This is a genomic window from Stenotrophomonas sp. CASM101 (assembly GCF_049384845.1).
GTDB lineage: Bacteria > Pseudomonadota > Gammaproteobacteria > Xanthomonadales > Xanthomonadaceae > Stenotrophomonas > Stenotrophomonas hibiscicola.
On sequence record NZ_JBMRFR010000007.1, the window covers coordinates 115,344 to 172,002 of the forward strand.

The window sequence follows — 56,659 nt, forward strand, 5'->3', positions numbered from 1 at the left end:
TGGTTCGCGCGTGGAAGGCATCGGCCGGCCAAGGGTGGAGCCGAGCTTCATCCCGACCAGCGTCGATGCGATGGTCAAGGTACCCGACGCGCTGAGCCTGGCTGCGATGCGCCATGTCAGCCGCCAGCTCGGCCGACGCGTCGGTGGCTCCACCGGCACCAACTTCATCGGCGTGCTGCAGGCGGCGCAGTGGATGCGCGAGGCGGGCCACCAGGGCAGCATCGTCAGCATCCTGTGCGACAGCGGCGAGCGTTATGCGCAGAGCTACTACGATCCGGCGTGGTACGCGCGCCAGGGCATTGATGTCGACGGCGCCGACGCACAGCTGGCCGCTGCGGTGGCCGGGCAGGGACTGCCCGAATTGCCGTGGTGCAGCCTGGAAGCGTTGTAGGACGGCCGACGTTGTCGCCGGGCCATGTCGGCGTCCGCGACGGTGTCTCAGTAACCCGCTGCGGTGAAGGCGTCGAGCACCGCGTCGCGCAGTGCATCGGGCAAGGCCTCGATGTCCATCGCGCGGTCATCCAGGTGCAGGGTGGGATCCAGGATGCTGGCGCGGCCCTGGGCCAATGCCTGCAACCACAGCAGCACGCAGATCACGAACTCGCGCTCATGGCCCAGCTGCAGCTGGCTGGCGCCGCGCTCGACCACTTCGAACGGGTACCACTCCTGGCTTTCATTGAACGTGCCGCCCTGCTGCAGCACCGCCTGCAACTGCTGCAGGTGGCGCGGGGCGTCGTCGCCGGCATCGCACAGCGCGGCGATCCAGGCCAGTTCGGCCGCGCTGGCAGACAGTGCCAGCGACCGCGCCGGTGAGGCGGATGCAACTGCAGCCAGACCTTCCATGTGGGGCCTCGTTCGGTACGTGCCGCTGCGGACTCCCCCGCATCCAGAGCTTCGGGGGGCGCGCGTAAGGCCGATGTGAATGCCGTGCCCCCTTGTCAGCCGCGCCCGGCAGCGCCATATCTGGAGGGCTGCCCGGGTGCCGGGCCCCGTATCCTGGAGATCTGCCGTGACCGTTGCCAACCCCCTGCTCGATTTTTCCGGCCTGCCGCGCTTCGAGGCGATCCGCCCCGAGCACGTCGCGCCGGCGCTGGATGTGCTGCTGGCCGAGGCCGAAGCCGCCGTCAGCGCGGCCGAGCAGGTGCAGCCGGTGCGTTGGGAGACCTTCGTCACCCCGTTGGACGACGCGACCGAGCGACTGTGGCGCGCCTGGGGCCTGGTCGGCCACCTGCAGGGCGTGGTCAACACCCCGGAACTGCGCGAGGCCTACAACAGCAACCTGCCGCGGGTGACCCGCTTCGCCAGTGCGCTGGGGCAGAACCTGGCGCTGTATCGGCAGTACCAGGCGCTGGCCGCCAGCCCGGAGGCGGCGCATTTCGATGAAGCCCAGCGCAAGGTGCTGGACAACACCCTGCGCGACTTCCGCCTGGGCGGCGCCGAGCTGGCGCCCGAGGCCCAGCAGCGTTTTGCTGCGATCAAGGAAGAACTGTCGGCGCTGTCGGCGAAGTTCTCGCAGAACGTGCTCGACGCTACCGATGCCTGGTCGCTGATCATCGAAGACGAAGCGCGGTTGAAGGGCCTGCCGGAAGACGTGAAGGCCACCGCGCATGCCGCAGCACGGAAGGACGGCAAGGCCGGCTGGAAACTGACCCTGCAGATGCCGTGCTACCTGCCAGTGCAGACCTGGGGCGAGGACCGCGACCTGCGCGAGATCCTGTACCGCGCCAGCGCCCAGCGTGCGTCCGAATTCGGCGATGACGCACTGGACAACAGCGGCAACATCGACCGCATCCTGGCCCTGCGCGCCGAACTGGCTGCGTTGCTCGGCTTCGATTCGTACGGCCATTACTCGGTGGCGACCAAGATGGCGCAGGACCCGGCCGAAGTGCTCGGTTTCCTGCGTGACCTGGCCTCGCGCGCCAAACCGTTCGCGGCCAAGGACCGTGCCGAGCTGGAGCAGTTCGCGCGCGAGCAACTGGGTATCGAGCAGCTGCAGGCCTGGGACCTGGCGTTCGCCGCCGATCGCCTGAAGCAGGCGCGTTACAGCTATTCCGAGCAGGAAGTGAAGCAGTATTTCACCGAACCGAAGGTGCTGGGCGGCCTGTTCTCGGTGATCGAGCAGCTGTACGGCCTGCGTGTGCAGGAGGACAGCGCGCCAGTGTGGCACGAGGATGTGCGCTTCTTCCGCCTGGTCGATGCGCAGGGCGCACTGGTTGGCCAGTTCTACCTGGACCTGTACGCGCGCGAAGGCAAGCGCGGTGGCGCGTGGATGGATGATTGCCGCAACCGCCGCGTGCGCGCGGACGGCAGTGTGCAGACGCCGCTGGTCTACCTGGTGTGCAACTTCGGTCGCGGTGCCAATGGCAAGCCGGCTACCTTCAGCCACAACGAAGTGACCACGCTGTTCCATGAGATGGGCCATGGCCTGCACCAGCTGCTGACCCGCATCGGCGAGCTGGGCGTGGCCGGCATCAACGGCGTGGAGTGGGACGCGGTTGAGCTGCCCAGCCAGTTCATGGAGAACTTCTGCTGGGAATGGGACCACCTGCAGGCGATGACCGCGCACGTGGACAGTGGCGAGCCGCTGCCGCGCACGCTGTACGAGCGCATGCTGGCCGCGCGCAACTTCCACAGCGGCATGGCCACCGTCCGCCAGCTGGAGTTCGGCCTGTTCGACATGCTGCTGCACAGCCAGTTCGAGCCAGCGCAGGACAGCGTGCTGGCGCTGCTCGACCGCGTGCGCGCGGAAGTGGCGGTGAACCACCCGCCGGCCTGGAACCGCTTCCCGCACCAGTTCAGCCACATCTTTGCGGGCGGTTACGCCGCGGGCTACTACAGCTACAAGTGGGCCGAGGTGCTCAGCGCCGACGCCTATGCCGCGTTCCAGGAAGCGCCACAGGCACTGGCGGAAACCGGTGCACGCTTCCGTGATGAGATCCTGTCGCGCGGTGGCAGCCGCCCGGCGGCGGAGAACTTCAGGGCTTTCCGCGGCCGTGCACCGCAGATTGACGCGCTGCTGCGTCACTCGGGCATGGCGTAAGGCGTCGGGTAGGTGCCAACCTTGGTTGGCACTTCACCGCCCTCCACGCATGGCATGGATCTACCGGAACGCCGGCCAACGGCCGGCACTACCGGTGGTGGGTCATTCGGCGTAGATCATCTTCCGGGTCATGCCGCCGTCGACGATGAAATCCTGGCCGGTGCTGAAGCCGGACAGCGACGACAGCAGGTATACCGCGAGCGCGCCGATGTCCTCGGGGTGGCCGACCCGGCCGACCGGATGCTGTGCGTGGTCGATGGCCGAGTACTCCGGCTCGTGTCGCCGTGAGGGTGCCTGCCACTCGCTGGTGCCGATCCAGCCCGGGCTGATGCTGTTCACCCGCACCGCCGGGCCGGCGCTGATCGCCAGCGCATGGGTGAAGGCCACCAGGCCACCTTTGGCCGCCGCATAGGCCTCGCTGTGCGCTTCGGATTGCCAGGCGCGGGTCGAGGCGATGTTGATGATGGCGCCGGCGGCGCTGGCTGTCAGCGCCGGCAACGCGTGCTTGCTGCACAGGAAAGCGCCGTGCAGCGACGACAGGCGGCGCTGCCATTCATCCCAGTCCATGTCCTGCAGCCGCGAGCCGTGCGCACCGGCGATGCCCGCGTTGTTGACCAGCCCGTCGATGCGACCAAAACGCTGCAGGGCCGTGGCAATGAAGTCGCGCACACTGGCTTCGTCGGTAATGTCCAGGTGCTGGAATGCGGCGTCCTCACCGCGTTGCCACTCGCGCAGGCAGGCCTGGCCGGCTTCCACGTCCAGGTCGCCGATCAACACGCGGCCACCTGCACCGAGCACGCACTGGGCGATGCCACGGCCGATGCCGTTGGCGCCGCCGGTGACCAGCACCACCTTGCCCGACAGCGGCGCGGCCGGCCAAGCGGCAATCGGCGGCACCGTGCTCACGACAGGTCTTCGCCACGCAGGCGGCGATGCCAGCCGTCCACGCCGATACGGTCCAGGGTCTGGATGTTGCGCTCGACGATCACGTCCGGATCAGGGAACGCGTCCACCGCGCGCGCCACACTGTCTTCGCGCAGCAGGTGCAGGGTGGGGAAGGGCGCACGGTTGGTGTAGTTGCTGGCATCGCCCGGCGCCACGCCTTCGAACTGGTAGTCCGGATGGAAGCTGGCCACCTGCAGGATGCCCTGCAGGTCCAGTGCCTCGATCGCCGCATCGGCGTTGTCGAGGAAGTCGTTGTAGTCGAGGAAATCGGTCAGCACCTGCGGATGCACGATCAGCGTGGTATCGATCTGCTCGGCCGGCGTATCGCGCAGCAGGACCAGTTCCTCGGCCAGCTGCTCAACCAGGGCTTCCGTGGTGGTCGCATCGCTGAGCACGATGCGGACCTGGTCCTTCACATACACCGCCTTGGCGAACGGGCACAGGTTCAGGCCGATGACGATGCGTTCCAGCCACAGGCGGGTGGCGGCGATCGGGTCCTCGGTGGGCAGTTGGGCGTCGGTCATGGCGGGCACGTCGGCTGGCGGGGCGGACATTGTAGGCGCGTCGCTTGCAACGCGCCGTCGTACCGCAGGTGCCGGCGCCGGGCCATGCCCGGCGGCCAGATCAATCGCGGAAATTGTTGAACTGCAGCGGCAGCTCGAACTTGCCGGCCTTGAGCACGGCGATGGCGTCCTGCAGGTCATCGCGCTTCTTGCCCTGCACGCGCAGCTTGTCGCCATTGATCTGGCTTTCAACCTTCAGCTTGGCCTCCTTCAGCGCAGCGGCGATCTTCTTGGCGACCTTCTGCTCGATGCCCTGCTTGACGGTGATTTTCTGCCGGGCCTGGGCCAGGTTGGTCTCGATGTCGCCGAATTCGAGGCTGAGCACATCGATGCCGCGCGCGGCCAGGCGTGCACGCAGGATGTCGTTCATCTGCTTGAGCTGGAACTCGGTCGGCGCGAACTGGTTGATCACATCGCCATCGCGCTCGAACTTGGCATCCACGCCCTTGAAATCGAAGCGGGTGGCCAGTTCGCGGTTGGCCTGGTCGATGGCGTTGGTCAGTTCGTGGGTGTCGACTTCGGACACGACGTCGAAGGAAGGCATGGCGATGCTCCGCAGGATTCAGTGGCAGCCATTCTATCGCGAGGGCCCTATGCCCGCCCTTTGTAGCGCCGAGCCCACGTTCGGCTGCTTTGTGAAGAGCAGCCGAGCGTGGGCTCGGCTCTACAGAAAGCGACGACCGGGCGATAATGGGCCATGAACGTGCAACGCTCCCCTTCGCGCGCAGTGGCCTGGATGGTCGCTGCGGTCGCCTGCTTCTCGCTGATGGACGCCGGCATGAAGCAGCTGTCGGCCAGCTACCCCACCCTGGAAGTGACCTTCCTGCGCGGCGCGGCCTCGTTGCCGTTCGTGCTGGTCTGGGTGCTGGCCAGCGCCGGGCCGCGTTCACTGGTGCCGCGCCGCTGGGGGCTGCACCTGCTGCGTGGTGCGCTGGGCATGGCGATGATCGGCTGCTTCGTGTTCGCCCTGCGCGACCTGCCGCTGTCCACTGCCTACACCATCTATTTCGTCGCCCCGCTGCTGATCGCTGCGCTGTCGGTGCCGCTGCTGGGCGAACGGGTCGGGCCGCGGCGCTGGGTAGCCATCGGCATCGGCCTGGTCGGCGTGCTGGTCGTGCTGCGGCCGGGCGTGGACGGCTTCATTTCGGTGCCTGGGCTGATGGTGCTGGCCGCGGCCACCGCCTATGCCGTAGCCGCGATCACGGTCAGCCTGCTGACCCGCACCGATACCTCGCAGTCGATGGTGGTCTGGTTCCTGGTGATCATGGCCATCGGTGCCGGCCTGCTGGCCCTACCCGGCTGGGTGCCACTGCAACTGGCACATGCGCCGCTGATCGGCGGCATGGGCCTGGCCGGAGCGCTGGGCCAGATCGCCCTGACCAGGGCCTTCCAGCTGGGCGAGGCCTCGATGATCGCGCCGCTGGAGTACAGCGGGCTGGTCTGGGTGATCGGCTGGGACCTGGCGTTCTGGGGCCAGCTGCCCGATGGCTATACCTGGGTGGGGGCGGCGATCATCGTTGCGTCCGGCCTGTACCTGCTGCATCGCGAGCGGGTGAACCGGCAGGAGCCGCCGAAGCCGTTGGACCACCCCTGAGCCGGGGTAGGGCCGGCCGGCGGCCGGCAACCCCTCGCGCCGGAGGGACCGCTGCAGGTGCCGGCCAGCGGCCGGCGCTACCGTGGGCAGCGGCTTAGAACCAAAAGGAATAACATTCTGGCCCATGGCGCGGGCGCGCGACCGCCTGCGCTGGTAGGCTGCACGCCCCCTTCCGTCACCCAGCCGGTGAGCCACGCCCGTGATCGAGTTCCAGCGCCTGCACAAATCCTATGCCGTTGCCGGCCGCGCAGTGAGCGCGCTGCAGCCGCTGGACCTGACCATCGAGGCCGGTGAGGTATTCGGCATCATCGGCCATTCCGGCGCCGGCAAGTCGACGCTGATCCGCATGATCAACCGCCTGGAAGAACCCAGTGGTGGGCGTCTGCTGATCGGTGGCGAGGATGTCACCGCACTGGACGCGGACGGCCTGCGCGCGCTGCGCCGGCGCATCGGCATGATCTTCCAGCACTTCAACCTGCTGTCTTCGCGCACGGTGGCCGGCAACGTCGCCTTCCCGCTGGAGCTGGCCGGCACGCCGAAGGCGGAGATCGACGCACGCGTGGTCGAGCTGCTGCAGACCGTTGGCCTGGAAGCGCATGCGCAGAAGTATCCGGCGCAGCTGTCCGGTGGCCAGAAGCAGCGCGTCGGCATTGCCCGCGCACTTGCAACGCGTCCGCAGATCCTGTTGTGCGACGAGGCCACCAGTGCGCTCGATCCGCAGACCACGGCATCGGTGCTGTCGCTGCTGTCGAAGATCAATCGCGAGCTGGGCCTGACCATCGTGCTGATCACCCACGAGATGGACGTGATCCGCCGCGTCTGCGACCGCGTCGCCGTGCTCGACGCCGGCCAGATGGTCGAGACCGGGCCGGTCACCCGGGTGTTCCTGCATCCACAGCATCCGACCACGCGCCGTTTCGTCAGCGAATCGGAGCACATGGACGAAGGTGCGCTGCATCGCGATTTCGATGCCGTCGGTGGCCGCATCGTGCGGCTGACGTTCCTCGGTGGCGACACCTATGAACCCCTGCTCGGCAGCGTGGCGCGGCAGACCGGGGTCGACTACAACATCCTGTCCGGCCGTATCGACCGGATCAAGGACACCCCGTATGGCCAGCTGGTCGTCGCCCTGGTGGGCGGTGACCAGTCCGCCGCGCAGGCCGCATTCGTGGCCGCCGGCGTGCACGTTGAGGAACTGCGTCGATGATCATCGCTACTGCCGGCGGCTTCTTCCGCCACCTGGATGCGGACAAGTGGGTGGATATCGGCAAGGCCACCCTCGAGACGCTGCTGATGATGGCCGGCTCGCTGCCGCTTACCCTGGCCATCGGCCTGCCGATGGGCGTGCTGCTGTACGTGTTCGGCGCGCCGCAGATGAAACGCCGGCCACTGGTCTATGGCGCGCTGGCGATCGTGGTGAACCTGCTGCGTTCGGTACCCTTCATCATCCTGATGGTGGTGTTGATCCCGGTGTCGCTGTGGTTGATGGGCCAGTCGATCGGCGTGCTCGGCACGTTGCCGGCGCTGGTCATCGGTGCGGCGCCGTTCTACGCGCGCCTGGTGGAAACCGCGCTGCGCGAAGTGGACCGCGGCGTGGTCGAGGCCGCGCAGTCGATGGGTGCCACCACCTGGCAACTGGTCACCCGGGTGCTGCTTCCCGAGGCGCGGCCGGGCCTGATTGCCGCCGCCACGGTCACTACCGTTGCTCTGGTTGGCTTCACTGCCATGGGCGGCGCGATCGGTTCCGGCGGCCTGGGCGACCTGGCGCTGCGCGAAGGCTACCAGCGCAACCGCACCGACGTGGCCCTGGTTACCGTGGTGGTGCTGCTGATCCTGGTGCAGCTGCTGCAGATGCTCGGCGACCGCCTGGTCGCGCACTACACCCGCAAGTAGCCCGCCTCAGATAGTGCCGGCCGCTGGCCGGCAACGATGCGCTGCTCCAGGTGTGCCGGAGCTGCCGGCCAGCGGCCGGCACTACATCTGCGCCCGGCGCTCTCTCAACGCACGTTGGGTACTTCGTAACCCAGCTTGCCGACCTGCTCCGGGCGCTGTGGCACACGCTTGAGCTTGTCGGTGTTCACCCCGTATTCGTCACGCAGGCGCTCGGCCAGTTCCTTGTAGAGGCCCTTGTCCATGTCCGGTGTGCGCGAGAAGATCCAGGCCATCTCGCGGCCCGGGTAGCCGATCAGTGCCCAGGAATAATCCGGTGCTACTTCCAGCACCCGTGAATGGGTGGGCACCACGCGATAGAACCAGGTGCGCCAGCCGTGATTGCCGCTGTCCGGGTCGACACTGGCGCGTGCGCGGATCTCCTGCAGGGGTTCGCCGAAGCCATCACGATAGCGGTAGGTGATGCCGACCTTGTGCGCGTCGCGCAGTTCGTACTCGTTGACGCTGGCCACATGGCCGCGCTCGACGAAGTTCGGCACGCGGCCAATCACGTACCAGGTACCCATGAAGCGCTTCAGGTCGATCGGCGCATCCGGGTCGGCGACGCGTGGGGCGCTGGCACGGGGCGATGGCGGCTCGCTGGCGGCCACGGCGGGGCCCGCCAGGGACAGGGCCAAGAGCATGGCGCAGAGCGGGCGGATCGAAGTCATGCGGGAGCGGGCTCAGGAGGGCTTTGCGTGAGCATGGTCGACTGAGCGTGCGCGATCCGTCAATGGTGTCGCAGCCTTTGAGAAGGGCATTGACCAAGCTGTGTTGCACTGTCTACCGGAGAAGCCCCATGAACGCACGTTCCGTCCGTCGCCCTGCAGCTGAACGCGTCAGCCTTGAACGTGCCGACCCGCGCCTGCTGCGCAGCGTGCGGCAGTTGGCCCTGGCCGGTGTGGCACTGGTCCTGGTCTGGCCGGCCGCGCGTGGTAGCAGCGCGTGGCTGGGCTGGTTGCCGATGTGGCTGGTGGGCATGCCGCTGGTGGCCTGGTGGGCGCTGCTGCGCTTCCCGTTGCCTCGCCTGTCGTGGCTGCGGCGGGCGCGTCACACCGGTGGACAGGCGGACCGACGCGGTGGCGGTGCGGCCCGCCGCCGTCGCGGCGCCACCGCCGCGGCCTGACCTTCGACACGGGGGCGACAGCGGTGATCCATGCTAGCGTTCCAAGGCTTATGACTGCCTGGAGCTGCAATGTCACGATTCGCTTCCGCCTGCCTGTTGGCTGGCATGATGACCGCTGCCTCGGTGGGGACCGCCGTGGCCGCTGAAGACACCGACCGTTACGCCTGGCTCGAAGACGTAACCGGCGACAAGCCGCTGGCCTGGGTCAAGGAACAGAACGCCAAGTCCGAGGCGCGCCTTGCGCAGACCCCGGCATTCAAGCAGATGGAAGCCAGCATCCGCGAGGTGCTCGACTCCGATGCCAAGATTCCCGCCGTGCAGAAGATCGGCGACTACTACTACAACTTCTGGAAGGACCAGCAGCACGAGCGTGGCCTGTGGCGACGCACCACCCTGGCCGAATACCGCAAGGCCTCGCCGCAGTGGGAAACCGTGCTCGACCTGGATGCACTGAACAAGGCCGAGGGTGAGAACTGGGTCTGGCACGGCGCCGATTGCCTGCGCCCGGACTACAGCCGTTGCCTGATCGCGTTGTCGCGCGGCGGCGCCGATGCCGACGTCACCCGCGAATTCGACCTGGCCAACAAGACCTGGATCAAGGATGGCTTCTTCCGTCCGGAGTCGAAGGGCGGCCTCAACTGGATCGACCGCGATACCGTGTTCGTCTACACCGACTTCGGTGCCGGCTCGATGACCACCTCCGGCTACCCGCGCGTGGCCAAGCTGTGGAAGCGTGGCACTCCGATGGCCTCGGCCACGACGGTGTACGAAGGCAAGCCGGAAGACATGTACATCGCGGCGACGCACGATGACACTCCGGGCTTCGAACGCAACCTGGTCAGCCGCACGCTCGCCTTCTACAACAACGAGATCTACCTGCGCGGTGACGATGGCACGCTGACCAAGATCGACGCGCCGAATTCGGCCGAGAAGGGCCTGCACAAGCAATGGCTGACCCTGGAGCTGCGTGATCCGTGGACTGTCGGGGGCAAGACCTATGCGTCCGGTTCGTTGCTGGCCACCAAGCTGGATGACTTCCTGGCCGGCAAGCGCGAGTTCGACGTGCTGTTCACCCCGACCGCGACCACCTCGCTGGCCAGCGCCACCTGGACCAGGAACCATCTGGTGCTGAACGTGCTGGACGACGTCAAGAACCGCCTGTCGGTGCTGACGCCGGGCGCCAATGGCTGGCAGACCAGCCGCTTCGTTGGTGCACCGGCTTTCGGCACGCTGGGCGTGGCTGCGGTCGACAGCAATGACAGCGACGCGGTGTGGCTGACGGCCACCGACTATCTGACCCCGACCACGCTGGCGCTGGCCGAGATCGGCCAGGCCCCGGAAACGCTGAAGACCATGCCGGCCTTCTTCGATGCCAAGGGCAAGGTGATCGAGCAGCACTTCGCCACCAGCAAGGATGGCACCCGCGTGCCGTACTTCGTTGTGCACGATCGGGCGATGAAGCTGGACGGTTCCAATCCGACCCTGCTGTACGGCTACGGTGGCTTCGAGATCTCGCTGACCCCGAGCTATTCCGGTGGCATGGGCCGCGCCTGGCTGGAAAAGGGCGGCGTGTACGTGGTCGCCAACATCCGTGGCGGTGGCGAGTATGGGCCGCGCTGGCACCAGGCGGCACTGAAGCAGAACCGCCACAAGGCCTATGAAGACATGGCCGCGGTGGCGCGCGATCTGGTCAAGCGCAAGATCACCAGCGCCAGGCACCTGGGCGTGCAGGGCGGCAGCAATGGTGGCCTGCTGACCGGCAACATGCTGACCCAGTACCCGGAGCTGTTCGGTGCGGTGGTGGTGCAGGTGCCGCTGCTGGACATGAAGCGCTACAACCACCTGCTGGCAGGCGCATCGTGGATGGCCGAGTACGGCAACCCGGATACCAGCGACTGGGAGTTCATCAAGACCTTCTCGCCGTACCACCTGTTCGATGCGAAGAAGAAGTACCCGCCGGTGCTGTTCACCACCTCCACCCGCGATGACCGCGTGCATCCGGGCCATGCCCGCAAGATGGCGGCGAAGATGATCGACGCCGGCAAGGACGTGACCTACTACGAGAACATCGAAGGTGGCCACGGCGGCGCCGCCAACAACGCGCAGGCCGCACACATGTCGGCGCTGGCCTACAGCTTCCTGTGGGAGCGGTTGGGCGGCAAGTAAGCAGAACGGAAAACGCCGCCCCAGGGCGGCGTTTTCCGTTATCGGGTAGCGCCGGACCATGCCCGGCGCGCGCGTAGCGCGGCAGGATGCCGCCGGGCATGGCCCGGCGCTACCGGAAATGCTTCAACCCACGCGCGATCCGCTCCACCGCCTCCTGCAATCGCGGCACTTCCTGGGTATAGGCCAGGCGCACGTGCTGGTTGGCACGATGGAAGCCGAAATCCAGCCCGGGCGTGAATGCCACATGCTCGGTTTCCAGGAAGTGGGCGCAGAACGCCTGCGCATCGTCGGTGAACGCGCTGACGTCTGCGTACAGGTAGAACGCGCCCTGCGGCTCGACCTCGATACGGAAGCCCAGCTCACGCAGTGCGGGCAGCAGGAAGTCGCGACGCTGGCGGAACGCTTCGCGGCGCTGTTCGAAGATCGCCATCGATTCCTCGCTGAAACAGGCGAGGGCGGCATGCTGGGCGATGCTCGAGGCGCTGATGTACAGGTTCTGCGCCAGCTTCTCCAGGTCCGGTACCGCGGCCGGCGGTGCCACCAGCCAGCCCAGCCGCCAGCCGGTCATGCCGAAATACTTGGAGAAGCTGTTCAGCACGAACGCGCTGTCATCCACCTGCAGCACGCTGGGCGCATCCAGGCCATAGGTGAGGCCGTGGTAGATCTCGTCCACCACCAGGTGGCCGCCCCGCGCGTGCAGGGCCTGCGACAGTGCGGCCAGATCGTCGGCGGAAAGCACGGTGCCGGTCGGGTTGGCCGGTGAGGCGACCAGCGCGCCGACGCTGTCGGCATCCCAGTGCTGTTCCACCAGTGACGGGGTCAGCTGGTAGGCGGTCTCCGGCCCGACCGGTACCAGTTGCGCACCGCCTTCCACCAGGCGCAGGAAGTGGCGGTTGCACGGATAGCCGGGGTCCGCCAGCAGCCAGTGGCGGCCGGGATCGACCAGCAGGCTGCTGGCCAGCAGCAGCGCACCGGACCCACCCGGTGTGACCAGGATGCGTTCAGGGTCGATATCCAGCCCGTAATGGCTGCGATAGAAGCCGCTGATGGCCTCACGCAGAGCCGGCAGGCCACGTGCGGCGGTGTAGCGGGTATGACCGGCGGCCAATGCGGCCTGGCCGGCGCGCACGACAGGTTCGGCGGTGGTGAAGTCCGGTTCGCCGATTTCCAGGTGGATCACATCGTGGCCGGCCTGCTCCAGCGCCTGTGCGCGGGCCAGCAGGGACATCACGTGGAATGGAGCGATTTCATGGCTGCGCCGGCTGTAGCCCGGCGTGTGGGGCAGGGTGCTCATGTGCCCATGGTACGCCGCGCGTCTGGGTCATGCGTTCTGGTAGTGCCGGCCGCCGGCCGGCATTCCGACCGTCTCCGGGTTCGTGAGGTTGCTGGCCAGCGGCCGGCACTCCCCATGACGATCCGCAGGGTTGCCCGCAGCCCTCCTGCAACCCAGACTCGGGCACAAGGACGCCATTGCATTGCAGTTCAAGGAACCCCACTACATGAAATCCACTCTCTGCCTGTTGCTCGCCAGCCTGATGACCACTACTGCCACCGCCGCCACTCCGCCTGTTCCGCCGGATGCCGCCAAGCATCCGCATGTGGTCAAGGCGCCGTTCGGCGCGACCCGCAACGATGACTATTACTGGCTGCGCGACGACAAGCGCGAGAACAAGGACATGCTGGCCTACCTGCAGGCCGAGAATGCCTACGCGGACCAGGTGCTGGCGCCGCTCAAGCCGCTCGAAGACACCCTGTACAAGGAGATCGTCGGCCGCATCAAGCAGGACGATTCCAGCGTGCCGGCGCGTGAGCGCGGCTACTGGTACTACAGCCGTTTCGAGACCGGCCAGGATTACCCCATCCACGCACGCCGCAAGGGCAGCATGGAGGCCGCCGAGGAAATCCTGCTGGACGTCAATACGATGGCTGCGGGCAAGGGCTACTTCAGCGTCGGCTCGATGGAGGTCAGCCAGGACAACCAGTTGCTGGCCTGGGCCGATGATGATGTCGGCCGCCGCCAGTACACGATCCGCTTCAAGGATCTGGCCACCGGCAAGGTGCTGCCCGATGTGATCACCGGCAGCTCCGGCGACCTGGTCTGGGCCGACGACAACCGCACCGTGCTGTATGTCGAGAACGATCCGGAAACGCTGCTCACCGTGCGCGTGAAGAAGCACGTGCTGGGCACTCCAGCCAGCGCCGACACCGTCGTCTACGAAGAGAAGGACGACAGCTTCTACATGGGCATCGGCCGCACCCGCGACGATCGCTTCATCACCATCGGCGTGCACAGCACCGTGTCCTCGGAAGAGCGCTATGCACCCGCCAGCGACCCGACCATCTTCACCGTGCTGGCCCCGCGCCAGCGTGACGTCGAGTACGACGCCGACCATTACGACGGCCGCTGGGTGATCCGCACCAACGACGGTGCGAAGAATTTCAAGCTGGTCACCGCACCGACCGATGCCACCTCGCGTGCGCAATGGAAAGACTGGATCGCGCATGACGATGCGGTGTTCATCGAAGGCTTCGAACTGTTCGACGCGTACACCGCCATCGCCGAACGTTCCGAGGGCCTGGAGCGCATCCGCCTGCTGTTCAAGGATGGCCGCAGCGACTACGTGAAGGCTGATGAGCCGGCGTACTCGATGGGCCTGGGCGACAACACCGAGGCCGATACGCCGTGGCTGCGCTACGTCTACACCTCGATGACCACCCCGACCACGGTGTTCGAGCTGAACACCGCCACCGGCGAGCGTCGCCAGCTGAAGGTGCAGCCGGTGATCGGCTATGACGCCTCGAAGTACGAAACCGACCGCGTCTGGATCACCGCGCGCGATGGCGTGAAGGTGCCGGTGTCGCTGGTCTACCGCAAGGGCTACCAGAAGGATGGCAAGGGCGCGCTGTTCCAGTACGCCTATGGCAGCTATGGCATGTCGATGGATCCGTACTTCAACCAGACCGCGGTGAGCCTGCTCGACCGCGGCGTGGTGTATGCCATTGCCCATATCCGCGGCGGCCAGGAAATGGGCCGCGACTGGTACGAGAACGGCAAGCTGCTGCACAAGCAGAACACCTTCAACGACTTCATCGACGTCACCCGCGGCCTGGTCGCACAGGGCTGGGCGGCGAAGGATCGTGTCGCCGCGTCCGGCGGCAGCGCCGGTGGCCTGCTGATGGGCGCGGTGGCCAACCAGGCCCCGCAGGATTACCGGGTGATGGTGGCGCAGGTCCCGTTCGTCGACGTGGTCACCACCATGCTCGACCCGACCATTCCGCTGACGACCAACGAATACGATGAGTGGGGCAACCCGGAGCAGAAGCCGTATTACGACTACATGCTGTCCTACTCGCCCTACGACAACGTGAAGCGGCAGGCGTACCCGGCGCTGTTCGTGGGTACCGGCCTGTGGGATTCGCAGGTGCAGTACTGGGAGCCGGCCAAGTGGGTGGCCAAGCTGCGTGACGACAACACCGGCCACTACCCGATCCTGTTCCGCACCAACATGGAAGCCGGCCACGGCGGCAAGTCGGGGCGCTTCCAGCGCTACCGCGAGCTGTCCGAGTCGTACGCGTTCGTGCTGCAGCAGCTGGGCATCGCCCAGCCGTGATCGCGACAGGGTGCCGGGCGCTGCCTGGCACCCTGAACCGGTATCCTTGCGGCCATGAGCGCGCCAGATCCTTCCGCCCCTCGCGATGCCGCCACGCCTCCGCGCGTGGTGCGTTTCCGCTGGGCGTGGTGGCTGCTGGCGTATGTCAGCCTCGGCACCGGCATCGTCGGCATCTTCGTGCCGGGCCTGCCGACCACCGTATTCATCCTGATTTCGGCCTGGGCCGCCTCGCGTGGCTCCGAGCGCCTGCACAACTGGCTGCTGCAGCATCCACGCTTCGGCCCGGCCATCGCCAACTGGCAGGCACACGGGGCGGTCAGCCGCTACGGCAAGTGGATGGCCACGATCACCATGGCGGTATGCGCCGCCATCATGCTGTGGTGCGTACCGATTGCCTGGGTGAAGTGGTTCTCGATCGGCAGCATGACCGTGGTGGCGATCTGGCTGTGGACGCGGCCGCTGCCGCCTCCCGAGGATTGAGCGCCTGCGGTAGTGCCGGCCGCTGGCCGGCAACCCGATTCCCTGCACCAACCGCTCAGCCGCCAATGGCTATACTCGGGGCATGAAGATCCCCCATCGAAACGCCATCCTGATTCCGCTGGCAGCGGCCTCGCTGCTGCTCCTCGCCGCCTGCGGCAACAAGGGCCCGCTGGTACTGCCGCAGAAGCCGGTGCCGGTGGAAGAAACCGTCGAACCCGCTGCCGAGCCCGCCACCGAGGCGACCCCGGCGGAGGCCCAGGGCGCCGTTGCCCCCGCCACGACCGTCGACCCGGCTGCAACGACCACTCAGCCGGCACCCGCGCCAGCGAAGAAGGCGGGCAGCGGGGATGAGTAAGGCCAGTTCCACGGCGCTGCGCTTCAGCAAGATGCACGGCGCGGGCAATGATTTTGTAGTGATCGACCTGCGTGACGGCACCGCGCCGCCTACGCCCGAACTGGCCGCGCGCCTTGCCGACCGCCACACCGGCGTCGGCTGCGACCAGATCCTGACCATCGAAGCGCCGCGTGTGGAAGGGTCGGTGGCCTCGTACCGCATCTGGAATGCCGACGGTTCCAATTCCGAGCAGTGCGGCAATGGCGCACGCTGCATCGCGGCCTGGCTGGTGCGCCAAGGGAGTGCGCAGGGCGATGCGTTCGTCATCGACAGCCCGCTGGCCAGCCATGAAGTGAAGGTGCTCGGTGACGGACAGTTCGCCGTAACCATGGGCGTGCCTGCCTTCGAGCCGGCCAATGTGCCGCTGATGGGCTTCGCCCATCCGCGCGAGGAATACCTGCTGCCGCTGCAGGGCGAAAGCGTGCGCTTCGCCGCAGTGTCGATGGGCAACCCGCATGCGGTGATCGAAGTCGGCCTGATCGATGCCGCTCCGGTTGAACGCGTGGGTTCGCTGCTGCAGCAGCACGCGTCGTTTCCGCGCTCGGTGAACGTGGGCTTCGCCCAGGTGATGGGCCCGGCGCACGCCCGCCTGCGCGTGTTCGAGCGCGGCGTCGGCGAAACCCTGGCCTGTGGCAGTGGCGCTTGCGCCGCTGCGGTGACCCTGATGCAGCGCGGCCGCCTGCAGCGCGATGCCCGCATCAGCCTGCCCGGTGGTGACCTGCGCATCCAGTGGCCGGGGGATGGCCAGCCTGTGGTGATGGCCGGCCCGACCGCATTCGTCTTCGAAGGGGAGTGGATGGCATGAGCGAAACCGTCGACAAGCTCGGGGCCCACGAAGTCGCTGCCTGGTTGCGGCGTCATCCCGGCTTCCTCAAGCAGTTCCCGGACCTGGCCCTGACCCTGGTGGTGCCGCGCGATGACGGCCCGACCGCATCGCTGGCCAGCTACCAGCTGGAAGTGCTGCGCGAGAAGAACCGCGAGCTGGCGCGACGGTTGGCCGACCTGGGCGCGACCGCCCAGGTCAACGAGCGGCTGGCGGTGCGCACGCATCAGCTGACCCTGGCACTGATGAAGCAGGACAATGCGGCCGACACTCTGCGTGCGATGGCCGCTTCGTTGGAGGAAGACTTCGCCGGCGACCTGGTGCGGCTGGTGGTGCATGCGCCGGTGGCCGGGCTGGAACAGGCCGACTGGCTGCAGGTGATCGCCGCCGATGATCCGCTACTGGGTCCGTTCCGCGACTGCCTGAAGGACGGCGAGCCGATCTGCGGCCGCCTGCAGCCGGAGAAGAACGCCGTGCTGTACGGCGCGCGCAGCGAGGAGGTGCAGACCACCGCGCTGCTGCCGCTGCCGGGGGTTGGCCTGATCGCGGTCGGCAGCCATGATCCGAACCGTTTCTACCCGGGCATGGGCACGTTGTTCCTGCGCATGATGGGCGACGCCCTGGCCACTGGCCTGAAGCGCTTCCCGAGCTGAGCAGGGCACGACGGCGATGAGCGCGGTACAGGCGTTCCTGCAGCATCTGCAGGTGGAGCGGCGGATGTCGGCGCACACACTCGACGCCTACCGCCGCGACCTGGACGCACTGTCGGCGTGGGCCGAGCCGCGTGGCGTAGCCGTGGAGGCACTCGATGCCGATGCGTTGCGCCAGTTCGTGGCCGACGAGCATCGCCGCGGCCTGTCGGCCAAGAGCCTGCAGCGCCGCCTGTCGGCCTGCCGCACCTTCTATGCCTGGCTGCTCAAGCACGGCCGCATCGAGGTCAGCCCTGCAGCGACGCTGAAGGCACCGCGCGCACCGCGCCGGTTGCCGCAGGTGCTCGATGCCGACGAAGCCGTACAGCTGGTCGAGCTTGAACCGGAAGGTGAACTCGGCCGACGTGATCGCGCGCTGCTGGAGCTGTTCTACTCCTCGGGCCTGCGCCTGAGCGAAGTCTGCGCACTGACCTGGCGCGACCTGGATTTCGCCAGCGGCCTGGTCAACGTGCTGGGCAAGGGCAACCGCCAGCGCCGGGTGCCGTTCGGCAGGCCCGCACGCGAAGCGCTGCAGGCGTGGCGTGCCGAAAGTGGTGGCGGCCCGGCCTCGCCGGTGTTTCCTGGCCGCAACGGGCCGATCAGCCAGCGCGCAGTGCAGATCCGCATCCGCCAGCTGGCGCAGCGCCAGGGCCTGTTCAAGCAGGTGCATCCGCACATGCTGCGGCACAGTTTCGCCAGCCATATTCTCGAATCGTCCGGCGACCTGCGCGGTGTGCAGGAGCTGCTGGGCCATGCCGACATCGCCACCACGCAGATCTATACCCACCTCGATTTCCAGCACCTGGCCAAGGTCTACGACGCCGCGCACCCGCGCGCGAAGCGCCGACGCAGCAGCGAGGGCAGCGGAGAAAGCTGAACGTTGCCCCTGCGGTGGCCGGTCGCGGGTGGCTTGAAGGGCGCAGCGCAGTCCCCACCTCTGGTTCTGTCACCCCGGAGGCATCATGGACCCCAGTCAGAACCCCAACGTTTTCCACGCCACCACCATCGTCTGCGTCCGTCGCGGCGAGCACGTGGCCATTGCCGGCGACGGCCAGGTCACGCTGGGCCACACCGTGATGAAGGGCAATGCACGCAAGGTGCGCCGCCTTGGCCGCGACGGCCAGGTGCTGGCCGGTTTCGCCGGTGCCGCCGCCGATGCCTTCACCCTGTTCGAGCTGTTCGAGGCCAAGCTGGAAAAGCACGGCCAGCTGCAGCGCGCTGCGGTCGAGCTGGCCAAGGATTGGCGCACCGAGCGCCGCCTCGGAAAGCTTGAAGCCCTGTTGGCCGTGGCTGACAAGGAAACCTCGCTGATCATCAGCGGCACCGGCGATGTGATCGAACCGGAGGACGGCATCATCGCCATCGGCTCCGGTGGCTCGTATGCACTGTCGGCCGCGCGCGCGTTGATGGCACATACCGAACTGGATGCGCGCACGATTGCCAGTGAAGCGATCGGCATCGCCGGCGACATCTGCATCTACACCAACCGCAACGTGGTGGTTGAGGAGCTGTGACCGCTCTTCTGTAGTGCCGAGCCATGCTCGGCAGGGCTGCCCGTCAGCCGAGCATGGCTCGGCTCTACATGCATCTGAATCCGTGAGCACATCCATGTCGAAGATCGAAGTTTCCTCCGCCACCATGACCCCGCGCGAGATCGTGCAGGAACTGGACCGGCATATCGTGGGCCAGCACGACGCCAAGCGTGCCGTGGCCATCGCCCTGCGCAACCGCTGGCGCCGCATGCAGCTGGCGCCGGAGCTTCGCAATGAAGTGATGCCCAAGAACATCCTGATGATCGGCCCGACCGGCGTCGGCAAGACCGAGATCGCGCGCCGCCTGGCTACGTTGGCCAACGCGCCGTTCGTCAAGGTCGAGGCCACGCGCTTTACCGAAGTGGGCTACGTCGGCAAGGACGTCGAGCAGATCATCCGCGACCTGGCCGACACCGCGGTCAAGCTCTATCGCGAACAGGCCAAGGTGCGCGTGCGTACCCAGGCCGAAGAACGCGCCGAAGACCGCATCCTCGATGCGCTGCTGCCGCGTCGTAGCGGCGGCATCGGTTTCGATCCTGAAGTCGCCCGCAACGAACCGTCGGCGCAGGACAACGAGACCCGCATCAAGTTCCGCAAGATGCTGCGCAACGGTGAGCTGGACGAGCGCGAGATCGAGCTCGACCTGGCGGCCAATGTCAGCATGGACATCATGACCCCGCCGGGCATGGAGGAAATGGGCCAGCAGCTGAAGTCGATGTTCGCCAACCTGGGTGGCGGCGCGAAGGCGCACAAGCGCACGCTGACCATCAAGGCCGCGCGTCCGCTGCTGATCGAGGAAGAGGCCGGCAAGCTGGTCAACGAGGACGATATCCGCACTGCGGCAATCGAGGCCTGCGAGCAGCACGGCATCGTCTTCATCGACGAGATCGACAAGGTTGCCAAGCGCGGCGACAACGTGGGCGGTGGCGATGTCTCCCGCGAAGGCGTACAGCGCGACCTGCTGCCGCTGGTGGAAGGCTCCAACGTGTCCACCAAGTACGGCACGATCAAGACCGACCATATCCTGTTCATCGCGTCGGGCGCGTTCCACCTGGCCAAGCCCAGCGACCTGATTCCGGAGCTGCAGGGCCGTTTCCCGATCCGCGTTGAGCTGGGCGCGTTGAGCAAGGGCGACTTCGTGCGCATCCTGACCGAACCGAAGGCCGCGCTGACCAAGCAGTACGAAGCACTGCTGGCCACCGAAGGCGTCAAGGTCAGTTTCACTGCCGATGCCATCGAGCGCCTGGCCGAGATCGCGTTCCAGGTGAACGAGCGCCAGGAAAACATCGGCGCGCGCCGCCTGCATACGGTGCTGGAGCGCCTGCTGGATTCGCTCAGCTACGAGGCACCGGACCGCGATGGCGAAACCCTGGCCATCGACAGCGCCTACGTCGATGCACACCTGGGTGAGCTGGTGCAGGACCCGGACCTGAGCCGCTACATCCTGTAGTGCGCATCGCGGTCGGATCCTTCGCCGTGGCGAGGGCCCTGACTCCATCCGCTGCAACAGAAAAGGCCGCCGCAGGGCGGCCTTTTGCGTTGGCGCTCAGCGCGATTGCCGGGCGCGGTAGGCCTGCAGTACCTGGTCGATCACTGCACTGGTGCGGGCGGCGCTGATGCCGTTCGAGGGCGAGTGCCCGTGGCCGCGCAGTTCGTCCACGACGGAGGCGATCAACGGCTGCTGGACCGATGGCGGGTTCGGGATATCGAATGCCTGCACGCCCGCTTCGGTCTCCAGCACCACCGGAACGTCCTCGAAGGTGGCAAAGCGCAGCTGCCCCAGGTCGCCGGTGATCTCGACCTCGTCCTGTCGGCGGAACGCGCAGAAGCTCCATTGCGCGATGCCGTGCGCCCCCACCCCGGTGCGGAAGCACATCGAGACGCTGTCTTCGGCGGCGTAGGCGCCGGTCAACGAACTGGCCAGGCCGCGCACGTCGCTCAGGGGCCCCAGCAGATGGTCGAGCAGGTCCAGCGTGTGTGAGCCCAGGTCGACGAACAGCCCGCCGCCTGCGATGGCGGGGTTGGTTCGCCAGAAGTCCGGCGATGCGGCAGCCGCCGAATGTGGCCGATGCAGGGTGGCGCGCACGCTGCGCGGCGTACCGATCGCGCCGCTGTCCAGCAGCTGCTTCACCTGTGCGAAGCGGGGCAGGGCACGGCGGTAGTAGGCCACGAACACGGGCACGCCGCTGCGGGCGCTGGCCGCGATGATGCGCTGGCACTCGTCGTGGTCCATGGCCATCGGCTTTTCGATGTAGACCGGCTTGCCTGCAGCAATCGCCTGCAATGCGTAGTGCATGTGCGTGGAGGGCGGTGTTGCAACGTAGACCGCGTTCACCTCCGGATCGGCGATGAGTGCATCGGCGTCCGCGTACCAGCGCGGAATCGCGTGGCGGCGTGCATAGTCTTCGGCCAATGCGGCATTGCGGCGCATGACCGCCACTACCCGTGAGCCTGGCGTGTTGGCCAGGGCCGGCCCGCTCTTCTTCTCGGTGACGCTGCCACACCCGATGAAGCCCCACACCACGTTGTCCAGGATCATCGATCTGCCCTTGCAGGGGGTGCCGCAGTGATGGGAGCAGCCTCGTTCACGCCTCGGGCAGCGGCTCGGGGACGGTGCCGGGAACGAACACACCATCCTTCACGTAGGCGGCCAGGGTCATGTCCAGCGCGAGCATGCCATCGCGCTTGAGGTCCATCAGTTCCGGTTCGACCATCGCGCCGTGCAGCACGCCCAGCACGGTGGCGTGCAGCATGCGTGCGGCGATCTTCGGGTCGGCGCCCTCGCGCAGCTGGCCCAGGTCCTTGGCGCGACGCAGGGCGCGCTCCATCCGGTCCAGCGCATCGCGGAAGCCGGCCTGCTGCATTTCGGTCAGGACCCTGGTGTCGGCCGACGCATCGCTGCGCAGCATGATCTCCATGGTCTTGCGCAGGCGTTCGTCCTCGGACAGCTCGATGAACGAGTGGATCATCACCGCGCGCAGGTCGTGCACCGGGGTGTCGCGCTGGTCGGTGGAGGTGCGCTCCAGTTCCTGCATGAAGGGCAGGTGCACCCGCTGGACGATCGCGGCCAGCACCTCGCTCTTGTTCTTGAAGTGCCAGTACACCGCGCCACGGGTATAGCCGGCGCGGGCGCCGATCATCTCCAGCGTGGTACGGGCCACGCCGTGTTCATGGAAGCAGGCTTCGGCGGCGTCAAGGATGCCTTCCCGGGTTGCCTGGGTGTCCTCTTTGGTCTTGCGGGCCATGGGTAGGTACGAGTGCGGGTGAAACGTGGCTGAATTGTACCGGTTTACAAACAAACAAGCATGTATGTATATTTCGCTCCCATCATTCACGTCGTGTGCGTGGCAGGCCGGTCCGGCTCCCACTCCCGCTGGTGCGCGTTGCCTGCTGGCGCTTTCGGCCTGTATCAGCGCGATTTGAGATTCCTTCCCCTAAGAGCCTTTCCGTCATGTTGCTGAGCCGAATCCGACCCTTTGCACTGTCGCTGGCCATCGCTGCAGCCGTGGCTGCCTGCGGCGGCCAACCCCAGGCCCCCGAGCAGGGCCCGGGTGACGTCACCGTGGTCACGCTGAAGTCCGAAACCGTGGGCCTGACCCGCGAACTGCCGGGCCGTACCAACGCCTTCCTGGTCGCCGAAGTGCGCCCGCAGGTCAACGGCATCGTTGCCAAGCGCCTGTTCACCGAAGGCGGCATGGTCAAGGCCGGCGAGCCGCTGTACCAGATCGAGGACGCCAGCTACCGCGCCCAGGCCAACAGCGCCCGCGCCCAGCTGGCCCGCGCCGAAGCCACGGCCAACGCCGCGCGCCTGAGCGCCAAGCGCATCACCGAGCTGGCCAAGGTCGACGCGGTCAGCCAGCAGGACCTGGAAAACGCCGTCGCCGCGCAGAAGCAGGCCGAGGCCGATGTCGGTGCCGCCAGGGCCTCGCTGGACGCGGCCAACGTCACCCTCGGCTATGCCCGCATCACCGCGCCGATCAGCGGCCGCATCGGCAAGTCCAGCGTTACCCAGGGTGCGCTGGTCAGCGCCGGCCAGGCCAATGCACTGGCGACCGTGCAGCAGCTGGATCCGATCTATGTCGACCTGACCCAGTCCTCGGCCGAGCTGCTGCAGCTGCGCCGCGAACTGGCTGCCGGCCGCCTGCAGGACAACCAGACCCTGCCGGTCAGCATCCTGATGGAAGACGGCAGCACTTTCGAGCACAAGGGCACGCTGGAGTTCTCCGAAGTCAGCGTCGATCCGACCACCGGCAGCTTCGGCCTGCGCGTGAAGGTGGACAACCCGGACGGCCTGCTGATGCCGGGCATGTACGTTCGTGCGGTGATCGGCGGCGGCGTGCGCAGCGATGCGGTGCTGGTGCCGATGCAGGGCATCGCGCGCGATCCGAAGGGCGACACCACCGCGATGGTGGTCGGCAAGGACAACAAGGTCGAAGTGCGCCCGGTCAAGGTCAGCCGCACGGTCGGCGACAAGTGGCTGGTCGAGGACGGCCTGAAGGCCGGTGACAAGGTCATCGTCGAAGGCCTGCAGAAGATCGGCCCCGGCATGCCGGTCAAGGCCACCGAGAAGGGCGCTGCTCCGGCCAAGCCGGCGGCAGCCGCCCAGCCTGCCGCCCCGGCCGGCGACGCGAAGTAAGCGGAGAACTCCATGGCACGCTTTTTCATCGATCGACCCATCTTTGCGTGGGTGATCGCCATCATCATCATGCTCGCCGGCGGCCTGGCCCTGTTCAAGCTGCCGGTCTCGATGTACCCCAACGTCGCACCGCCGGCGGTGGAAATCAGCGCCACCTACCCGGGTGCATCGGCCAAGGTGGTCGAGGACTCGGTGACGCAGATCATCGAGCAGAACATGAAGGGCCTCGATGGCCTGATCTACTTCTCCTCCAACAGCTCGTCCAACGGCCAGGCCACCATCACCCTGACCTTCGAGAGCGGCACCAACCCGGACATCGCCCAGGTGCAGGTGCAGAACAAGCTGCAGCTGGCCATGCCGCTGCTGCCGCAGGAAGTGCAGCGGCAGGGCATCAACGTGGCCAAGTCCAGCTCGGGCTTCCTGAACGTCATCGCGTTCGTGTCCGAGAACGGCAGCATGGACGCCAACGACATCGCCGACTACGTCGGTTCCAATGTCGTCGATCGCCTGAGCCGCGTGCCGGGCGTGGGCAACATCCAGGTATTCGGTGGCAAGTACGCCATGCGCATCTGGCTGGACCCGAACAAGCTGCATACCTATGGCCTGTCCGTCGCGGAAGTGACTGCGGCAATCAAGGCACAGAATGCCCAGGTCGCGATCGGCCAGCTCGGCGGTGCGCCGTCGGTGAAGGGCCAGCAGCTCAACGCCACCATCAACGCACAGTCGCGCCTGCAGACCCCGGAACAGTTCCGCAACATCATCGTGCGCGGCGCGCAGGACGGTGCCGAGCTGCGCCTGGGTGATGTCGCCCGCGTCGAACTGGGTGCCGAGTCCTACGACTTCGTCACCCGCTACAACGGCCAGCCGGCCAGCGGCCTGGCGGTCACCCTGGCCACCGGCGCCAACGCGCTGGATACTGCGGCCGGCGTGGACGCTGCGCTGGAAGACATGAAGAGCTTCTTCCCGGCCGGGCTGAAGGCCGAGATCCCGTACGACACCACCCCGTTCGTGCGCGTGTCGATTAAGGGCGTGGTGCAGACCCTGCTCGAAGCGATCGTGCTGGTGTTCGTGGTGATGTACCTGTTCCTGCAGAACTTCCGCGCCACCCTGATCCCGACCATCGCCGTGCCGGTGGTGCTGCTGGGCACCTTCGGCGTGCTGGCGATGCTGGGCTTCTCGGTGAACATGCTGACCATGTTCGCGATGGTGCTGGCGATCGGTCTGCTGGTGGACGATGCCATCGTAGTGGTGGAGAACGTCGAGCGCATCATGTCCGAGGAAGGACTGTCGCCGCTTGAAGCGACCCGCAAGTCGATGGGCCAGATCACCGGTGCGCTGGTGGGTATCGGCCTGGTGCTGTCGGCGGTGTTCGTGCCGATGGCCTTCATGAGCGGATCCACCGGCGTGATCTACCGGCAGTTCTCGGCCACGATTGTCTCTGCAATGGCGTTGTCGGTGCTGGTGGCGATTGTGCTGACGCCGGCACTGTGCGCGACCATGCTCAAGCCGCTGAAGAAGGGCGAGCATCATGTTGCCCACCGCGGCCTGGCCGGTCGCTTCTTCAACGGTTTCAATCGTGGCTTCGACCGCACCAGCGAAAGTTACCAGCGTGGTGTGCGCGGCATCATCCATCGTCCGTGGCGCTTCATGGGCATCGTGGCGGCGCTGTTCGTGCTGATGGGCGTGCTGTTCGTGCGCCTGCCCAGCTCGTTCCTGCCCAACGAAGACCAGGGCGTGCTGATGGCGCTGGTGCAGGCCCCGGTCGGCGCCACCCAGGAGCGCACGCTGGAATCGATCGCGGCATTGGAGAACCACTTCCTGCAGAACGAGAAGGATGCGGTGGATTCGGTGTTCTCCGTGCAGGGCTTCAGCTTCGCCGGCATGGGCCAGAACGCCGGCATGGCGTTCGTCAAGCTGAAGGACTGGAGCGAGCGTGACGCCGACAATGGCGTGATGCCGATCACCGGTCGTGCGATGGCTGCCCTGGGCCAGATCAAGGATGCCTTCATCTTTGCCTTCCCGCCGCCGGCCATTCCGGAGCTGGGGACTGCCTCGGGCTATACCTTCTTCCTGAAGGACAACAGCGGCCAGGGCCACGAGGCACTGGTGGCCGCACGCAACCAGCTGCTCGGCCTGGCCGCCGGCAGCAAGAAGCTGGCCAACGTGCGCCCGAACGGCCAGGAGGACACGCCGCAGTTCCGCATCGACATCGACGCGGCCAAGGCGACCTCGCTGGGGCTGTCGATCGACCAGATCAACGGCACGCTGGCCGCTGCGTGGGGCAGCTCGTACATCGATGACTTCGTCGATCGTGGCCGCGTCAAGCGCGTGTTCGTGCAGGCCGACCAGCCGTTCCGCATGGTCCCGGAGGACTTCGACCTCTGGTCCGTGAAGAACGACAAGGGCGAGATGGTGCCGTTCAGTGCATTCGCCACCAAGCACTGGGATTACGGTTCGCCGCGCCTGGAGCGCTACAACGGCGTGTCGGCGATGGAGATCCAGGGCGAACCGGCCCCGGGTGTCGCCTCCGGCGATGCCATGGCCGAGATCGAGCAGCTGGCCAAGCAGCTTCCGGCGGGCTTCGGCATCGAGTGGACGGCGATGTCCTACCAGGAACGCCAGGCCGGCTCGCAGACGCCACTGCTGTACACGCTGTCGCTGATGATCGTGTTCCTGTGCCTGGCCGCGATGTATGAAAGCTGGAGCGTACCGACCGCGGTGCTGCTGGCGGCCCCGCTGGGTATCCTCGGCGCGGTGCTGGCCAACACCTTCAAGGGCCTGGAGCGCGACATCTATTTCCAGGTGGCGATGCTGACCACGGTGGGCCTGACCAGCAAGAACGCGATCCTGATCGTCGAGTTCGCCAAGGAAAACCTGGAAAAGGGCGCCAGCCTGATCGAGTCGATCATGCACGCCGTGCGCGACCGCCTGCGCCCGATCGTGATGACCTCGCTCGCCTTCGGCATGGGCGTGGTACCGCTGGCGATCTCCACCGGCGCCGGCTCCGGTGCCAAGCAGGCGATCGGCACCGGCGTGCTCGGCGGCATGATCGTCGGCACCGTGCTCGGCGTGTTCTTCGTGCCGCTGTTCTTCGTGGTGGTGCAGCGCGTGTTCAAGCGCAAATCCGCGACGTAAGCGAAACGGCCATGCCGGCCTCAGGCTGGCGTTACCGAAACGGTAGTGCCGGCCGCTGGCCGGCATGACCTCCTGCCATCCGGCAGTACCGATGGAAGTCATTCCCATGAAAAGTGCATCCCTGTTCCTTTCCATTGCCGCCGCGCTCGCGCTGGCAGGTTGCTCCACCCTGGTGCCGAAGAACACCGCTGTCGCCCCGGCGATCCCGGCGCAGTGGCCGGCCGAGGCCGCGCAGGGCGAGGTGGCCGATGCCGCCGCCGTCGGCTGGCGCGACTTCTTCACCGATGCGCGCCTGCAGCAGGTGATCGAGCAGTCGCTGCAGAACAATCGCGACCTGCGCGTGGCCGTGCTCAACGTTGAACGCGCGCGCGGCCAGTACCGCGTGCAGCGCGCTGATCGCGTGCCTGGCGTGGCCGTCACCGGCCAGATGGACCGTCGCGGTACCGATGCCGGTGTCAGCGAGCAGTTCACCGCCGGCGTTGGCGTGGCCGAGTTCGAGCTGGACCTGTTCGGCCGCGTGCGCAACCTCAGTGAAGCGGCACTGCAACAGTACTTCGCGGTGGCCGCCAACCGCCGCAACGCGCAGCTGAGCCTGATTGCCGAGACCGCAACTGCGTGGCTGACGTATGGTGCCGATGCGCAGCAGCTGAAGATCGCCGAGGCCACGCTGAAGACCTACGAAGATTCGTTGCGCCTGGCCGAGGCCCGCCACGAGCGTGGCGGCAGTTCGGCACTGGAACTGACCCAGACCCGCACGCTGGTCGAGACCGCGCGTACGGACGCAGCACGCCTGCGTGGCCAGCTGGCCCAGGACCGTAACGCGCTGGCGCTGCTGGCCGGTGGCCAGCTCGATCCGGCGCTGCTGCCGGACAGCATCGAGCCGCAGCTGCTTGCATTGGCACCGCCGCCGGCCGGCCTGCCCAGCGACGTGCTGCTGCAGCGCCCGGACATCATGGCCGCCGAACACCAGCTGCTGGCGGCCAACGCCAATATCGGTGCGGCACGCGCGGCGTTCTTCCCGAGCATCTCGCTGACCGGCAGCATCGGCAGTGGTTCGAGCGAACTGTCCAACCTGTTCGACAGCGGTACGCGCGTGTGGAGCTTCCTGCCGAAGATCACGCTGCCGATCTTCCAGGGCGGCAAGCTGCGCGCCAACCTGGCCATCGCCAACGCGGATCGTGATATCGCTCTGGCGCAGTACGAGAAGTCGATCCAGGTGGGCTTCCGCGAAACCGCCGATGCGCTGGCGTTGAATGTCAGCCTGGACGAGCAGGTGCGTTCACAGCAGCGCCTGGTGGAAGCGGCCGAACAGGCCAACCGCCTGTCGCAGGCGCGCTACGACGCGGGCCTGGACAGCTTCGTGGCCCTGCTTGATGCGCGGCGTACCGCCTACAACGCACAACAGACCCAGCTGCAGGCGCAGCTGGCGCAGCAGGCCAACCGCATCACGCTGTACAAGGTGCTTGGCGGTGGCTGGCACGAGCGCAGCTGAAGGACAGCCGGCCAGCGGCCGGCTCTACCTTGATGATCGATGGTAGTGCCGGCCGCTGGCCGGCATTGTCATTTCAGGACCTGCTACACCGCTTCATCGTCGCGCCGCGCTGCATGGCAGGCGCGCACCCGCGCGAGCGCATCGCCGGCTTCGCGCGCCATCTGCTCGTACTCGGCGCGGATCTCTTCCAGGCGTGCCTCGTCCAGTTCTTCCAGATCGAGCAGCTCGTTGTTGGCCTCGGCGGTTGCCCGGATCAGCTCGTCCAGCTTGATCTGCATCGCGGCGGTGTCCGCGTTCTGCGTGTGCTGGATCAGGAACACCATCAGGAAGGTGATGATGGTGGTGCCGGTGTTGATCACCAGCTGCCAGGTGTCGTTGAAGCCGAACACCGGGCCACTGATGCCCCAGATCACCACGATCGCCACTGCAGCCAGGAAGGTCCACGGCGAGCCCGTGGCGGCCGCGGCCTTCTTGGCGATCGTATTGAACAGGTTTCGTGCTTTCATCGTCGTCGTCCCACTCAGGTGACGAGGATGATCGGCAGTGGCGCGTGGAGGCGCCGTGCAGCGGCCGTCAGGCGCGCATGCGTTGCAGTCGTGGCGCCTGCAGGCTGCGCACCGGGCTGCTCTGATAGACGTGCTGCCAGCAGAGGTCGACGAACTCGCGGGCCTGTGCTTCGCTCAGCCGCGGCATGATCTGCAGGGCGTACTGGGTCTGGAACATTTCGTCACGTTCGGCCTCGCTGGCGCGCGGCTGGGTGATCAGCGAATCACAGGCGAACTTGATCCACGGCACGTAGGAGCCGAACGAGTTGTGCGGCAGTGCGCCCTCGGCATGCTGGCGGCGCCAGTGGTCAAGCTCGGCGTCTACGTTGATGACCGGAGGAATGGTGGGGACTTCAGCGTGCATGACAATCCAGTTCGGTTGAGTGGAAAGGGAGTGGGGGTTCATCGGAGTGTGGCGTATCTGCCGGTGCATGCCGCGTCAGCGGGATGTGGAGCCGGTGTGGCGATTGCTGATCAGTTGCGCGTGCTCGACCGCCCCCATCTGCTCGGCCATGGTGGCCATCGCGTTGCACAGTCGCTCGTGATCGCGTGGCTGGCCGCGCACCAGTTCCAGCTGCAGGCCCTGGTAGGCACTCCAGAACGACGCACTGCGCCGGTGCAGCGCGAAGTGCTGCTGCAGGCGTTCGCGGATGGATTCGAGGATCGGGTCGGGCGTAGGTCGTACGGCGTGCGCGCACATGGCTGGCTCCGCCGGGGAAACGAGCCCCGGTAACCCCACCCTAGGCGTGTCAGCCGGGTGGGGTGTTACCGCAGTGTGTGCACGCAGTCCAGCTGACTGTGCGCGCGGTCACGGCAATGGCCGCAAACGCTGTCCGCACTAAGAGGTGGCGGCACTGAAGCGTTCATTAAACGGGTTCAACGGATGACGGTGTGTGGCTCATTCACCGATGTCTTCGTTCCAGATGTCCGGATGGCGGCTGATGAAATCGCCGAGCAGGTCGACGCATTCCTGGTTGTCGAGGTCGATCACGTTGACGCCGTTTTCCCGCAACCAGTGGATGCCGCCCTGGAAGGTGCGCGATTCGCCCACCACCACGGTGCCGATGTTGAACTGGCGCACCAGGCCAGAGCAGTACCAGCACGGTGCCAGGGTGGTGACCATGATCGTGTCCTGGTAACGGCGCTGGCGGCCGGCCTTGCGGAACGCATCGGTCTCGCCGTGCACCGACGGGTCGCCTTCCTGCACGCGGCGGTTGTGGCCGCAGCCAAGCAGGCGGCCGTCGTTGTGGTACAGGGCCGCGCCGATCGGCACGCCGCCCTCGGCCAGGCCCTGGCGGGCTTCGGCGATGGCGGTCTGCAGCAGGGCCTGGTAGTCGGGCGTGGTGATCATGCGGGGCTCCGGTAAGTCGTGGCCCGCCATGATACGGGCAGGGGGTGCCGCTGGCCCCCGGCGGTGCGATAATCGGGGCCATGAGCGAATCCCCCTACAAAGCCGGTACCACCCATTTCGGGTTCCGCGACGTCGCCGCCAAGGACAAGCAGAAGCTGGTCGGCCAAGTGTTCACCTCGGTCGCGCGCAACTACGACCTGATGAACGACCTGATGAGCCTGGGCGTGCACCGGGCGTGGAAGCGCTACTACGTGGCCACCGCGCAGGTGAAGCCGGGCGACCGCGTGCTCGACCTGGCCGGCGGCACCGGCGACATCGCCGCCCTGCTGAAGGAGCGCGTCGGCGCCGAGGGCTCGGTGGTGCTGGGCGACATCAACGCCGGCATGCTGTCGGTCGGCCGTGACCGCCTGACCAACCGCGGCCTGGTGCTCGGCCTGGACTACGTGCAGTGCAACGCCGAAGCCCTGCCGTTCCCGGACAACAGCTTCGATCTGGTCACCATTGCCTTCGGCCTGCGCAACGTCACCGACAAGGACGCCGGCCTGCGCGAGATGTACCGCGTGCTGAAGGTGGGCGGCCAGGCCCGTGTGCTGGAGTTCTCCGAAGTCACCGCGGACTGGTTCAAGCCCATCTACGACTTCCACTCGTTCAAGATCCTGCCGAAGCTGGGCAAGCTGTTCGCCAACGATTCGGACAGCTACCAGTACCTGGCCGAGAGCATCCGCAAGCACCCGCCGCAGGACGAACTGAAGGCGATGATGGCGCAGGCCGGCTTCGAGCGCTGCCACTACAAGAACCTGACCGGCGGCATCGTCTCGATCCACTCCGGCTACAAGCTGTAAGCCCGGTGTCCGGGTAGTGCCGGCCGCTGGCCGGCATCCCCGTGCCCGGTCGTCGTCCGTGCGGATGCCGGCCAGCGGCCGGCACTACCGGTCTGTGGGCCGCCATTACCCCGCACCGCGCAACGCCTGCGCGGCCGGAGGGAGTTACCATTGGGGTTTGATCCCCGTAACGGTCCCGATTCATGCGTAATCCGCTGATGCTCCTTCCGCTGGCCGTGGCCCTGGCCGCCGGCTGCTCCCAGGAGGCGGCCGCGCCCGCCGCCGCCCCGACTGCCGCAAAGGCCCCTGCCGCCCCCGTGAACGCCGAGAACCGCAGCCACGACGAAAGCTCGTACGCCGAGCCGGACAAGGTCGTCATCAAGGACATCGCGCTGGATCTGAAGCTGGACTTCGACCAGAAGCAGATCGGCGGCACCGCCACCTACACCCTGGAATGGAAGCAGAAGGACGCCAGGCAGCTGGTGCTCGACACCCGCGAGCTGACCGTGTCCAAGGTCGAGGCCGTCGCCGCCGATGGCGCGCGCAGCCCGCTGAAGTTCGAGCTGGCCGCCGCTGACAAGGTGTTCGGCAGCAAGCTGACCATCGAGGCCCCGGAACAGCCGGCCAAGGTGGAAGTGAGCTACCACACCGCACCGACCGCCTCGGGCCTGCAGTGGCTGGCGCCGTCGATGACCGAGGGCAAGAAGCTGCCCTTCATGTTCAGCCAGTCGCAGGCCATCCACGCCCGTTCGTGGGTGCCGCTGCAGGACACCCCGAGCGTGCGTTTCACCTACAGCGCGCACGTGGTCTCGCGCCCGGACGTGATGGTGCTGATGAGCGCCGACAACGATCCGAAGGCCGCGCGTGACGGTGACTACACCTTCAAGATGCCGCAGCCGATTCCGTCCTACCTGCTGGCCATCGCGGCCGGCGACCTGGTGTTCGAGCCGATCTCCGGCCGCTCCGGCGTCTGGGCCGAGCCGACCATGGTCAACAAGGCCGCCAAGGAATTCGAGGACACCGAGAAGATGATCGGTGCCGCCGAGAAGCTGTACGGCGAATACCGCTGGGGCCGCTACGACATGCTGGTGCTGCCGCCGTCGTTCCCGTTCGGCGGCATGGAGAACCCGCGCCTGACCTTCGCCACCCCGACCGTGATCGTCGGCGACAAGTCGCTGGTCTCGCTGGTCGCCCATGAACTGGCGCACAGCTGGTCGGGCAACCTGGTGACCAACGCCAGCTGGAAGGACATCTGGCTCAATGAAGGCTTCACTACCTACGTCCAGGGCCGCATCACCGAAGCCCTGTACGGCAAGGAGATGGCCGAGATGGAGAAGCAGATCGACCAGACCGACCTGCTGGCCGAAGTGAAGGACATGAGCCCGGCCGACCAGGCGCTGGCGCTGCCGCCGCTGAACGAGCGCGACCCCGACGAAGCGCTCAGCCAGGTCGCCTACGTCAAGGGTGCATGGTTCCTGGAGTTCCTGGAGCAGCGCTTCGGCCGCGAGACCTTCGATCCGTTCCTGCGCGGCTGGTTCGATGACCATGCTTTCCAGAGCGCGAACACCGACCAGTTCGTCGACTACATGAAGAAGAACCTGCTGCCGAAGAATCCGTCGGCAGTGACCGAGGCCGAACTGAAGGCATGGCTGGACGAGCCGGGTATCCCGGCGTTCGCGGCCAAGGCGCAGTCGCGCAACTTCAGCAGCGTCGATACCGCACGCATCGCCTTTGCCAGCGCCGGCACCGTGCCCAGCAGCCAGGTCATCGCCGACTGGAGCACCCAGGAATGGGTGCGCTTCATCGACGGCCTGGGCGCGACCCAGCCGCTGGACAAGCTGGCCACGCTGGACAAGGCCTTCCACTTCACCGGCACCCCGAATGGCGAAATCGCCATGCGCTGGTACCCGCTGGCGATCCGCAGCGGCTACGAGCAGGCCAATGAAGGCGCGGCGGCATTCATCGAGCGCGTCGGCCGTCGCAAGCTGATCCTGCCGATCTACGCCGAACTGGTGAAGACCCCGAAGGGGCTGGAGCTGGCCAAGCAGGCCTTCGAAAAGGCCAAGCCGGGCTACCACCCGATCACCACCGCCTCGGTCCAGGACATGCTGGCCAAGGCTGAAGCCAAGTAAGCGGTAGTGCCGGCCGCTGGCCGGCAACCGGTCACTGCTTCACCACCAACGGCGGGGAAACCCGCCGTTGGTGTATCCGCTTTTCGCTGCCGATAGAATCGGGATGCACTCGCAAAGGACCTCCGCCATGAAACGACTGATCCTGCTCACCGCCTGCACGCTGGCGCTGGCCGCCTGCAGCAACCCCGAGGAAGAACGCAAGGCGCAGGAAGCCGCCGCAGCCGCCGTGCAGGCGCAGAAGGAGGCCAAGGCCGAAGACGTGGCCAAGCAGTACGACATGGCCGTGGCCGCGCAGGACTGGGAGCGCGCGCGCCTGCACGGCGCCTCGCTGCTGGACCAGTACAAGGACACCGCGGCCGCCGAGCGCATCGCCGCAGGCTTCGACGAGGTCAAGGCCAAGGGCGATGCCGCGCGCGACCTGCGCCGCATGCAGGCGCTGTGGCAGTACAACCAGATCCCGGTGGGCAACAAGGGCAACCAGGTTTCGGCGCAGATCTACAGCAAGGAACGGGTGGACGTGGATGGCAGCGGCGCCAAGCCGGTGCAGCTGGTGTTCCGCGATCATCCGGAGTGGAAGCGGCATGCGTACCTGGTGCTGCAGGCCGGCGATTTCCGTTGCCCGCAGTGCACGGTGAAAGTGACCGTGGACGACGGCAAGCCGGTGTCGATGGCGGCGTGGCGCCCGAAGACCGATGAAGCCATCGCCCTGTTCATCACCGATCAGAAGGCGCTGTGGAAGCTGGCGCGCAAGGGCAAATCGATCAGCATCGAGTTCCCGGTCAAGGCCGGTGGCACCCGCACCGCTGTGTTCGAAACCGGTGGCGTCGACGCCAGCCGCATGCCGCAGTGGTGGCAGTGATCGTTGCGGCGGGCAGCGCCGTGCACGCGTTGTCCGCGATCCGGCACTGGGTGTTCGACATGGATGGCACGCTGACCGTCGCCGTGCATGATTTCGCCGCGATCCGCCGCGCGCTGGAGATCGCGGCCGAGGAAGACATCCTTGACCATATTGCGGCCTTGCCGGACGCACCGGCGCAGGCCAAGCGCGCGTGGCTGCTGGATCATGAGCGCGCGCTGGCCGAGGACGCACTGCCGGCACCGGGTGCGCTGAAGCTGCTGCGCGCGTTGTCGGCGGCAGGCTGCCGGCTCGGCATCCTGACCCGCAATGATCATGCGCTGGCGAAGCTGACCTTGGACGCGATCGGGGTCGGGGCGTTGTTCGACGATGCCGACATCATCGGCCGCGATGAAGCGGTGCCCAAACCCTCACCGGATGGCCTGCAGCAGCATCTGCGGCGTTGGGGGATCGGGGCTGCGGAGGCAGTGATGGTCGGTGACCACGCCTACGACCTGGAGTGCGGCCGTGCCGCAGGCACGCACACCGTGCTGGTCAATCTGCCGGAAAATCCGTGGCCGGGCCGTGCCGACTGGCATTTCGCCGATTGCCGCGCCTTGTTGGCTGCCTGGCAGGGCGCCTGATGATGTAGAGCCGAGCCCACGCTCGGCTGCTCTCCGGTCAGATCGCGCTGGCGCGCGCAAGCCGAGCATGGCTCGGCTCTACAGGAATCAAACAGTGTGTCGACCAAGGTCGACACCTACCAACAGCATTCCCAGCAGCGCATCGGGTGGAAAGCCCCCTTGTTGTTCAAGGGGCGCGCCGAAGGCGCGGGGATAAGGTGGAATGCGCGAGCAATTTGGTTACGCGCTAAGCGCGTAGCCAAATTGCTGCTTGAACTGCTCGTTGAACTCATCGAAAGTGAAGCGCTGGTTCTGCGTGCCCGGGTGTTCGACCTTCAGCGCGCCCATCAGGTTGCCCATGCGGCCGATGGTCAGCCAGTCGTAGCCCTTCTGGATGCCGTAGATCAGGCCGGCGCGGAAGGCGTCGCCACAGCCGGTCGGGTCGACCACGCGGCGCTCGTGCGCCGGCGGGATGTCGTAGCTCTTTTCCGGGGTGTGGATGACCGCACCCTTCGGGCCACGGGTGGTGATGTAGGCCTTGACCCGGCTGACGATCTCCTTTTCGTCCCAGCCGGTGCGCTCCTGCAGCAGGTTCGACTCGTAGTCGTTGACCACCACGTAGTCGGCCTGATCGATGAACGCGCGCAGCTCCGGGCCGTTGAACAGCGGCATGGCCTGGCCCGGGTCGAAGATGAACGGGATGCCGTCCTCGTGGAATTCCTGCGCGTTCTGGATCATGCCTTCGCGGCCGTCCGGGCCGACCAGGCCCAGGGTCACGCCCGGCACGCCACGCACGTGGTTCTCGTAGGAACGCATCATCGCGCCCGGGTGGAAGGCGGTGATCTGGTTGTTGTCGTGATCGGTGGTGATGAACGCCTGCGGGGTGAACAGCTCATCGATCACGCGCACGCGCGACAGGTCGATGCCCAGGCCTTCGAAGTACTCGCGGTACGGGCCGAAGTCCGATCCCACCGTGCCCATCGGGATCGGCTGGCCACCCAGCAGGTGCAGGTTGTAGGCGATGTTGCCGGCGCAGCCGCCGAACTCGCGGCGCATGCGTGGGACCAGGAACGACACGTTCAGGATGTGCACCTTGTCCGGCAGGATGTGATTCTTGAACTGGTCCGGGAACACCATGATGGTGTCGAAGGCAAGAGAACCACAGATCAGAGCGGACATCGATGTAAGCCTATGCGGTGAATTTTGGGGTGGGCCGGCCCGGTTCAGCGGGCAAGCAAACGGCGCCCTTGGGCGCCCGACGGCGCAAAGGTTACCCGCTGGTGCCGCTCAGGGCCAGAACCGGGTGAGACCTGATCAGGCCGAAAGCCTGTGAAGACGCGGGTTCAGCTAGTTTTTTCCTTGCTCGGCGGCAGGCGGGTTGCTAGGCTTGTCGGCCTCGATTTCTGCCCATTTTTTCGCCATCCCGCGGCGGGCACGACACCCCTCAGGACTCCTTCCTCAGATGTTCAAGAAACTCCGTGGCATGTTCTCCAACGACCTGTCCATCGACCTGGGCACGGCCAACACCCTCATCTACGTGCGCGGGCAGGGGATCGTACTGAACGAGCCATCGGTCGTGGCCGTGCGCCAGGACCGTGCCATCGGTGGCACCCGCTCGGTGGCAGCCGTAGGCGCCGAAGCCAAGCAGATGCTCGGCCGTACCCCGGGCCACATCACCACCATCCGCCCGATGAAGGACGGCGTCATCGCCGACTTCACCTACACCGAGGCGATGCTCAAGCACTTCATCAAGAAGGTGCACAAGTCGCGCGTGCTGCGCCCGAGCCCGCGCGTGCTGGTCTGCGTGCCGGCCGGTTCGACCCAGGTCGAGCGCCGCGCGATCAAGGAATCGGCCGAGGAAGCCGGTGCCCGTGACGTGTTCCTGATCGAAGAGCCGATGGCCGCCGCGATCGGCGCCGGCATGCCGGTCACCGAAGCCCGTGGCTCGATGGTCATCGACATCGGCGGCGGCACCACCGAAGTGGCGGTGATCTCGCTCAACGGCATCGTCTATTCGGCCTCGGTCCGCATCGGCGGCGACCGCTTCGACGAGTCCATCACCAACTACGTGCGCCGCAACCACGGCATGCTGATCGGTGAAGCCACCGCCGAGCGCATCAAGGTCGAGCTGGGCTGCGCCTACCCGCAGGCGGAAGTGATCGAGATGGAAATCTCCGGCCGCAACCTCGCCGAGGGCGTGCCGAAGATGATCAAGATCAGCTCCAACGAGGTGCTCGAGGCCCTGCACGAACCGCTGTCGGGCATCGTCAGCGCGGTGAAGCTGGCGCTGGAGCAGACCCCGCCGGAACTGTGCGCCGACGTCGCCGAGCGCGGCATCGTGCTGACCGGTGGCGGCGCCCTGCTGCGCGACCTGGACCGCCTGATCTCCGAGGAAACCGGCCTGCACGTGCAGGTTGCCGACGATCCGCTGACCTGCGTGGCCCGCGGCGGCGGTCGTGCGCTGGAGCTGGTGGACATGCACGGCAACGAGTTCTTTGCGCCGGAATAAGCCGTCCCGGCCGTTCCTGCCCGCCGCGCCCTTCCGGGGTGCGGCCCGCCGTGATGGCGGGCCGGCACCGGCGGGGCGCCCGCGTGTTTCCCTTCCGCCTTCTGCCAGTTGAATCGTTGCCGTGCCGCCCTACGCCGGTCCTCCCGTCGCCTCCCGATCCGGTGATGCCGCCAGCCCCCTGCGGTTGCTGGCCTATCTCGCGTTGGCCATCACGCTGATCGTGCTCGATGACCAGGCCGGCTGGCTGGCGCGCCTGCGCGAGCAGGCCAACAGCCTGGTGCAGCCGGTCTGGGCACTGGCCGGCCTGCCCGGCAAGCTCGGCAACCAGGTCAAGGATTCTGCCGCCAGCCACAGCCAGCTGGTCGCCGAGAACCGCGAACTGCGCAACCAGCTGCTGCTGGCCAACGCGCGCCTGACCCGCCTGCAGACCGCCGCACTGGACAATGCCCAGCTGCGCGAACTGCTGAACGTGGCCGAGCGCAGTGGCCTGGACGTGCAGCTGGCGCCGATCCTGGACATCGACCTGGACCCGGTCAAACAGCGCCTGGTACTCGATGCCGGCAGCCGCGAGGGCGTGCATGTCGGCCAGGCGGTGATCGACGCCGGCGGCCTGATGGGCCAGGTGATCAGCGTCACCGGCGGCACCTCTACCGTGCTGCTGCTGACCGACCCTGACCATGCCGTGCCGGTCACCGTGGCCCGCAACGGCGTTCGCCTGATCGTCTATGGCCGCGGCGACACGCTGGAACTGCGCGATATTCCGCTCAGCGCCGGGGTGGAAGTGGGCGATGAGATCGTCACCTCCGGTCTTGGCGGTCGTTTCCCGGCCGGCTTCCCGGTCGGCACCATCACCGGCCTGCGACCGGACGACACCCATGCGTTCCTGGTCGGCGAACTGAAGCCGGCGGCGCAGCTCGACCGCGGCCGCGACGTGCTGCTGCTGCGCCCGGGCGCGGCGATCCGCATTCCGCCGGAGCTGCGCCTGCAGCTGGAAGAAACCGCCCCGGGTGGCCCGGCCACCGGCGCCACCGTGCCCGTGGGAACCGCGCCAGCGGCAACGACGCCAGCTCCGGTCAGCGCCCCGGTAGTGCCGGCCGCTGGCCGGCAACAGCCCTCGTCGCAAACGAGGTCTGTTGCCCCCGCATCCTCCCCTGATCCTGCTGCCCCGGTAGTGCCGGCCGCTGGCCGGCAACCGACCACGCCGGAGGCGCAGCGATGAGCCGCCTGCGCGACAAGCCATGGGTGCTGCCGGCCAGCCTGGTGGTGGCGCTGCTGCTGGGCCTGCTGCCGTTGCCGGCGCTGCTGCAGCCGCTGCGCCCGTACTGGCTGGCGCTGGTGCTGGCGTACTGGGTCATCGAAGCGCCCGAGCGCGTCGGCCTGGGCATCGCCTTCGCCAGCGGCGTCATCGCCGACCTGCTGTACGGCGGTGTCCTCGGCGAGCAGGCACTGCGGCTGGTGATGCTGGCTTTCATCCTGCAGCGCTTCCGCGCGCGCATCCGCTTCTTCCCGATGTCGCAGCAGATGCTGGCCATCGGCGGCCTGCTGTTCAACGACCGCATCGTCAGCGCACTGGTGCACATCCTGGTGGGCGAACCGACCCTGCCGTGGTCGTACTGGTGGGCCCCGCTGCTGGGCATGGGCCTGTGGCCGCTGGTGTTCGTGCTGCTGGACGCGGTGCGCTTCGGCAAGCGCGGGCGCTGAGCCATGATTCCGCGCCGCCAGGTCAAGAATCCACACGCCGAAGCCGAGCAGTTCCGCCGTCGCGCGGCGCTCGGTTTCCTGGGCGTGCTGGTCTGCCTGCTGGGGCTGGGCGGCTGGTACTTCAAGCTGCAGGTGCTGGACCACGACGTCTATGCCACGCGCTCGGAAGCCAACCGCATCAAGCCGCGGCCGGTGGTGCCCGGGCGCGGCATGATCTACGACCGCAATGGCCGCCTGCTGGCCGAGAACGTGCCGGCGTTCCGCCTGGACGTGACCCCGGACAAGGTCAAGGACATGGACGCCACCCTGGAAGGGCTGGCGAAGATCATCAGCATCAGCCCGGAAGAGCTGGAAGCGTTCAACAAGTCGCGCAAGGCGCGCCGCAAGTTCCTGCCGGTCACGCTGAAGCTGCGCATGAGCGACGAGGAGATGGCGCGCTTTGCCGTCGACCGCTGGCGTTTCCCGGGGGTCGAGCTGGAACCCTACCTGACCCGGCGCTACCCGTATGGCGATCTGTTCGCGCACATCATCGGCTACGTCGGTCGCGTCGATGACAAGGATCTGGAAATCCTCGGCGAAGGTAATGCCGCGCTGACCCACATCGGCAAATCCGGCCTGGAGCGCTATTACGAGCAGCAGCTGCGTGGCCGGGTCGGCTATGAACAGGTCGAGACCAACGTGCAGGGCCGCGCGATCCGCACCATCGGCCGGGTGGCCGCGCAGTCCGGTGCGGACCTGCGGCTGTCGATCGACGCCGACCTGCAGCGCGCGATGGTGGCTGCCTTCGGCGACCAGGAAGGCTCGGCGGTGGCGATGGACCCGCGTACCGGCGAAGTGCTGGCGATGGTCAGCCTGCCGTCCTACGACCCCAACCTGTTCGTCAACGGCATTTCCCATGCCGACTTCAAGGCATTGAACGAAAACCCGTCGCGGCCGCAGTTCAACCGCCTGGTGCTCGGTGGCGTCGCCCCCGGTTCCACGCTGAAACCCCTGATCGGCCTGGCCGGCCTGGATTCGGGCGTGCGCCGCCCGGAAGACAAGGTGCTGTCCACCGGCATGTTCTACCTGCCCGGCACTTCACGTGGCTGGGGTGATGCGCATCGCGGCGGCCACGGCTGGACCGACCTGCGCAAGTCGATCGCCGAATCGGTCAATACCTATTACTACAAGCTGGCGCTGGACCTGGGCATCGAGCGCTTCGACCATTACATGGAGTACTACGGCTTCGGCCAGCCGACCGGCATCGACCTCACCGGCGAAATCGGCGGCATCCTGCCGTCGCCGGCCTACAAGCGGAAGACCCGCAAGGAAGCCTGGTTCCCGGGCGACACGGTCAACATCAGCATCGGCCAGGGCGACTGGAAGGTCACCCCGCTGCAGCTGGCGCGCGGCGTCAGCGCGCTGGCCGACGGCCAGCTGCGCACCCCGCACCTGGTGATCCAGCAGCGCGAAGGATTCGACAGCGACTGGACGGCAATGCCGGCCGGCGAAAGCAAGCCGATCAGCCCCAACCCCAACAACGTGCAGGCCGTGCGCGAGGGCATGATGGCGACCATGCGGCCCGGCGGCAGCGGCTGGCGCGTGGCGGTGGGTGCGCCGTACGTGATGGCCGGCAAGACCGGTACCGCACAGGTCATCAGCCGCAAGGGCACTGCTGCAGTGAACCCGAAGAGCCTGCCGATGCACCTGCGCCACCGCGCGCTGTTCGTTGGCTTCGCGCCGGTCGAAAACCCGGTGATCGCGATTGCGGTGGCGGTGGAAGGCGGTGGCTACGGTGGTTCAGCCGCGGCGCCGATCGCCCGCAAGGTGTTCGATGCCTACCTGCTGGGCAAGATGCCCGAAGGCATGCAGCCTCTGGACAGCGAGCGCGGCACCACTGCCATCGGCGCCACCGCGTTCGACAACGAAGACGCGAGCGCGCGCCAGGCCGGCGACCTTGCCGCTGCACAGGTGGGAGAACATCCGGTGCTGATCGGCGTGCCTGCACCGGCGCCTGCACCCGCGCCGCAGCCGGATGCGCAGGCCGCCGCGTTGCCGGCCACGCCACGGCCGACCCCTGCGGAGCCCGCACGATGAGAGTGTTCCTGCGTTGGGCCGGCGACATGCTGCGCCGCTTCTTCAGTACGCTGGACTGGGTGCTGTGCCTGGCCCTCGGCGCGCTGATGGTGATCGGCCTGGCGACCCTGAAGAGTGCCGGAGGCGACAGCCTGGTGATGGCCCAGGGCGCGCGCTTCGCGGTGGGCATGGCGGCGCTGTGGGGCATCTCGCGCGTGCCTATCCTGCGCATCCGCTCGGCCACGCCGATGATCTATGCGATCTCGATGATTCCGTTGCTGGCGGTGTTCGTGCTCGGCACCGGCAAGTACGGCCGGCAGTGGCTGGACCTGAAGTTCTTCTACCTGCAGCCGGCCGAGCTGCTGAAGGTGAGCCTGCCGATGATGGTGGCCTGGTACCTGCACAGGATGCCGCTGCCACCGCGCTTCAATACCGTGCTCGTGGCCTTGGTCATCATCGGCGTACCGACCGGCCTGGTGATGCTGCAGCCGGACTTCGGCACCGGTGTGCTGATCGCCGCCAGTGGCGTGTTCGTGCTGCTGCTGGCAGGCCTGCCGTGGTGGTGGGTCGGGCTGGGCGTAGGCGGCGTGGCCGCGGTCGCGCCGGTGGCCTGGTTCTGGCTGCTGCGGCCGTACCAGAAGGACCGCATCATGATGTTCCTGGACCCGGAAATGGACGCGCTTGGCGCCGGCTGGAACATCATCCAGTCGAAGATCGCGATCGGTTCCGGGGGCTTCGATGGCAAGGGCTGGGGCGAGGGCTCGCAGTCGCACCTGAACTTCATTCCCGAGCAGACCACCGACTTCGCGTTCTCGGTGCTGAGCGAGGAATTCGGCTGGATCGGCGTGGCCACCGTGCTGGCGCTGTACCTGCTGGTGATCGGGCGTTGCCTGTGGATTGCCAGCCAATCGCGCGATTCCTATTCGCGCCTGCTTGCCGGGGCCACCGGACTGGCGTTCTTCGTCTACGTACTGGTCAACGGCGGGATGATTTCCGGCCTGCTGCCGGTGGTGGGCGTGCCTATGCCGCTGATCAGTTACGGCGGTACCTCGGCGGTGTCACTGCTGGCCGGCTTCGGCCTGGTGATGGCGGTGCGCAGCCACAACCCGGTGCACGGCGGCTACGGCTAGCCGCCGCGCTTCCTGCTCCTGATTCTTGTAGAGCCGAGCCATGCTCGGCTGCTTCTGCTGTATGAAAGGTAGTCGAGCATGGCTCGACTCTACAAATGCGGCGCCGCGCTGACAGCTTCACGCAAGCACGCATTGCTACCGTGGCCGTGTGGAATGGAAACGACTGCTTGGCGGCTGCCGTGAGGCGGTGCGCACGATCGATCTGCCGTTGCTGGTTGCGTTGTTGATCCTGATGGGCGTCGGCCTGGCGGTGCTGCACAGCGTGTCCGGCCCCGTGGCCGGGCAGGCGGCGCGCTTTGCCGGTGGCCTGGTGGCGATGTGGCTGCTGTCGCGTGTTTCGCTGCTGCGCCTGCGGGCGTGGACACCAGCGTTGTATGCGTTGTCGATGCTGCCGCTGATGGCGGTCTACGTGGTCGGCACCGGCAAATACGGGCAGCGCTGGCTCAACCTCGGCGTGTTCTACCTGCAACCGTCCGAACTGCTCAAGCTCAGCCTGCCGCTGATGATGGCCTGGTACCTGCATCGCCAACCGCTGCCGCCGTCGCCACGCACGGTACTGACGGCTGCGGTGCTGATCGGCATGCCTGCAGTACTGATCCTGATGCAGCCCAACCTCGGTACCGCAACGCTGGTCACCGCCAGCGGCGTGTTCGCCTTGTTGCTGGCGGGCCTGCACTGGGGATGGGTGGCGACCGGGGCAACAGGGCTTGCGGTGGCCGCACCCCTGGCATGGTTCGGTCTGTTGCGTCAGTACCAGAAGGATCGCGTGCTGACCTTCCTCGATCCGGCGGCAGACCCGCTCGGCACCGGCTGGAACATCCTGCAGTCACGCATCGCGATTGGTTCCGGTGGCTGGCAGGGTCGTGGCTGGGGGCAGGGCACCCAGGCCACGCTGGATTTCCTGCCCGAATACACCACCGACTTCGCGTTTTCGGTACTGGCCGAAGAGTTCGGCTGGATCGGCGTGGCGACGCTGTTCGCGCTGTACCTGTTCGTGGTCGGCCGCTGCCTGTGGATCGCGGTGCACGCCCGCGATACGCACGCACGGTTGCTGGCCGGCAGCCTGGGCTTGGCGTTCTTCGTGTACGTACTGGTGAACGGCGGGATGATTTCCGGCCTGCTGCCGGTGGTGGGCATTCCGATGCCGTTGATCAGTTATGGCGGTACCTCGGCGGTGTCGCTGCTGGCGGGTATCGGGCTGGTGATGGCGGTGCGCGGGCACCGACCCGTGCACGGGGGATAGGGTTTCCAGCCAACGGCGCAGCCCCTCGTGGATGACCGCGCAAAGCAGTTCATGGGTGGGGCCGGGTAGATGGGCCGCGCAGGGGACGCTGCAAGTACATCCATGTAAGCTCGGTCGCCGCATCCATGCGGCTCACGCCCCTGCGCAGCCCATCTACCCGGCCACGGACAGGTTCCGTGCGCGTCTCCCCCGGAGAAGAAAAAGAAGATCAAAAGCAAAGGCGGCCTGGCGGGTCGCTTCATTGCCTTGTGTAGAGCCGATCCATGCTCGGGTCACGAGCAAGCGCAGCGTCGCGATCTTTTGATCTTCTTTTTCTTCTCCGTGGGTGGCAGACCTCCGAAATCTGTCAGAGGCCGGTCGGGTTGGGTACGCGGGGGTGTCAGCCGCATGGAAGCGGCTGCCAAGCCTCCAGGGAGGGATTCACGGCGTCCCCCGCGCACCCAACCCGACCGGCCCACCCGCGGCTTCTCCTTTCCGCGACCACCCAGACACCGCCCACGAGGGGCTGCGCCGATGGCTGGAAACTTCCTGACTCTGCGCAACGCCGGTTATGGAAGCGTTCTCACAACGCTGCACGACAGCACACCCGCTGACCAAAGTCCGCAAAAAACGTTAGCTGGTTCACACTTTTACGCCGCGTTGATCTTGATCAATGGACTTGTCGTAATCGGCCTGCACAATGGCGGCCCGTTCGGCACGGCGCGCCGTCAATCGTTGCAGCGCGAGGGGGCGTCGGGCGGGAGCAGTACTGATCCAACCGATACAGGGAGCGCGGGGCACTGCCACTGGGGAGCGGCAGCCGCGCAGGTATCGACCGGATCCGGTCGCCGGTTGCGTCTGCGGGGATGGGGACGCAACCGGCCACCTCTATCTGAATGGGGAAGCCCGATCACGACGTCTTCACATTTCCCGCTGAACGGGGCAAATCGTTGTGATTCATGGTGTTAGGGGTTTTAATTCATCCATGACCTGCTAACCTGCGACGATGATTCGACGCACTCTGGCCTGCATGCTCACCCTCGGCCTGGTCGCCTGCGCGACCCAGCCGAAGTCTCCACCGTCTTCACCGCAGGCCAGCAGCACGCCGCGCCAGCCGTCCGCCAAGGCCCATGGTCCGGCCGAGGCCGCGCCTGAAGCCGCTGCCGCCACCGCACCGCCGGTCGATCTCACCCCGGTGCCGTTCGAGGTTGCACGGGCCCGCTTCATTGCCGATACCGCCAAGCGCTATGGCTTGAAGCCGGAGCAGATCAGCAGCGTGCTCGACCAGGCGCAGGTGCGCCAGCCGATCATCGCCGCCATGTCGCGTCCGGCCGAACGGGTCAAACCGTGGAACGAATACCGGCCGATGTTCATCAGCAAGGCACGCATCGATGGCGGCCGCGCGTTCCTGGCCCAGCATCGTGCCGAACTGGATCGCGTGCAGCAGCGCACCGGCGTGCCGGCCGAGGTGATCGTGGCGATCATCGGCGTGGAGACCAGTTACGGGAAAAATGCCGGCAACCACCGCGTGCTCGATGCGCTGTACACGCTGGCGTTCTACTACCCGCGCAGTGGCGACCCGGCCAAGCTGGAACGCGAAGTGCGCCGCGAGCTGTTCTTCCGCGATGAGCTGGCCAAGCTGTTCGAGCTGGGCCGTGAGGAAAAGCTGGACATCACCACGCTCAAGGGCAGCTATGCCGGTGCGATGGGCATGGGCCAGTTCATGCCGTCCAGCTATCTCGATTACGCCGTGGACGGTAATGGCGATGGCCGTCGCGACCTGTTCACCAGCTACGACGATGTGTTCTCGTCCATCGCCAATTATTTCGTGAAGAAGGGCGGCTGGGTCCGTGGTGGCCAGGTGGCCGTACCGGCCACGCTGGCGCCGGGTCGCGAGGAGTTCAACCCGACCGAATGGATGCCGACCTGGTCGCTGGCCGACCTGGCCCAGCGCGGCTACCAGCCCAGCGCTGCGGTGCAGCCGGGCGCCACCGCAACGCCGATCACGCTTGAGGGCAGCACCGGCAAGCAGTACTGGCTGGGCTTCCAGAACTACTACGCGATCACCCGCTACAACCTCTCGAAGATGTACGCGATGGCCGTGTTCCAGTTGTCGCAGGCCATCGCCGGACAGGAGCTGCCCCCGGCATGAACATCAGATGGCTGGTCCCGAGCTTGATCGTCCTCGCGCTGGCTGCCTGCAGCAGTGCGCCGAAGAAGCCGGCCACGGCCGGCCACGGTGGCAAGCCCAGCGGCACGGTGGTGCAGGGTCGGGGCTCGCGCCCGGCGCATTGCCCGGAAGGCTCGCCCTATGCCGCGGCCAAGGAAGACCCGAACACGCGCGGCAACTACACCGCCGGGGGGCTGTACAAGCCAGGCGTGCGCGACAGCACCCCGGACTACATTCCCAACGTCGCCTGCATTCCCGAGCCGGAAGTGACCGCCGAAGAGCGTTCGGCCATCGGCAACAAGTCGCCGTACGTGGTGCTGGGCAAGTCGTACAAGGTGCTCGACGACACCCGCAACTATGTCGAGCGCGGTACCGCGTCGTACTACGGCGCCAAGTTCCACGGCCGCCTGACCTCCAACCGCGAGGTCTACGACATGTACCAGTTCACCGCCGCGCACAAGACGCTGCCGCTGCCCAGCTTCGCCCGTGTGACCAACCTGGACAACGGCGAGTCGGTGATCGTGCGCGTCAACGACCGTGGCCCGTTCCATGATGGCCGTGTGGTCGACCTCAGTTATGCCGCCGCAGTGCGGCTGGGCATCACCCAGCGCGGTACCGGCAATGTGGAGGTGCGCGCGTTGCAGCCGGGCGAGGGCAACCTGCTGGCGCAGAAGCCGTCGCGCCGCGAGCGCCGTGCCGCCGAAACGGCTGTCGCGGCGGCCAGTACGCGCCCGGTAACGGCTGCGCGTGCCACCGCCGACAGCGACATCGATCGCCTGGTCAAGCGCCTTCCGGCCGACGCCACGCCTGCGCGTGGCCAGCCGGCCACCACACAGGGCGTGGCCAGCGCGGTGCCGGACGTGGCGGTCAGCAGCCTGCCGCCGAGCGCACCGCCGGTGCGCAGCCCCACAATGGCGCCGGTTGCAGTCGCCAGCGCCGCGCCGCGCACGGTCGCGCCGGCCGCAGTGCGTACGGTGCCCGCCACCGCAGCGGCCCCCAGCCTGTCGCAGCAGGTGGTCGGCGCGGTGATGGTGCAGGTCGCCAGCTTCTCCAGCCGCGACAATGCCAACCGCGCGATGGGCCAGCTCAACGCGGCCGGCATTGTCGGCGCGACCATCAGCGACATCGCCGCCGGTGGCCGCACCCTGTTCCGGCTGCGCGTTCCCGCCAGCGACCATGCCAGTGCCGCGGAACTTGTCGGCCGCATCGCCGGTCTGGGCCTGGGTTCGCCGCAGATCGTCAAGGATTGACCCGCCTGGGCTGGTGCTGCCGGCCCAGGCTCGCCCGGCCTTACAATGGCCGCTTCGTTCCACCCTCCATTCCCGGCCGTCCCCTGGAGCCTGCTGTCCAATGAATTTCCGTTCCGCCGCCACCGCCCTGGCCGCCACCCTGGTGGTGGGCCTGGCTTCCGCCCAGACGCCGCTGCCGACCCCGGCCACGCCTGCGCCTGCCGCCGCCGCTGCCGCCCCGGCCACCGTTGCCACCCCCCCGGCGCCGGTGCCGAGCGTATCCAAGGCCTGGGTGCTGATGGACTACGCCACCGGCCAGGTGCTGGCTGGCGAAAACATCCACGAGCAGCTGGCCCCGGCCAGCATCACCAAGGTGATGACGTCCTACGTGGTTGCCGCCGAGGTCAAGAACGGCAAGGTCCGTGCGGATGACCAGGTGATGATGAGCGAGCGCGCATGGCGCGAAGGCGGCGCCGGCACCGATGGCAGCTACAGCGGCTTCCCGGTCAACCAGACCGCACGCCTGGAAGACATGGAAAAGGGCATGGCGATCCAGTCCGGCAATGACGCCGCGATCGCCCTGGCCGAGCATGTGGCCGGCAGCGAAGAAGCCTTCGCGTCGCTGATGAACAGCTACGCCGCCAAGATCGGCATGAAGAACTCGCACTTCGTCAACGCCCACGGCCTGACCGCCGAAGGCCACCACAGCACCGCCTATGACCTGGCACTGCTGGGCCGCGCGATGGTGCGTGATTACCCGGAAACCTACGCGTACAACAAGATCAAGGAATTCCAGGTCGGCAACATCAAGCAGCCGAACCGCAACCTGCTGCTGTGGCGAGATGGCAGCGTCGACGGCATCAAGACCGGCCACACCTCCGAAGCCGGTTACTGCCTGATGAGTTCGGCGCAGCGCGGCGACCAGCGCCTGATCGCCGTGGTATTGGGTGGTGCGTCGGAAAAGCAGCGCGCTGATGACAGCCTGGCCCTGCTGAACTGGGGTTTCCGCTTCTTCGAGACCCACCGCCTGTACGAGCCGGGCAAGCCCGTGGCCGAGCACAAGGTCTGGAAGGGCACCGCCGACAAGGTGCAGCTGGGCGTGGCGCAGCCGATGCTGGTCAGCGTGCCGCGCGGCCGCTACAACGACCTGAAGCCGAGCATCGACGTGCCCAAGACCCTGGAGGCACCGTTCACTGCCGGCCAGCAGATCGGCACCGTGAAGGTCACGCTGGACGGCAAGGTCGTCGCCGAAGCGCCGCTGGTCGCCGTGGCTGCCGTCGAACAGGCCGGCTTCTTCAAGCGCCTGTGGGACAGCTTCTGGATGTGGTGGGAATCGGAATGATCCACGCCCCGGCGTGGTGAATGAAAAGGCCGGCGTATGCCGGCCTTTTCGTTTCGGGATGTCGGATGCGGATGGGGGGAGTGCCGGCCGCTGGCCGGCTCCCCATGAATCCATCCGGAAATGCGAGAGCCGGCCAGCGGCCGGCACTACCGGCAGCGCCTCACTTGCAGCGAGCGATGCAGTAACCGGTGTGCCGACCAACGGTCGGCACCTACCCGCTTCACCCTCAGCCCCTCGCCTACAGCGAGCGGCTGATGGTGAAGCTGCCGAACACCGGCGATTGGCGCTGGCCGTTGAACTCTCGCGTGCTGTGGTAGCGCGCGGCAGCGAACTTCCAGCGGCCGTACATCACCGCCACGCCGTACCCGCCGTAGGCCACCACATGGCGCTTGTCCACGCTGTGGCTGTTGCGGAAGGTGTTGCCATCCAGCGTGATGTCGCGGATCACCCAGGCAGCGTCGGAGGTCGCGAACAGGTGCCAGGACCACCCGCTTGGGCGGCCGCCGCGGGTCGGCGCCGTGTTCTCACCTGCCGGGCGCAACGGCGTGCTGCCGAAGTCATCCGGCAGCTTCCAGCCGAAGCGCACTTCACCGCCCAAATTGGCCTTGGTTTCCAGATTGCCGATCGACCCGCCGTAGTGGCTGATCGCGTCCCAACCCCAACCGTCGGCATTGACGCTGGCATCGCCCGGCCAGCGGCGCATGCGCTCATGGGTCAGCATGAACAGTGGTTCGTTGTGCAGCTGGTTGTCCCAACCCTTGAATTTCTCGTCGCCCAACACTTCATGCACGGCATTCTGCACCTGCTTGCCCTGCGCCCACGGGCCGACCACGCCCAGTGTCAGCTGGGTGGTCTGCAGGCGGTCGCCGCTGCGCGCATTGAAACCGAAGTTTGCGATCAGCACGCCGGCGTAAGGGCGGTCGTCCTCGATCAGGTCCCTGCGGCTGAAATCGGTTGGGGTGAAAATCCCCTGGCCGATGCTGAAGATCATGTTCTGCTGTTCGAACCTGCCCGGATGCAGCCCTTCCAGGTACCGGTTCACCCAGCGCGCCATGCGCGGCAGGCAGGGGTCGTCGGTGTAATCGACCAGATTGGGGGAGACCAGGGTCAACAGCGCACCGTTGGTATAGCCCTGATCCTGGTGGCGGCCGCCGAACAGGTCGTTGTCGACGCGGAAATTGACCTGCGGCGGATGGTCGCGCATCGCGTCCGGGCCACATTGTTCGGCCGCCTGGGCGGCAAGCGGGAGGGCAGCAGCCAGCAGGCCGTACAGGCCGAGGGCCGCAAGGCGGCGGTGGGAAGGGGGACTCATTGGGAGGGCTTTGTTCTGTCTGTCGTTATATGCCGCGACACGGTACTCGCGGGGACGTGACGGAACGAGCGCGTTCGAATCACTTGTCTGTTCCGAAAACGACATTGTCTCGTGAGGACAATCCTGAACCCCCCTGTAGTGGGCTTCGGGGCATTGACCAATGCTGAACGTCTGTTCAGCTGCAACGCAGCGACTCACCAGTGCGCCGTTTGACGTTGATGAATACTCTTGGGTTTGTTGCCCTGCGGCCCGATAATGGCTCCATGGAAATCAAGTCCGACAACCCCGACCACGGCTTCCAGTTCCCCGGCCAGTTCGAGCTCAGCGCCATGGGCCCGGCCAACCGCGGCCTGGAACATGAGCTCCCCCGCCTGCTGCTGGCTGCCGGCATCGATGTGGTCAACGAACGCATCAGCTGGAAGCACTCCTCCAACGGCAAGTACGTCTCCGTCCGCATCGTGTTCAAGGCCGAAAGCCGCGAGCAGTACGACCTGGCGCACCAGGCGCTGCGCGACCACCCGGAAGTGAAGTGGACGCTGTAGCCGACAGCTGCCCGGCCGAAGCCGCCCCGGAACACCGCGCGCCGCGTCCGGCGGTGGTCCGTGACCTCGGCCGCCAGGCCTACGAGCCGGTATGGCGCGCCATGCAGCGCTTCACCGACCAGCGCAGCGACAACGATGCCGACGAGCTGTGGGTGGTCGAGCACGACCCGGTGTTCACCCTGGGCCAGGCCGGCAAGGACGAGCACGTGCTGGCACCGGGTGAGATCCCGGTGCTGCACGTGGACCGAGGTGGCCAGGTGACCTACCACGGTCCCGGCCAGATCGTGGTCTATCCGCTGCTGCGCCTGCCGCGGCTGGGGATCGGGGTCCGCGACTACGTGTGCCGCATCGAGCAGGCCCTCATCGATACGCTGGCCGAGTGGAACATCGGTGCCGAACGCCGCGAGGGCGCCCCGGGCGTCTACGTCGGTGGTGCCAAGATCGCTGCGCTCGGCATCCGTGTGCGGCGCGGCTGCACCTTCCACGGGCTGGCCTTCAACGTGGCCATGGACCTGGAACCCTTCCACCGCATCAATCCCTGTGGCTATCAGGGGTTGCAGGTGACCTCGGTAGTAGACTTGGGCGGGCCCTCCGGCATGGAGGCCGTCAAGCCGGTACTGCTGGAGCACCTGGCCCGCCAGTTCGGCCTGCTGCTCCAGCCCACGCACGAACTGCCCGATCTTTCTGCGGCCGCCTGACCGCTCCCGGAACTGCCATGACTGAAACCACCGCCCGTTCCATTCCCCTGCAGATCGTGCAGGGCGACTCCCCATCCGCCGCGCCGTTGCAGGCCGGGGTCAAGCAGCTGGGCGGTGACAAGATCAACCGCTCGCCGGTGCAGTTCGCCGACGCGCCGGTGCTGCGCAAGCCGTCATGGATCCGCGTGCGCATTCCCTCGGGAAATGCCGTGCAGAACCTGAAGGCCAAGCTGCGCGAAAACCGCCTGGTGACCGTATGCGAGGAAGCCAGCTGCCCGAACATCCACGAATGCTTCGGCCATGGCACCGCCACCTTCATGATCCTCGGCGAGGTCTGCACCCGCCGCTGCTCGTTCTGCGACGTGGCCCATGGCCGCCCGAAGCCGCCGGATGCCAACGAACCGGCCAGCCTCGGCCAGACCGTGGCCGACATGGGCCTGAAGTACGTGGTGGTGACCAGCGTCGACCGCGATGACCTGCGTGACGGCGGTGCCCAGCACTTCGTCGACTGCATCACCGCCATCCGCGAAAAGTCGCCGGGTACCCGCATCGAAGTGCTGACGCCGGACTTCCGTGGCAAGGGCCGCATGGAGCGCGCGCTGGAGATCCTGGCGCAGAACCCGCCGGATGTGTTCAACCACAACATCGAAACCGTACCGGACCTGTACCGCAATGTGCGCCCGGGTGCGGACTACCAGTGGTCGCTGAACCTGCTGAAGAACTTCAAGGCGCAGCACCCGGGCGTGCCGACCAAGAGCGGCATCATGCTGGGCCTGGGCGAAGACTTCGAACAGATCAAGGCCACCATGCGCGACCTGCGCGCGCACGATGTGGACATGATCACCATCGGCCAGTACCTGCAGCCGACCGCGCATCACCACCCGGTACTGAAGTACTGGACTCCCGAGGACTACAAGGCGCTGGAGGACTACGGCTACGAGCTGGGATTCAGCCACGTGGCCTCCGGCCCGATGGTGCGCTCGTCGTACCACGCCGACGTCCAGGCCAAGGGCGCAGGGGTTTCCTGACACCCTCCCGGTGGGTGGGAGCTGCTTCTCCTGTGGGTGCGGACCGTTGGTCCGCACACCTCTGCCTGCCGTAGAGCCGAGCCCATGCTCGGCTGCTTGCTGCCGGCCAGCCGAGCATGGGCTCGGCTCTACATGCATTCACAATTTGCTACACCGGCCCGGCTAGGCTGGTTTTCCACCGAGCGCGGCCGGGTGACAAACTCGGCAACTTTCGGCACTGTCGTGGTGTCTTAACACCCCGCAGTCTCCCCCTTGGCAAGGCGCCTTCGAGCACGTCAATGAAATTCAAAGCCCCCGCATTCCTGATGGCCCTGGCGCTGGTGGCGCCGCTGGCGCTGGCGGCCAAGGCCGACTCGCCGGCATTGCCCGCTGCGGTAACCGCCGATCAGGTGACCACCTCCAAGCTGGTGTACGGCCTGCTGTCCGACAGCCGTTATGCCTACCGCCCGCGCGCGCTGGACGAGGCCACGTCCAAGGACGTGTTCAAGCGCTACCTGGAGACGCTTGACGGCGGCAAGCAGTACTTCACCCAGGCCGACGTGGCGCGCTTTGCGCCGTTCGAAGCCAACATTTCCTCGGCCATTCGCGGCGGCGAGCTGGAGCCGGCATTCCAGGTCTTTGCGGTCTACAAGCAGCGCGTCGGCGAACGCGTGGCCTACGCGCGCAAGCTGCTCAAGCAGGAACCGGACTTCACCACCGACGAGCGCTTCGAGTACGACCGCAAGAAGGTGCCGTGGGCCGCCAGCAGCGCCGAGCTGGATGAGCTGTGGCGCAAGTCGGTGAAGAATGACTGGCTGCGTCTTAAGCTGGCCGGCAAGAAGCCCGATGACATCCGCAAGACGCTGGACAAGCGCTATGCCACGCTTGAAAAGTCGGTCAACGAGCTGAAGGGCGAGGATGTCTTCCAGTTCTTCATGAACGCCTACACCAGCGCTGTCGATCCGCACACCGACTACTTCACCCCGCGCACCGCCGAGAACTTCAACCAGGCGATGTCGCTTTCGCTGGAAGGCATCGGTGCGCAGCTGCAGCGGCAGGACGACATGGTGGTGATCCGCGAGATCATTGCCGGTGGCCCGGCTGCAGTGGATGGCACGCTGAAGCCGGGTGACCGCATCGTCGGCGTCGGCCAGGGCAAGTCCGGCCTGGTCGAGGACGTGATCGGCTGGCGCATCGACGACGTCGTGGCCAAGATCCGCGGTGCCAAGGATACCCAGGTGAAGCTGGAATTCATTCCGGCCGCCGAGGGTGCCGACGGCAAGCACCACACCCTGGTGCTGACCCGCCAGAAGGTGCGCCTGGCCGAACAGGCCGCGAAGGGAGAGACCATGACCATCCCGGCCGCCAATGGCGAGCCGGCACGCAGGATCGGCGTGATCAAGCTGCCGACCTTCTACCAGGACTTCGAAGGCCGTCGCCGCAATGCGGCCGACTACGCCTCGGCCACCCGCGACGTGGCCAAGCTGCTGGCCGGCTTCAAGAACGACAAGCTGGACGGCGTGGTGCTGGACCTGCGCAACAACGGCGGCGGTTCGCTGGATGAAGCCATCGAACTGACCGGCCTGTTCATCGAGCAGGGCCCGGTGGTGCAGGTGCGCGAGTCTGGTGGCCGCGTCACCGTCAACAGCGACCGCAACCAGGGCGTGGCGTGGGATGGCCCGCTGGCGGTGCTGATCAACCGCGGTTCGGCCTCGGCCTCGGAAATTTTTGCTGGTGCCATCCAGGACTACGGTCGTGGCCTGGTGATCGGTGAAACCAGCTTCGGCAAGGGCACCGTTCAGAACATCGTCGACCTCGACCGTTGGCCGAGCGGCGAGACCCAGCGCTTTGGCCAGGTCAAGCTGACCATCGCCCAGTTCTTCCGCATCAGCGGCAGCAGCACCCAGCACAAGGGCGTGGTGCCCGACCTGGCCTTCCCGGCCAGTGTCGACGCCACCGAGTTCGGCGAGAGCACCTACGACAACGCCCTGCCGTGGACCCGCATCGCCGCCGTGCCGCACACCCAATACGGCAACTTCGCGCCGCTGCTGCCGAAGCTGGAAACCCGCCACGACGCACGCATCGCCACCGACAAGGAGTTCCAGTGGTGGAACGAGGACGTGGAACAGTTCCGCACCGAGGCGGCCAAGAAGTACATCTCGCTCAACGAGGCCACGCGCCGCGCCGAGCGTGAGCGCCAGGATGCCCAGCGCAAGGAACGCCAGCTGCAGCGCAAGGAGCTGGGCCTGGCCCTGGACCCGCTGGCCGATGACAGCAGCGATGACGGCCTGACGGGCAACGAGCGCGACATCGTCAAGGACGCCGCGCGCGAGAAGGCGGCCGAGAAGCGCCCGGACCCGCTGCTGCGCGAGTCGGCGTCCATCCTGGCCGATGCGGTGAACCTGCTGGCCAACGACCGCCCGCTGTCGGCACAGGTGCTGCCGCAGTCGACCGGCGCCGGTCGCTGGGCGGACTGAGCCGGACACGGTATGTGATACCCGAGGGCCGGCATTGCCGGCCTTCTGCTTTTTTCGTGCATGAACCGGCTGCAAACGGGGCCGCCTGACGCGGGTGCTTTCGACCTGCCGCACACAGCAACGGGGCTACCCTTGCCGGTACCGTCCTCGCAGGAGCACCCATGCGGTCCTCCCTCGTTTCCAGTGCTGTTGTGGCGCTTGGCAGCGCCCTGATCCTGTCGGCCTGTGGTGGCCGTGCCGCCGACAGCACGCTGCTGCGCGAATCCTTCGATTCCGGCGACACGTTCTCGCGTACCGTCGATGGCCGCCCCGGCGATGCCTGTGAAGCGGCGCGGCGCACCCTGCTCAGCCAGGGGTACGCCATCGCCCGTGCCGATGACGCACAGGTGGAAGGCAACAAGAACTTCCAGCCGCGCGAAGACGACCATGAGCAGCTGGTGCTGCGCATCTCCTGTGCGCCCCGGGGCGATCAGGCGTTGGTGTTCGTAAGCGCCGTGCAGGACCGTTATGCGTTGAAGAAGAGCCCGACGTCCGCCAGTGTCGGCGTCGGTGCACTGGGCTCGGTATCACTGCCGTTCGGCAGCAATGACGATTCGCTGGTGAAAGTGGCGAGCAGCACGGTTACCGACGCCGATTTCTATCGCCGTTTCTTCCAGCGCCTGCAGCAGTACCTGCCACAGGCTGCGGGCACGCCACCGCCGCCACCACCCGCAGCAGTTCCTGAGCCCGCGCCGGTCCGCACGGACCAAGGGTGAACGTGCACGGCTGGCTGATGGGCGCGGCCCTGTTGCTCGCGCCTGTGATGGGCGTGGCGGCCACAGCCGGCGACTGCGCCCAGGGGCTGCTGCTGCGGCTGGGCTGGCGCTTCGACGAGGCCGCGCTGAAGGAGCCGCAGGTGCATGGTGGCGCGGTGTGCACCCGTGCGTCGCTGGCCGAGGCGCAGGCAGCAGGCGATCTGCACGTGCGCTGGCCGGCGCACATGTCCGCTGCTGCACGCCAGGCGCTGCTGCAGCAGTTGCTGGACGATCCGGCCACGATCTGCGCCTATGCGTTCCAGCTGGGGGCGGCCACGCAACGCGCCGCCTCGGCCTTGCAGGCCAACACCCGCTTCCGCTTCTCCGGCCTGCAGATGGGCTGGATCGGTTTCGGCCTGCAGGGCCCGCGCGCTCAAGGCTGGCAGCGTACGCACAGTCTTGGCCGCGGTTTCGTTCCCAGCGCGGGCAACAGCAAGGCGCTGCAGGCGTTCTACAACGGTGCCGTGTGTGCCGAATGCGGTGTCGGCCGCCAGGTCGCGCAGCTGGCCACCCAGCGCGAGCTGTATGGCGATGCTGCCTTCGATACCGAGTTCTCTGCGGATGAGCTGTCGATCGGCACCTTTCTCGCCCTGCATGGGACCGACAGCATCCTGCTTGGCGCGCATGCCGGCGATTTCTTCGCCGATGGCAAGGCAGTGCGTACCTCGGCGATGGGGCGCCAGGCGTTCGTCGGTGTGCCTGGTTTCATCGAGCATGCATACGACAAGGCCACGCTGGACGACCTGAGCAACCAGGCCGAGAACTTCGTGGTGGTCGAGGTGGGCGAGGACGCTGCGCGGGCGCTGGCCACGCATGGCGGCCTCGCCTGGTACGACCAGCGCAACGTCGAACTATGGAAACTCGCGCAGGACATCCCGCGCACCGGCCAGCGCTACTTCGAACGCCTGCTGTTCGAGCGCGACCCTGAGGTGCGCGCGGCGCTTGCGCCGCGCTACCACGCCACGCTGGCACGCATGGACCGCCTGCTGGACGATCCGTTCTACCAGCAGTTCGTGATCTATGTGCATCCGCGCGGTATACGTCCCATCGGCTACCACATCGCCCGCCTGCTTGACCGCAACCCGCGAACCCCCTTTTCGATCGACCTGGCGGTGCACAATCTGCATACCACGCTCTACCGGCGTTGGCGCGAGGCGCAGCTGCGCCACTGCGCGGCTACCGGCAGGCCAGGCAGCCTGACCCTAGACCCCAACTGAAGGTGAAACAATGGATATTGCAATGATCGGCCTCGGCCGCATGGGCGCCAACATGGCCCAGCGCCTGCATCGCGGCGGCCACCGCGTGGTCGGCTACGACCCGGGCGAAGGCGCCCGCCAGCGCGCCGCCGAGGCCGGCCTGGAGGTGGTTGATTCGCTGGCCGCCGCGGTGGCCGCGCTGCCGGTGCCGCGCGTGGTGTGGCTGATGGTACCGGCCGGCGAAACCGTGGACCAGACGCTGGGCCAGCTGACCCCGCACCTGGCCGAGGGTGACATCGTCATCGACGGCGGCAACTCCAACTACCAGGACTCGATCCGCCGCGCCAAGGCGCTGGCCGAGGACGGCCTGGGCTACGTCGACTGCGGCACCAGCGGAGGCGTGTGGGGCCTGCAGGAAGGCTACAGCCTGATGGTCGGTGGCGAAGCGCCGGTGGTGGAGCAGATCGCGCCGCTGCTGCGTACGCTGGCACCGGCCGAGGACCGCGGCTGGGCGCGTGTCGGCCCATCCGGCGCTGGCCACTTCACCAAGATGGTGCACAACGGTATCGAGTACGGAATGATGCAGGCTTACGCCGAAGGCTTCGCGCTGATGGAGCGCAAGCAGGAGATGGAGCTGGACCTTGCCCAGGTGGCCGAAGTCTGGCGGCACGGCAGCGTGGTGCGTTCGTGGCTGCTGGACCTGAGTACCGAAGCACTCAAGCGCAATCCGTCGCTGGATGGCATCGCGCCGTATGTGGAGGATTCCGGTGAAGGCCGCTGGACCGTCGCCGAAGCCATCGCGCTGGACGTGCC

The 56,659-nt window shown here is 66.9% G+C and carries 52 protein-coding genes (2 of these 52 only partly in view); 38 read left to right on the forward strand and 14 right to left on the reverse strand.

Going from position 1 to position 56,659, the window contains the following annotated elements:
* Positions 1–391: the end of a PLP-dependent cysteine synthase family protein gene (locus VG543_RS12300; protein WP_019660717.1), read on the forward strand. 722 nt of this gene lie to the left of the window's left edge; only the last 391 of its 1,113 coding nucleotides appear in the window; its start codon lies beyond the left edge, outside the window; its stop codon occupies positions 389–391.
* 47 nt (positions 392–438) lie between these two features.
* Here the strand turns inward: VG543_RS12300 and VG543_RS12305 are convergent, their stop codons facing one another.
* Entirely contained in the window at positions 439–843 is a 405-nt protein-coding gene (locus VG543_RS12305; RefSeq protein WP_005419475.1) for a hypothetical protein, read from the reverse strand.
* 166 nt (positions 844–1,009) lie between these two features.
* On the opposite strand from VG543_RS12305, the gene VG543_RS12310 reads away from it, so the two are divergent.
* Positions 1,010–3,040, forward strand: a complete 2,031-nt coding sequence (locus VG543_RS12310; protein WP_423178608.1) for a M3 family metallopeptidase — start codon at positions 1,010–1,012, stop codon at positions 3,038–3,040.
* A 102-nt stretch (positions 3,041–3,142) separates the two neighbouring features.
* Here the strand turns inward: VG543_RS12310 and VG543_RS12315 are convergent, their stop codons facing one another.
* The 3 genes from VG543_RS12315 to VG543_RS12325 all read right to left on the reverse strand — a co-directional run bounded on the left by VG543_RS12315 (position 3,143) and on the right by VG543_RS12325 (position 5,092).
* A complete protein-coding gene (locus VG543_RS12315; RefSeq protein WP_019660715.1) occupies positions 3,143–3,946 on the reverse strand; it encodes an SDR family oxidoreductase in 804 nt (267 codons plus the stop codon).
* The gene (locus VG543_RS12320) at positions 3,943–4,509 is read right to left on the reverse strand and encodes a DUF1415 domain-containing protein (protein ID WP_026347096.1); all 567 of its coding nucleotides are present in this window, start codon (positions 4,507–4,509) and stop codon (positions 3,943–3,945) included. Before VG543_RS12320 ends, VG543_RS12315 begins: the two co-directional genes overlap by 4 nt.
* Positions 4,510–4,609: 100 nt before the next feature.
* Complete coding sequence (locus tag VG543_RS12325) at positions 4,610–5,092, reverse strand: YajQ family cyclic di-GMP-binding protein (protein WP_049411069.1); 483 nt, start codon at positions 5,090–5,092, stop codon at positions 4,610–4,612.
* Between the two features lie 153 nt (positions 5,093–5,245).
* Here VG543_RS12325 and VG543_RS12330 point away from each other — a divergent pair, with 153 nt between their 5' ends.
* From VG543_RS12330 to VG543_RS12340, 3 genes are all read left to right on the forward strand, one after another.
* Positions 5,246–6,142 carry a DMT family transporter gene (locus VG543_RS12330; protein WP_019660712.1) on the forward strand — a complete coding sequence of 299 codons (897 nt, stop codon included), beginning with the start codon at positions 5,246–5,248 and terminating at the stop codon, positions 6,140–6,142.
* Between the two features lie 199 nt (positions 6,143–6,341).
* Complete coding sequence (locus tag VG543_RS12335) at positions 6,342–7,349, forward strand: methionine ABC transporter ATP-binding protein (protein ID WP_021203891.1); 1,008 nt, start codon at positions 6,342–6,344, stop codon at positions 7,347–7,349.
* Positions 7,346–8,035: a methionine ABC transporter permease gene (locus VG543_RS12340; RefSeq protein WP_019660710.1), complete on the forward strand. Its 690-nt coding sequence runs from the start codon at positions 7,346–7,348 to the stop codon at positions 8,033–8,035. Before VG543_RS12335 ends, VG543_RS12340 begins: the two co-directional genes overlap by 4 nt.
* 104 nt (positions 8,036–8,139) lie before the next feature.
* On the opposite strand, the gene VG543_RS12345 is transcribed toward VG543_RS12340, so the two are convergent.
* Positions 8,140–8,742: a lipocalin family protein gene (locus VG543_RS12345; protein ID WP_019660709.1), complete on the reverse strand. Its 603-nt coding sequence runs from the start codon at positions 8,740–8,742 to the stop codon at positions 8,140–8,142.
* A gap of 128 nt (positions 8,743–8,870) precedes the next feature.
* Here VG543_RS12345 and VG543_RS12350 point away from each other — a divergent pair, with 128 nt between their 5' ends.
* Together VG543_RS12350 and VG543_RS12355 are read left to right on the forward strand one after the other, a co-directional pair.
* Positions 8,871–9,197 carry a hypothetical protein gene (locus tag VG543_RS12350; protein WP_021203893.1) on the forward strand — a complete coding sequence of 109 codons (327 nt, stop codon included), beginning with the start codon at positions 8,871–8,873 and terminating at the stop codon, positions 9,195–9,197.
* A 69-nt stretch (positions 9,198–9,266) separates the two neighbouring features.
* Positions 9,267–11,363, forward strand: a complete 2,097-nt coding sequence (locus VG543_RS12355; RefSeq protein ID WP_021203894.1) for a prolyl oligopeptidase family serine peptidase — start codon at positions 9,267–9,269, stop codon at positions 11,361–11,363.
* 109 nt (positions 11,364–11,472) lie between these two features.
* On the opposite strand, the gene VG543_RS12360 is transcribed toward VG543_RS12355, so the two are convergent.
* Complete coding sequence (locus VG543_RS12360) at positions 11,473–12,657, reverse strand: pyridoxal phosphate-dependent aminotransferase (protein WP_155030147.1); 1,185 nt, start codon at positions 12,655–12,657, stop codon at positions 11,473–11,475.
* Between the two features lie 205 nt (positions 12,658–12,862).
* On the opposite strand from VG543_RS12360, the gene VG543_RS12365 reads away from it, so the two are divergent.
* The 8 genes from VG543_RS12365 (at position 12,863) to hslU (ending at position 20,342) form a co-directional block, all read left to right on the forward strand.
* The gene (locus VG543_RS12365) at positions 12,863–14,974 is read left to right on the forward strand and encodes a S9 family peptidase (RefSeq protein ID WP_423178607.1); all 2,112 of its coding nucleotides are present in this window, start codon (positions 12,863–12,865) and stop codon (positions 14,972–14,974) included.
* Between the two features lie 54 nt (positions 14,975–15,028).
* Positions 15,029–15,454, forward strand: coding sequence for a YbaN family protein (locus VG543_RS12370; protein WP_019660705.1), 426 nt, complete (start codon positions 15,029–15,031; stop codon positions 15,452–15,454).
* 82 nt (positions 15,455–15,536) lie between these two features.
* Entirely contained in the window at positions 15,537–15,809 is a 273-nt protein-coding gene (gene lptM / locus VG543_RS12375; protein ID WP_031270510.1) for an LPS translocon maturation chaperone LptM, read from the forward strand.
* Complete coding sequence (gene dapF, locus VG543_RS12380) at positions 15,802–16,653, forward strand: diaminopimelate epimerase (RefSeq protein WP_111102111.1); 852 nt, start codon at positions 15,802–15,804, stop codon at positions 16,651–16,653. Before lptM ends, dapF begins: the two co-directional genes overlap by 8 nt.
* Entirely contained in the window at positions 16,650–17,324 is a 675-nt protein-coding gene (locus tag VG543_RS12385) for a DUF484 family protein (RefSeq protein ID WP_423178606.1), read from the forward strand. The genes dapF and VG543_RS12385 overlap by 4 nt, the downstream gene beginning before the upstream one ends.
* Before the next feature lie 16 nt (positions 17,325–17,340).
* Positions 17,341–18,237, forward strand: a complete 897-nt coding sequence (gene xerC, locus VG543_RS12390) for a tyrosine recombinase XerC (RefSeq protein ID WP_423178605.1) — start codon at positions 17,341–17,343, stop codon at positions 18,235–18,237.
* Between the two features lie 85 nt (positions 18,238–18,322).
* Positions 18,323–18,874 (forward strand): ATP-dependent protease subunit HslV, encoded by a 552-nt coding sequence (gene hslV, locus VG543_RS12395; RefSeq protein ID WP_005411093.1) that lies wholly within the window; start codon positions 18,323–18,325, stop codon positions 18,872–18,874.
* A 94-nt stretch (positions 18,875–18,968) separates the two neighbouring features.
* Positions 18,969–20,342, forward strand: coding sequence for an ATP-dependent protease ATPase subunit HslU (gene hslU, locus VG543_RS12400; protein ID WP_026347094.1), 1,374 nt, complete (start codon positions 18,969–18,971; stop codon positions 20,340–20,342).
* 96 nt (positions 20,343–20,438) lie between these two features.
* On the opposite strand, the gene VG543_RS12405 is transcribed toward hslU, so the two are convergent.
* Together VG543_RS12405 and smeT are read right to left on the reverse strand one after the other, a co-directional pair.
* A complete protein-coding gene (locus VG543_RS12405) occupies positions 20,439–21,431 on the reverse strand; it encodes a Gfo/Idh/MocA family protein (RefSeq protein ID WP_423178604.1) in 993 nt (330 codons plus the stop codon).
* Positions 21,432–21,477: 46 nt separating this feature from the next.
* Positions 21,478–22,137 carry an efflux transporter SmeDEF transcriptional repressor SmeT gene (smeT, locus tag VG543_RS12410; RefSeq protein WP_423178603.1) on the reverse strand — a complete coding sequence of 220 codons (660 nt, stop codon included), beginning with the start codon at positions 22,135–22,137 and terminating at the stop codon, positions 21,478–21,480.
* Positions 22,138–22,343: 206 nt separating this feature from the next.
* On the opposite strand from smeT, the gene smeD reads away from it, so the two are divergent.
* The 3 genes from smeD to smeF all read left to right on the forward strand — a co-directional run bounded on the left by smeD (position 22,344) and on the right by smeF (position 28,155).
* Positions 22,344–23,528: a multidrug efflux RND transporter periplasmic adaptor subunit SmeD gene (gene smeD / locus VG543_RS12415; protein WP_155030142.1), complete on the forward strand. Its 1,185-nt coding sequence runs from the start codon at positions 22,344–22,346 to the stop codon at positions 23,526–23,528.
* Positions 23,529–23,540: 12 nt separating this feature from the next.
* A complete protein-coding gene (gene smeE / locus VG543_RS12420) occupies positions 23,541–26,663 on the forward strand; it encodes a multidrug efflux RND transporter permease subunit SmeE (protein WP_423178602.1) in 3,123 nt (1,040 codons plus the stop codon).
* 91 nt (positions 26,664–26,754) lie between these two features.
* The gene (smeF, locus tag VG543_RS12425) at positions 26,755–28,155 is read left to right on the forward strand and encodes a multidrug efflux RND transporter outer membrane subunit SmeF (protein WP_423178601.1); all 1,401 of its coding nucleotides are present in this window, start codon (positions 26,755–26,757) and stop codon (positions 28,153–28,155) included.
* 83 nt (positions 28,156–28,238) lie between these two features.
* Here smeF and VG543_RS12430 read toward each other — a convergent pair whose 3' ends face one another.
* From VG543_RS12430 to VG543_RS12445, 4 genes are all read right to left on the reverse strand, one after another.
* The gene (locus tag VG543_RS12430) at positions 28,239–28,661 is read right to left on the reverse strand and encodes a low affinity iron permease family protein (RefSeq protein WP_032961193.1); all 423 of its coding nucleotides are present in this window, start codon (positions 28,659–28,661) and stop codon (positions 28,239–28,241) included.
* Between the two features lie 67 nt (positions 28,662–28,728).
* Entirely contained in the window at positions 28,729–29,064 is a 336-nt protein-coding gene (locus VG543_RS12435) for a hypothetical protein (RefSeq protein WP_021203904.1), read from the reverse strand.
* A gap of 75 nt (positions 29,065–29,139) precedes the next feature.
* Entirely contained in the window at positions 29,140–29,400 is a 261-nt protein-coding gene (locus tag VG543_RS12440; protein WP_021203905.1) for a hypothetical protein, read from the reverse strand.
* A gap of 198 nt (positions 29,401–29,598) precedes the next feature.
* The gene (locus VG543_RS12445; RefSeq protein WP_423178600.1) at positions 29,599–30,051 is read right to left on the reverse strand and encodes a nucleoside deaminase; all 453 of its coding nucleotides are present in this window, start codon (positions 30,049–30,051) and stop codon (positions 29,599–29,601) included.
* An 80-nt stretch (positions 30,052–30,131) separates the two neighbouring features.
* Between VG543_RS12445 and ubiE the strand changes: the two genes are divergently transcribed.
* The 4 genes from ubiE (at position 30,132) to VG543_RS12465 (ending at position 34,483) form a co-directional block, all read left to right on the forward strand.
* Positions 30,132–30,893 carry a bifunctional demethylmenaquinone methyltransferase/2-methoxy-6-polyprenyl-1,4-benzoquinol methylase UbiE gene (gene ubiE, locus VG543_RS12450; protein ID WP_019660690.1) on the forward strand — a complete coding sequence of 254 codons (762 nt, stop codon included), beginning with the start codon at positions 30,132–30,134 and terminating at the stop codon, positions 30,891–30,893.
* 182 nt (positions 30,894–31,075) lie between these two features.
* Positions 31,076–33,004: a M1 family metallopeptidase gene (locus VG543_RS12455; protein WP_049450433.1), complete on the forward strand. Its 1,929-nt coding sequence runs from the start codon at positions 31,076–31,078 to the stop codon at positions 33,002–33,004.
* A 127-nt stretch (positions 33,005–33,131) separates the two neighbouring features.
* Positions 33,132–33,863, forward strand: a complete 732-nt coding sequence (locus VG543_RS12460; protein ID WP_008265071.1) for a hypothetical protein — start codon at positions 33,132–33,134, stop codon at positions 33,861–33,863.
* On the forward strand, positions 33,863–34,483 hold the full coding sequence (locus VG543_RS12465; protein ID WP_134730128.1) for an HAD family hydrolase: 621 nt from the start codon (positions 33,863–33,865) through the stop codon (positions 34,481–34,483). The genes VG543_RS12460 and VG543_RS12465 overlap by 1 nt, the downstream gene beginning before the upstream one ends.
* Positions 34,484–34,702: 219 nt before the next feature.
* On the opposite strand, the gene VG543_RS12470 is transcribed toward VG543_RS12465, so the two are convergent.
* Positions 34,703–35,641, reverse strand: coding sequence for a carbohydrate kinase family protein (locus VG543_RS12470; protein WP_019660686.1), 939 nt, complete (start codon positions 35,639–35,641; stop codon positions 34,703–34,705).
* Positions 35,642–35,924: 283 nt separating this feature from the next.
* Between VG543_RS12470 and VG543_RS12475 the strand changes: the two genes are divergently transcribed.
* The 9 genes from VG543_RS12475 (at position 35,925) to VG543_RS12515 (ending at position 47,820) form a co-directional block, all read left to right on the forward strand.
* On the forward strand, positions 35,925–36,971 hold the full coding sequence (locus tag VG543_RS12475; protein WP_005419402.1) for a rod shape-determining protein: 1,047 nt from the start codon (positions 35,925–35,927) through the stop codon (positions 36,969–36,971).
* A 121-nt stretch (positions 36,972–37,092) separates the two neighbouring features.
* A complete protein-coding gene (mreC, locus tag VG543_RS12480) occupies positions 37,093–38,190 on the forward strand; it encodes a rod shape-determining protein MreC (RefSeq protein ID WP_049481455.1) in 1,098 nt (365 codons plus the stop codon).
* Positions 38,187–38,672, forward strand: coding sequence for a rod shape-determining protein MreD (gene mreD / locus VG543_RS12485; RefSeq protein WP_019660684.1), 486 nt, complete (start codon positions 38,187–38,189; stop codon positions 38,670–38,672). Before mreC ends, mreD begins: the two co-directional genes overlap by 4 nt.
* Positions 38,673–38,675: 3 nt before the next feature.
* Positions 38,676–40,748 carry a penicillin-binding protein 2 gene (mrdA, locus tag VG543_RS12490; RefSeq protein WP_021204560.1) on the forward strand — a complete coding sequence of 691 codons (2,073 nt, stop codon included), beginning with the start codon at positions 38,676–38,678 and terminating at the stop codon, positions 40,746–40,748.
* Entirely contained in the window at positions 40,745–41,857 is a 1,113-nt protein-coding gene (rodA, locus tag VG543_RS12495; RefSeq protein WP_019660682.1) for a rod shape-determining protein RodA, read from the forward strand. The genes mrdA and rodA (VG543_RS12495) overlap by 4 nt, the downstream gene beginning before the upstream one ends.
* A 148-nt stretch (positions 41,858–42,005) precedes the next feature.
* Positions 42,006–43,100: a rod shape-determining protein RodA gene (gene rodA, locus VG543_RS12500; RefSeq protein WP_312542121.1), complete on the forward strand. Its 1,095-nt coding sequence runs from the start codon at positions 42,006–42,008 to the stop codon at positions 43,098–43,100.
* A gap of 985 nt (positions 43,101–44,085) precedes the next feature.
* A complete protein-coding gene (gene mltB, locus VG543_RS12505) occupies positions 44,086–45,231 on the forward strand; it encodes a lytic murein transglycosylase B (protein WP_423178990.1) in 1,146 nt (381 codons plus the stop codon).
* The gene (locus VG543_RS12510) at positions 45,228–46,499 is read left to right on the forward strand and encodes a septal ring lytic transglycosylase RlpA family protein (RefSeq protein ID WP_019660679.1); all 1,272 of its coding nucleotides are present in this window, start codon (positions 45,228–45,230) and stop codon (positions 46,497–46,499) included. The genes mltB and VG543_RS12510 overlap by 4 nt, the downstream gene beginning before the upstream one ends.
* A 100-nt stretch (positions 46,500–46,599) precedes the next feature.
* Entirely contained in the window at positions 46,600–47,820 is a 1,221-nt protein-coding gene (locus VG543_RS12515; protein WP_171952619.1) for a D-alanyl-D-alanine carboxypeptidase family protein, read from the forward strand.
* A 238-nt stretch (positions 47,821–48,058) separates the two neighbouring features.
* Here the strand turns inward: VG543_RS12515 and VG543_RS12520 are convergent, their stop codons facing one another.
* On the reverse strand, positions 48,059–49,132 hold the full coding sequence (locus VG543_RS12520; protein WP_021203734.1) for a lipid A deacylase LpxR family protein: 1,074 nt from the start codon (positions 49,130–49,132) through the stop codon (positions 48,059–48,061).
* A 263-nt stretch (positions 49,133–49,395) separates the two neighbouring features.
* Between VG543_RS12520 and VG543_RS12525 the strand changes: the two genes are divergently transcribed.
* The 7 genes from VG543_RS12525 to gnd all read left to right on the forward strand — a co-directional run.
* Positions 49,396–49,674 (forward strand): YbeD family protein, encoded by a 279-nt coding sequence (locus VG543_RS12525; protein ID WP_005411067.1) that lies wholly within the window; start codon positions 49,396–49,398, stop codon positions 49,672–49,674.
* Positions 49,662–50,372, forward strand: a complete 711-nt coding sequence (gene lipB, locus VG543_RS12530; RefSeq protein ID WP_019660675.1) for a lipoyl(octanoyl) transferase LipB — start codon at positions 49,662–49,664, stop codon at positions 50,370–50,372. The genes VG543_RS12525 and lipB overlap by 13 nt, the downstream gene beginning before the upstream one ends.
* A 17-nt stretch (positions 50,373–50,389) precedes the next feature.
* On the forward strand, positions 50,390–51,400 hold the full coding sequence (lipA, locus tag VG543_RS12535) for a lipoyl synthase (protein WP_423178989.1): 1,011 nt from the start codon (positions 50,390–50,392) through the stop codon (positions 51,398–51,400).
* Between the two features lie 278 nt (positions 51,401–51,678).
* Positions 51,679–53,856 (forward strand): carboxy terminal-processing peptidase, encoded by a 2,178-nt coding sequence (locus tag VG543_RS12540; RefSeq protein ID WP_019660673.1) that lies wholly within the window; start codon positions 51,679–51,681, stop codon positions 53,854–53,856.
* A 161-nt stretch (positions 53,857–54,017) separates the two neighbouring features.
* Complete coding sequence (locus VG543_RS12545) at positions 54,018–54,611, forward strand: DUF2242 domain-containing protein (RefSeq protein ID WP_019660672.1); 594 nt, start codon at positions 54,018–54,020, stop codon at positions 54,609–54,611.
* A 17-nt stretch (positions 54,612–54,628) separates the two neighbouring features.
* Positions 54,629–55,867, forward strand: coding sequence for a hypothetical protein (locus VG543_RS12550; RefSeq protein WP_423178992.1), 1,239 nt, complete (start codon positions 54,629–54,631; stop codon positions 55,865–55,867).
* Positions 55,868–55,877: 10 nt separating this feature from the next.
* Positions 55,878–56,659, forward strand: partial view of a phosphogluconate dehydrogenase (NAD(+)-dependent, decarboxylating) gene (gene gnd, locus VG543_RS12555; RefSeq protein ID WP_111098686.1) — the 5' portion only. 124 nt of this gene lie beyond the right edge of the window; the window shows 782 of its 906 coding nt (coding positions 1–782); it begins with the start codon at positions 55,878–55,880; its stop codon lies off the right edge, out of view.

What these genes read in the sequence shown, in the direction of transcription:
- VG543_RS12305 (WP_005419475.1), bottom strand. Translation starts at nt 843, where the DNA reads ATGGAAGGTCTGGCTGCAGTTGCATCCGCCTCACCGGCGCGGTCGCTG.
- VG543_RS12320 (WP_026347096.1), bottom strand. Translation starts at nt 4,509, where the DNA reads ATGACCGACGCCCAACTGCCCACCGAGGACCCGATCGCCGCCACCCGC.
- VG543_RS12325 (WP_049411069.1), bottom strand. Translation starts at nt 5,092, where the DNA reads ATGCCTTCCTTCGACGTCGTGTCCGAAGTCGACACCCACGAACTGACC.
- VG543_RS12330 (WP_019660712.1), top strand. Translation starts at nt 5,246, where the DNA reads ATGAACGTGCAACGCTCCCCTTCGCGCGCAGTGGCCTGGATGGTCGCT.
- VG543_RS12340 (WP_019660710.1), top strand. Translation starts at nt 7,346, where the DNA reads ATGATCATCGCTACTGCCGGCGGCTTCTTCCGCCACCTGGATGCGGAC.
- VG543_RS12345 (WP_019660709.1), bottom strand. Translation starts at nt 8,742, where the DNA reads ATGACTTCGATCCGCCCGCTCTGCGCCATGCTCTTGGCCCTGTCCCTG.
- VG543_RS12350 (WP_021203893.1), top strand. Translation starts at nt 8,871, where the DNA reads ATGAACGCACGTTCCGTCCGTCGCCCTGCAGCTGAACGCGTCAGCCTT.
- VG543_RS12355 (WP_021203894.1), top strand. Translation starts at nt 9,267, where the DNA reads ATGTCACGATTCGCTTCCGCCTGCCTGTTGGCTGGCATGATGACCGCT.
- VG543_RS12360 (WP_155030147.1), bottom strand. Translation starts at nt 12,657, where the DNA reads ATGAGCACCCTGCCCCACACGCCGGGCTACAGCCGGCGCAGCCATGAA.
- VG543_RS12365 (WP_423178607.1), top strand. Translation starts at nt 12,863, where the DNA reads ATGAAATCCACTCTCTGCCTGTTGCTCGCCAGCCTGATGACCACTACT.
- VG543_RS12370 (WP_019660705.1), top strand. Translation starts at nt 15,029, where the DNA reads ATGAGCGCGCCAGATCCTTCCGCCCCTCGCGATGCCGCCACGCCTCCG.
- lptM (WP_031270510.1), top strand. Translation starts at nt 15,537, where the DNA reads ATGAAGATCCCCCATCGAAACGCCATCCTGATTCCGCTGGCAGCGGCC.
- dapF (WP_111102111.1), top strand. Translation starts at nt 15,802, where the DNA reads ATGAGTAAGGCCAGTTCCACGGCGCTGCGCTTCAGCAAGATGCACGGC.
- VG543_RS12385 (WP_423178606.1), top strand. Translation starts at nt 16,650, where the DNA reads ATGAGCGAAACCGTCGACAAGCTCGGGGCCCACGAAGTCGCTGCCTGG.
- xerC (WP_423178605.1), top strand. Translation starts at nt 17,341, where the DNA reads ATGAGCGCGGTACAGGCGTTCCTGCAGCATCTGCAGGTGGAGCGGCGG.
- hslV (WP_005411093.1), top strand. Translation starts at nt 18,323, where the DNA reads ATGGACCCCAGTCAGAACCCCAACGTTTTCCACGCCACCACCATCGTC.
- hslU (WP_026347094.1), top strand. Translation starts at nt 18,969, where the DNA reads ATGTCGAAGATCGAAGTTTCCTCCGCCACCATGACCCCGCGCGAGATC.
- VG543_RS12405 (WP_423178604.1), bottom strand. Translation starts at nt 21,431, where the DNA reads ATGATCCTGGACAACGTGGTGTGGGGCTTCATCGGGTGTGGCAGCGTC.
- smeT (WP_423178603.1), bottom strand. Translation starts at nt 22,137, where the DNA reads ATGGCCCGCAAGACCAAAGAGGACACCCAGGCAACCCGGGAAGGCATC.
- smeD (WP_155030142.1), top strand. Translation starts at nt 22,344, where the DNA reads ATGTTGCTGAGCCGAATCCGACCCTTTGCACTGTCGCTGGCCATCGCT.
- smeE (WP_423178602.1), top strand. Translation starts at nt 23,541, where the DNA reads ATGGCACGCTTTTTCATCGATCGACCCATCTTTGCGTGGGTGATCGCC.
- smeF (WP_423178601.1), top strand. Translation starts at nt 26,755, where the DNA reads ATGGAAGTCATTCCCATGAAAAGTGCATCCCTGTTCCTTTCCATTGCC.
- VG543_RS12430 (WP_032961193.1), bottom strand. Translation starts at nt 28,661, where the DNA reads ATGAAAGCACGAAACCTGTTCAATACGATCGCCAAGAAGGCCGCGGCC.
- VG543_RS12435 (WP_021203904.1), bottom strand. Translation starts at nt 29,064, where the DNA reads ATGCACGCTGAAGTCCCCACCATTCCTCCGGTCATCAACGTAGACGCC.
- VG543_RS12440 (WP_021203905.1), bottom strand. Translation starts at nt 29,400, where the DNA reads ATGTGCGCGCACGCCGTACGACCTACGCCCGACCCGATCCTCGAATCC.
- VG543_RS12445 (WP_423178600.1), bottom strand. Translation starts at nt 30,051, where the DNA reads ATGATCACCACGCCCGACTACCAGGCCCTGCTGCAGACCGCCATCGCC.
- ubiE (WP_019660690.1), top strand. Translation starts at nt 30,132, where the DNA reads ATGAGCGAATCCCCCTACAAAGCCGGTACCACCCATTTCGGGTTCCGC.
- VG543_RS12455 (WP_049450433.1), top strand. Translation starts at nt 31,076, where the DNA reads ATGCGTAATCCGCTGATGCTCCTTCCGCTGGCCGTGGCCCTGGCCGCC.
- VG543_RS12460 (WP_008265071.1), top strand. Translation starts at nt 33,132, where the DNA reads ATGAAACGACTGATCCTGCTCACCGCCTGCACGCTGGCGCTGGCCGCC.
- VG543_RS12470 (WP_019660686.1), bottom strand. Translation starts at nt 35,641, where the DNA reads ATGTCCGCTCTGATCTGTGGTTCTCTTGCCTTCGACACCATCATGGTG.
- VG543_RS12475 (WP_005419402.1), top strand. Translation starts at nt 35,925, where the DNA reads ATGTTCAAGAAACTCCGTGGCATGTTCTCCAACGACCTGTCCATCGAC.
- mreD (WP_019660684.1), top strand. Translation starts at nt 38,187, where the DNA reads ATGAGCCGCCTGCGCGACAAGCCATGGGTGCTGCCGGCCAGCCTGGTG.
- mrdA (WP_021204560.1), top strand. Translation starts at nt 38,676, where the DNA reads ATGATTCCGCGCCGCCAGGTCAAGAATCCACACGCCGAAGCCGAGCAG.
- rodA (WP_019660682.1), top strand. Translation starts at nt 40,745, where the DNA reads ATGAGAGTGTTCCTGCGTTGGGCCGGCGACATGCTGCGCCGCTTCTTC.
- mltB (WP_423178990.1), top strand. Translation starts at nt 44,086, where the DNA reads ATGATTCGACGCACTCTGGCCTGCATGCTCACCCTCGGCCTGGTCGCC.
- VG543_RS12510 (WP_019660679.1), top strand. Translation starts at nt 45,228, where the DNA reads ATGAACATCAGATGGCTGGTCCCGAGCTTGATCGTCCTCGCGCTGGCT.
- VG543_RS12515 (WP_171952619.1), top strand. Translation starts at nt 46,600, where the DNA reads ATGAATTTCCGTTCCGCCGCCACCGCCCTGGCCGCCACCCTGGTGGTG.
- VG543_RS12520 (WP_021203734.1), bottom strand. Translation starts at nt 49,132, where the DNA reads ATGAGTCCCCCTTCCCACCGCCGCCTTGCGGCCCTCGGCCTGTACGGC.
- VG543_RS12525 (WP_005411067.1), top strand. Translation starts at nt 49,396, where the DNA reads ATGGAAATCAAGTCCGACAACCCCGACCACGGCTTCCAGTTCCCCGGC.
- lipA (WP_423178989.1), top strand. Translation starts at nt 50,390, where the DNA reads ATGACTGAAACCACCGCCCGTTCCATTCCCCTGCAGATCGTGCAGGGC.
- VG543_RS12540 (WP_019660673.1), top strand. Translation starts at nt 51,679, where the DNA reads ATGAAATTCAAAGCCCCCGCATTCCTGATGGCCCTGGCGCTGGTGGCG.
- VG543_RS12545 (WP_019660672.1), top strand. Translation starts at nt 54,018, where the DNA reads ATGCGGTCCTCCCTCGTTTCCAGTGCTGTTGTGGCGCTTGGCAGCGCC.
- VG543_RS12550 (WP_423178992.1), top strand. Translation starts at nt 54,629, where the DNA reads ATGGGCGCGGCCCTGTTGCTCGCGCCTGTGATGGGCGTGGCGGCCACA.